This window comes from Gardnerella sp. KA00288, from assembly GCF_049244085.1.
Lineage (GTDB): Bacteria > Actinomycetota > Actinomycetes > Actinomycetales > Bifidobacteriaceae > Bifidobacterium > Bifidobacterium greenwoodii.
In genome coordinates, this window is record NZ_CP058373.1 from 1,441,788 (window position 1) to 1,499,458 (window position 57,671).

Consider the following 57,671-nt stretch of genomic DNA (forward strand, 5'->3'; position numbering starts at 1 on the left):
CAATCTGCAGAAATCTGGCTTGGATGCCTACCCCAAAGCTTCTCGGTATAACCCTCGAAGAACATTGAGTAAAGCTTCTTACCAAAACGATTAATGTAGAAGTTTTCAAGATTAGTTTCTGGCAACTTGTGAATCATTGACCACAAGTAGCTAAAACCAACCTTCATCGTCAAAATAAAGCCCATAGAGCGCAAGGTGGCTGCGGAAAGAGAAATCGGGTAATCGAAGAAATGATGATTCCAGAAAATACGCGAAACACGATGGCGCTTCAACATAACTTCGTCTTCAACTTCAGGATCAGGACCGCCTGGTTCTAAGTCATGGTGACGACCAAGCTTCTTGTCATCGTATGAAGGCGCACCCTGCAACGGCAACATTTCACGCCACCACTGCATAATGCGATCATCCTTCGAGAAGAAACGGTGACCGCCAATATCCATACGATTACCGTTGTACTTTACAGTACGCGAAATACCACCAAATTCACGCGTTGCTTCGAGCAACGTTACGTCGTAGCGGCTAGAACCGCCATCTTTAACGAGCTCCCAGGCTGCCGTCAACCCTGCCGGACCGCCGCCAATAATCACAACAGATTTCTTTGGGGATTGTGTATCCGTCACTTGTCCTCCATACCTTAATACATCAATTTTTACGAAAACACATTTTGTGCCAGGTAAAATTTCTATATATCTTTATTGAGCATACGCTTATCACGCGATAGATTCCGGAATATCAATGTCTGTTTTCTGCACTTCTTCAACATTAACATCCTTAAAAGTCACTATTCGCACATTTTTAACAAAACGCGAAGGCCTATAAACATCCCAAACCCACGCATCCGTAAGTTGAACGTCAAAATAAACGTCTTGTCCGGCCGAACGCACGTTGAAATCAACCTTATTCGCCAAGTAGAATCGGCGCTCTGTTTCTACAACGTACGTAAAAAGCTTAATAACATCACGATATTCTTTATACAACGCAAGTTCAGCATCGGTTTCATAATTGTCGAGATCTTCGGCGCTCATTGCTTCCCTTCCGTATTGGTGTTACGTTTACGACCGCGACCTATAATGCGCCACCAAGCTCTTTTTGAAGAACTACCTTCGGTGTTATTTGCATTATAAGGCCATTCTTCATCAAGATTATCACGACGCACCGGTATAGCCACAGAGTGCTCATGTGCGCTCAGTGCTTCAACTACTCCAGGATTTTCCTCTATAACATGCAGACCAAACGCATCAAGAGAACGAATTGCATCGTACTCATCGGAAATCGTATCCATAACAACAAAATCTTGATACTTTTGATTTTGCGCATCCCATAAAGCATCGCGCGCAGTGCCGGTTTGTGCGAAACCAAGAGATTGATATACAGAAAGCGAGCGAGTATTCGTAGCAGGAACACCAACCCAAATGCGGTGCAATCCTAATCCTACTGGCTCTGACGCAAAACCGTAAGTCATCACTCTAGGCATAGCATCACGCGAATAGCCGCGTCCGCGATAATCCTTGCCAAGTACAACTTGAATACGCGCAGAACGAGACCACCCATCTATGTCAATAAGAAAAATCATGCCAATAATCGCGCCAGAAGTATTCTTAACATCATCTAAAACATCTGGCACTATAGCCCAAGCAATTGTAGGACGAGACTGCACATCACCAGCAAAACGACATAATTCAGCAGCTTTTTCAACAGAAAAACCGTCATTAGACCACTGAACAGAACGCTCAACCCACGCATGAACCATAGAACGCTCAGACTGAGAATCTTTTCCGGTAATAACCGAAGCGTTATCATATGCGCAAAGCTCATCCATACGCTGTAAATCATCGCATGTTGCTGGGCGAAGATGCGCCATTTCTCCACGAATTGGAGGGATTACTATAGATTTTGGTAACTCGCGAGAGTTGTTCACACCATCATTGGTTTGTTGCATAGTCACCTACTTGTATTGTGCCTTTGAGTATTAAGCCCTTCGCATAATTCTCACGTCGCATAATATATGATAATCCAGAAGACGAAAAATGCGTCACGATATTGCCAAATAGCAAATTCTGCGCACCTGCCGCATAAAACAAACTTAATCTGATTTAATCTGTTTTAGTATGATTAAATCTTATTAAATTATGCAGCAAGTACGCAGCACTTACTTTTTGATATTGATTACGCTTTTGCGTTTATACATTAGCGTTATCAAATATTAAATTTTTCAGATTTTCGGTTTTTCAGCCCTTGATTTTTGCCATCACAATCTTAGTAACAGCTTTAGCATCAGCCTGACCCTTAGTTGCGCGCATAACAGCACCAATAATCGCGCCCATCGGCTTCATATTGCCTGCCTTAAGCTTTTCTGCGACTTCAGGATCGGCTGCAAGAGCAGCGTCAACAGCGGCTTCCAAAGCGCCGTCATCGTTCATAACCTTGAATCCGTGCTTATTAACAACTTCATCAGGCTTGCCCTCACCAGCCAAAACACAAGCAACAGTTTGCTTAGCGAGCTTATCGTTAAGCTTACCGTCTGCAATTAGCTTTTCAACTTCAGCCACATCTTGCGGAGTAATAGGCAATTCTTCCAAAGTCACGCCACGAGTGTTTGCTTCGCGAGCAAGCTCACCAAGCCACCACTTCTTAGCACCTGCTGCAGTTGCACCAGCTTTAACGGTTTCTTCAACCAAATCAAGAGCATCAGCGTTAAGAATATCTCGCATTTCAAGATCGCTAATGCCCCATTCGCTTTGCAAACGGTTACGGCGCTCGCGAGGCATTTCCGGCATCTCGGCCTTCATGCGCTCAATATGCTCTTTAGTGATGTGAAGCATAACCAAATCAGGATCTGGGAAGTAGCGATAATCGTCGGCGTCGGACTTCACACGACCGCCAGCAGTGGTCTGAGTTGCTTCATCCCAGTGACGGGTTTCCTGCAAAATCTCGCCGCCTTCGCTCAAAATAGCAGCCTGACGACGAATCTCATATTGCAGCGTCTTTTCGATTCCGCGGAATGTGTTCACATTCTTAGTTTCGGAACGAGTGCCGAACGGATCGGTCGGATTTTTGCGGAGTGAAACGTTCACGTCAGCGCGCATATTGCCCTGCTCCATGCGAGCGTGGGAAATGTTGAGGGCGCGAACAATATCGCGAATAGCACGCATATAAGCACCAGCAATTTCTGGAGCGCGGCTACCCGCACCTTCGATTGGCTTAGTTACAATCTCGATTAAAGGCACGCCTGCGCGATTGTAATCAACCAAAGAATGATTTGCGCCTTCAATACGGCCGTCAGCACCGCCAACGTGAGTATTCTTACCAGCGTCATCCTCAATATGAGCACGCTCAATCGGCACGCGGAACACCGTGCCATCTTCAAGCTCAACATCCAAGTAACCGTTGCCGTTAGTAGGCTTATCGTACTGGGAAATCTGGTAATCGCGAGGCATATCTGGGTAGAAGTAGTTCTTACGAGCGAACTGGCTCCACTCAGCAATTTCGCAATGCAACGCCAAACCGAGCTTAATCGCGTAATCAACTGCAGTCTTGTTTACGACCGGCAAAGAGCCTGGCAAACCAAGGCTTACAGGAGTTAGCTGAGTATTTGGCTCGCCACCAAAAGATACTTCTGCTGGGCAGAACAGCTTCGTACGAGTGCAAAGCTCAACGTGCGTTTCCAAACCGAATACTGGATCAAACTGCTCAACAGCATCGGCGTATTTCATAAGTTTTTCAGCCATGAGAATCCTTCTTACTTAAGCTTTACTTCACTTTACTTAGCCAATGAATCGAGCCAGCCAGCCTTAAGCGACTTCCAGATTGGACCGCCCCACTGCTCTTCAAGAGCAGCTTCCAACGCTGCTGCAGGCTTGTACATCTTCTCATCATGGCATTGCGGAGCAATAATCTGAATACCAACAGGCAGACCATCGTCGCTTAAGCCAGCTGGAAGGCTCAAAGCTGGAACGCCAGCCATGTTTGCAGGAATCGTAGCAATATCGTTCATGTACATGGAAAGCGGATCGTTCATCTTTTCGCCAAACTTAAATGCCGTTGTAGGGCTTGTTGGAGAAACAAGAACATCTACCTTATTAAACGCTTCTTCAAAATCGCGAATAATAAGGGTGCGAACCTTTTGAGCAGAACCATACCATGCATCGTAATAACCTGCAGAAAGTGCGTAAGTACCGAGAATAATACGGCGCTTTACTTCGTCACCGAAACCAGCTTCACGAGTTGCAGCCATCATATTTGCGGCCGTCTGAGGCTTGTCTGCTGGAGGCATTACACGCAAACCGTAGCGCATGCCGTCGTAGCGAGCCAAGTTGGAGCTAACTTCGGAAGGCATAATAATGTAGTAAGCAGCCAAAGAATAAGGGAAGTGAGGGCAGGAAACTTCCGTAACCTCTGCACCCATAGCCTTAAGCAGCTGCACCGCCTCATTAAAGCGAGCTTCAACGCCTGGCTGGAAGCCATCGCCACTAAGCTCTTTAACAAGGCCAACCTTTACGCCCTTCAAATCTCGGCGAGCGCCCTCGCGTGCAGCCTGAGCCATTGGAGGAACAGGAGCTGGAATCGAAGTGGAATCGCGCCTATCGTTGCCGCCAATAGTCTCCTGCAAAAGCGCAGAGTCAAGAACGGTACGAGAAACAGGACCAATCTGATCCAAGGAACTTGCCATGGCGATTGCACCAAAACGGCTAACACCACCGTAAGTTGGCTTTGCGCCGACTGTACCAGTTAAAGCACCTGGCTGACGAATAGAGCCACCGGTATCTGTACCCAAAGCAATAGGAGCTTCGAATGCAGCAACAGCAGCTGCAGAACCGCCGCCGGAACCGCCAGGAACACGCTCAGTATCCCAAGGGTTGCAAGTGGTTTGGTAAGCAGAATGCTCGGTTGAAGAACCTTGAGCAAACTCATCCAAATTAGTCTTGCCGAGAATTGGCATACCAGCTGCTTTGAGCTTTTCAATAACAGTAGCGTCGTAAGGTGGAACCCAGCCTTCAAGAATCTTGGATGCTGCAGTAGTTGGAATGCCTTTAGTGACAATCATGTCTTTAATTGCAATTGGAACGCCTGCAAGCTCAGGCAAGCCTTCAGTCTCGCCATTAGCGTTCTTTTTATCGAAAGCATCTGCTTGCTCGAGTGCAATATCTGCAGAAACGTGCAAGAATGCCTTGATTTCTGGCTCAGCAGATTCAATCACTGCCAAGTGAGCTTCAACAAGCTCACGGCTAGAAACTTCTTTAGCTTTTACAGCTTCTGCCATTTGAGCAGCAGAAAGCTTTACTAAATCTTGAGTATTCGACATATCACTCCTCCCCTAAAATGCGAGGTGCTACAAACATGCCAGACTCACTCTTAGGCGCACCAGAAAGCGCTTCTTCTTGAGTTAATGGTGTAGCAGGCACATCAGGGCGTAAATAAGCTTCCAGAGGCACTGGATTTGCAGTAGGTGGCACATCTTCGCCAGCAACTTCCTGCACCTTATTAATAGATTCTGCAATGACGTTTAATTCGCCTTGCAAGCGACTAATTTCCTCGTCGCTTAAAGCAATCTGGGAAAGAACACCCAAATGCTCAATTTCTTCTCGTGTGAATGTAGGCATAACCCCAACTATATGTGTGATGCGTGACCTTTCAAAGCTGAAAAAATCTATTATATCCGCATACTGCACATGCGCGTTTTCACAAAATTATTACGCATATAAAATTTCAAAATTTGCAGCAATTGCTATATCAACACGCCGCATAAGCAAAAACGACGTAACCAAAAATTGTTGATATTTCAACGATATTTAAACTCTTGTTTTAAAAATAAAAAAATTTTTTAAGAGATTATCGCATAAATAAAAAGTGTGTAATAATCGTGTTTTGTGAGACGCTAAAAACTAATGCACTGAGGCACGTTATGCATTGAAGCATATGAATTTCAGCATCTCATCGAAATAATCTAATAAAAATAATCTAATAAAAATCGAAGGACACATATGAAGAACTCAAAGTTCTACCGTAATGCAGCAATGTTGTTGCTCGCGGGCGCAACTATTATTCCACAATGCTTAGCAGCACCAGCAATGGCCGCTCCTTCCGCTAAGGATTCTGAACCAGCCACATCTTGCGCAGCCAAGAAGGACTCGTTGAATAATTATTTGTGGGATTTGCAATACGATAAAACAAACATTCTCGCCCGTCATGGCGAAACCATTGACAACAAATTCTCTAGCGATAGCTTCAACAAGGGCGATGAATTCGTTGTTGTTGAGCATCAGAAGAAGAACATCACAAATACAACTTCAAACTTGTCGGTTACTTCCGCCAACGATGATCGCGTATACCCAGGTGCTCTTTTCCGCGCTGATAAGAATTTGATGGACAATATGCCAAGCCTGATTTCCGCAAACCGCGCTCCAATCACGTTGAGCGTTGATTTGCCAGGCTTCCACGGCGGCGAAAGTGCTGTAACTGTTCAGCGCCCAACCAAGAGCTCTGTAACTTCCGCAGTGAATGGCTTAGTTTCCAAGTGGAATGCACAGTACGCTGCAAGCCATCATGTTGCAGCTCGCATGCAGTACGATTCTGCAAGCGCACAAAGCATGAACCAGCTCAAGGCAAAGTTTGGTGCTGATTTCGCCAAGATTGGTGTTCCGCTGAAGATTGATTTCGATGCTGTGCACAAGGGCGAAAAGCAGACTCAAATTGTGAACTTCAAGCAGACCTACTACACCGTAAGCGTTGATGCACCAGACAGCCCAGCTGACTTCTTCGCACCATGCACTACGCCAGAAAGCTTGAAGAGCCGCGGAGTAGACAGCAAGCGTCCGCCAGTATATGTGTCCAATGTAGCTTACGGCCGTTCAATGTACGTAAAGTTCGACACCCGCAGCAAGAGCACCGATTTCCAGGCTGCTGTTGAAGCTGCAATCAAGGGTGTTGAAATCAAGCCAAATACCGAGTTCCACCGCATTTTGCAGAACACTTCTGTAACTGCTGTAATTCTCGGCGGCAGCGCAAACGGTGCAGCTAAGGTTATTACCGGCAACATCGACACGTTGAAGGCTTTGATTCAAGAAGGCGCAAATTTGAGCACCTCCAGCCCAGCAGTTCCAATTGCTTACACCACTTCCTTCGTCAAGGATAACGAAGTAGCAACTTTGCAAACCAATAGCGATTACGTTGAAACCAAGGTTTCTTCCTACCGCGACGGCTACTTGACTTTGGATCACCGTGGAGCTTACGTAGCTCGCTACTACATCTACTGGGATGAGTACGGCACCGAGATTGACGGCACTCCTTACGTGCGTTCTCGCGCTTGGGAAGGCAATGGCAAGTATCGTACAGCTCACTTCAACACAACTATTCAGTTCAAGGGCAATGTGCGCAATCTTCGCATCAAGCTTGTTGAGAAGACCGGCTTGGCTTGGGAACCATGGCGCACAGTGTATGACCGTTCTGATTTGCCACTGGTTCGCCAGCGCACAATCAAGAACTGGGGCACAACCTTGTGGCCACGCGTTGCTGAAACTGTGAAGAACGACTGATATTTCTTATAATTTAATAAGATAATTTAATTTATAATTAAAGATAAATGAATACAACAAAGGGCTTTATCTTGTAGCCAGTTACGAGATAAAGCCCTTATTTTATTTGTATTATTTATTTTATTTGCGAAATATTATTTAGATATTTTAAATATCGCGATGCTTTTCAATTACGTAGCCAATTACGTACATAACTACGCCCCAAGCGAGAACCACTAAACCGGACTGCCACCATGTGAAAACATATGCGTTTGGTGGAAGTTGCAGCCCAGAATTAGCGGAGGCTCCTAAGAATTGGCTTACAGCACTGCCTGGCAAAATCTGAATAAGTATTGAAGTCCACTTCGCAAAATTGCTTGCAAGCATAATAATGCTAACAATGGTCTGCAGAATCACCACGGCTCCAATAACGCACATAATTCCGCCAGCAGTTGACTTGCAAATCATGCCAAAACCGTAGGCCATTGCTGACACAACAACCATAATTGCAGGAGAGCCAAGGAACAGAGTAAGCGGCAATTTCCACACGTTGCTTCCCGATAATCCGGAAATGTTATCTCCCATAAAAGCTAATTCTGCAGCAGCTAGCGAAACTGTCATTGCAATAAGTTGGGCTACAAAAACGTAGATTGCAACCGCAACAAATTTAGCCGTAAAGAACATACCCCTTCGAGGTACAGCAGTAAGAGAAGCCTGAATCGAAGTTGTAGAATGCTCCGCGGTTACAGCAAGCACTGCAAAAATCGCCAAAACAATCAAAGATATAGAAGCAAAGCTAATAACTAAGCGGAAAATGCCTTCTTGAGATGCAATAAGATCACTTTTATCGCTCGGCCCAACGGTAATCGCAGCACTTGATTTGCTACCAGCTGCACCATTGTTATGAACGTCAACTTTAGACATTGCTTTCTGCACAAGCGCGATAATAAAACTAAAAATTACTGGCAAAACAATTGTTAATGCCATGCACCACCACGTAGACGCAAGTCCGCGCAGCTTAACAATTTCAGATTTAAGCGTGTGCATAAATGTAAGGCGTAAGTGCTGAGCGTTCATGCTGCGGCCTGTTTTGTAAGAATTGCTCGCCGGATATTCAACAGCTTGTTCAATTTGCCCACTCATTTTGCGCTCCTTCCATCTACATATTGCGTTCCAGTCGCAGCAGTAGTATTTGGCAATGCTTTTGTTACGTACTGCTCTTGACCGTGCGTAAGAGCCAAATATGCTTCCTCAAGCGAAGCATGCTCTTGATTCAGCTGATATACCAAAATCTGATTATCCGCAATTTCGCGCGCAATCTGGTTGAGCTCGCAACCTGTTATTCTGAGTAGCTCGCCTTCTTGAACGTCTTGAGGCGTGCGATTATCTGGCAAAATCTTGCATTCAGGATGATTCTGAACAAGCACAGACTTTAGCTTTTCACCTTCTGGCGTTACTAAACGTATAGCATGCTGAGAATGTGCGTCAACAAAATCTTGTACTGTTGTGCGCTCCAAAATTTCGCCATGCGCAATAATCACAAGGTTATCTGCAGTAAGCGCAACTTCGCTCATCAAGTGCGAACTAAGCAGAATTGCTCGACCTTGGCTTGCGTAATACTTGCACAATTCGCGAACCCACTTAACGCCTTCTGGATCCAAACCGTTAATTGGCTCGTCCAAAATAAGATTGTGCGGATCTGCTAAAAGTGCCGCCGCAATCGAAAGACGCTGGCTCATGCCGAGTGAGAAGGATCCCGCTTTGCGAGTTTTTACGCTAGTTAAACCAGTAATATCAATCACTTCGTCAACGCGCTTTTTTGATATTCCGTGAGTTAAAGCGAGCGAGTACAAGTGATTATATGCGGAACGACCTCTGTGGGCAGACTTTGCGTCAAGAACTGCGCCAACTTCCGTCATTGGGGATGCGATTTTTGCGTAAGGTTTTCCGTCAATAAGAGAAGTACCGCTATTGGCATGAATAAGATTTAACGCGCAACGCATGGTGGTAGATTTACCAGCGCCATTAGGGCCTAAAAAGCCCGTGACTTTACCGTCTTCAGCGACGAAAGAAACGTCGTTAAGCGCTGTTTTTGCGCCGAAACGCTTTGTAATATGTTGGAATTCTAACATAGCTTAACAGTATCACAAATAAAAAAAAAATACACATTAAATGTAAGCGTTTATGAGTACAGGCTGCTGCGTTTTGTAATGCGATTTTTGTTTTGTATTTGTTTGCGATTGTTTTTTATATTCGCTTGTTTGTAGTTTGTGTCAGCAATTTGGTGCTGCATGTTGCGCAATCCACGCGTGCATGGAAACAGCTGCGGCTGCTCCTGCGTTTAGCGAGCGAACAGAGCCGAATTGCGAAATGTAAACAACGTCATCCGCCATCTCTAGTGCTTTTTTAGAAAGACCTGGACCTTCTGCACCAAAAAGCATAAGGCAACGTTTAGGGAATTTGTAGTTTTCCATAGCAACAGCGCCTGGAATAATATCGAGCGCTATAACGCGAGCGTTTTTAGCGTCTTGTTCCTTAATATTTGCGATTTTTTCGGCTTCTTTATTGCCTTCTGCTTGTGCTTTAAGCAAAAGTTGATGCGCTTCTTCTGCTTCTTTAAGCATATTTTCGCGCCAATTAGTTACTAGAGTTTCAATAGTTGGGCAGCATTCAACGTATTGGTATAGCTCGGTCATTAACGAGCCTTTGCGATTCCATTTATGAGGCCCTACGATATACACTTTTTTCGCTGTAAATGCGTTTGCAGTGCGAACCATAGAGCCTATGTTGAAATCGTGAGTCCAATTTTCTACAGCTACTTCAAACTCATGACGGCCTTTAGAATCGAGATCCGCTTTTATGGCTTCTACTTTCCAGTATCGGTAGCAATCTAGAACGTTACGCTGGTCGCCTTCGTTTAGTAATTCAGTGCTAAACCGCGCATCGTAATTTGGCGATTCTGGATTATCTGGACGAGGCTCACCTGGGTGTTCTTCTTCCCATGGGCCAACTCCTATAGGTCGGAATTCTGGCTCATCGGAAGCTTTTGCAGCCAAAGTAATTGGATTCGGTTCGTGCATGTGTGAGTTTTGCTCCGTTTAATACTTTTGTTTAGTATTGGCAGCTAGTAATTGCAGCTAGTCTTGGCAGCCGTCAGTTGCGCAATCGCCTGTGCAACCTGACTTGCAGTGACCGCCACAGCAGTTGTCTTCACAGCATGGCTCAGTGCAACCATCATGAGCACAATCACCCGTGCACTCTACTTTGCAATGGCCACCGCAGCAATTATCTTCACAGCATGGCTCAGTGCAACCATCATGCTTGCAATCTCCTGTGCATTTAACCTCGCAATGACCGTCACAGCAGTTGTCGTTGCAGCAATCGTCGTGATCTGCATCTGCGCGTAATTCTTCTTCATCGAAAGCTTGAACAAATGCCATTTTAGTACTCTCCTCACTTATTGGATTTACTAATTGAAGATGCCTTGTGCCTTGTTCGTCGGCGTCAACACCACCAATTAATGCAACTATAGCAAGAATTTGCGCGCCTTGCTGATTAACAATGCCAAAATCAAGACTTAATTCATTGCCGTGTCGTAAAGTCACAAGCGAAGAAGTTTGAACATACGATTTTTCAGAAAGCCAAGAGTCAAGTAACAATACTCGCTTGCCTTTAACAGACGGGCCTTTTGTTGCAGGGAAAACAAAATCCATAACGAAGCCGTCGAGTGCAATTCCTCTACGTTCTGCAGCATGAATAAGCGCAAAAACCATCGGCACTGCAGCAGCAGTTAACGCACCAATAGCGTCAACATCGCGTTCTAACGAATACCCAGCTTTCTCAATTGCATCAAAAAGAACATCACCAACCAACTTGGAGCCGCGCTGAGCAAAAGTAACAGAAAACAGTTCGCTAAATGGTTTCGCACTCATATCCGCACAAAGCATGCGCTTAAGTTCCGCGCGTTCCTCTTGTAATTCCGTCATTATTACACTCCTTAGCGTTTAGAGTTGTTCAATTTTTGATGCTTTGATGTTTTTATGCTTAACGATCTTCTACTGATACTTCCGGAGCGCTCAGCTCTTTAACATCAGCTTTATCAGAATCTATAAGATCTATTGAAGCAATAACTTTACTTTGATCTAACTTCTGAAGTTTACGCGCTGTTACCAACACTCGCGACTCAAGCGAGGAAGCAAACTTATTGTAAGCTGCAACCGTTCTTGCCAAAGATACGCCAAGTTTTGAAGCATTTTCTCCAAGAACTGCAAAGCGATCGTACAATTCTCGAGATAAATCGAAAAGTTCTTTTGCATCATCTGTAAGACTTTGCTGCTGCCATGCGTACGCAACAGACTTAAGCACAGCCCACAAAGTAACTGGGGAAGTGAGTGCTACTTTTTGCGCAAAAGCATCATCCATAAGCGTTGGGTCCGCTTCAAGAGCCGCCTGAAGCAACGCTTCGTTTGGAATAAATGCAACTACAAAATCTGGTGCTGTTTCAAAAGCCTGCCAATATGCTTTAGCTCCCAATACTCTAACGTGTTCTCGCAAAGCCTTAGCGTGCGCTTTTAGAAGCTCACTTCTTCTAGCTAATTCTTCGTCACTTGCATTATCTGGTATTTCGCAAGCGCGCTGATAATCCGCATATGGAACTTTTGCATCAACTGGAATTGTTTTGCCTCCTGGCAGATGCACAACCATATCTGGTCTCTGCTGCTCACCATTTACTCCAGTTACAACAACCTGCGTATCAAAATCAACATGTTCAAGCAAGCCTGCGGATTCCACAATATTCTTTAGCTGAGCCTCGCCCCAAGCTCCGCGAACCTTGTTATTTCGCAATGCTGCAGAAAGCGAACTTGTTTCGCGGTCAAGCCTTGTTTGCTGCTCGCTTAAGCCTTTAAGCTGAGTGCTCAGCACACCCATTTCTTGCTTGCGTCCTTCTTCAATCTGCGAAACTTTATTCTTCAGAGCTTCAAGATTGTCTTTTACTGGAGCAAGCGCTTCCAAGACTTTACCTTGCTCTTTCAAAGTCTTCTCACGATTTAATCGTTCGCGTTCTTCTCGCTCTGCACGCAATTGCTCTTCGCGATTCACTCGCAATTGTTCTGCTTGCTGCGCCTTAGCAAGTTCTGCTTCAACAAACTTTAATCGCTCAGCAAGCTGCTCTGCTTGTGTGCGATATCGTATAGCCTGATTGCCATTTTCTTGCGCTTGAGCGCGCGCTTGTTCATACTGCGAGCGCAATTCGTTAAATTCGCGTTGGTTTACGCCATTAGTGCCTTGCGTTCCAGAGTTGTGCTTAACAATAGCCAGCACAATAACAGCGGTTATTGCTACAGCAGCCACCATTAAAACAAGCATCACAATATTATCGAACATACGTTCTATTAAACACTATTGAGTTGACTTTTGAAATATAATTAGACACGTCTTTTAAGCGCGTTCAAAATAAAGCAATCCACGTCCACACGTGCCGCTCCATAGGCAAACTGCAATTATAGTAAGCACAACAATGACGTATAACAATATGGATTGTCCAGGAATTGCAGGCAAAGTTCCAGAAGGATACCATCGCAAAATCAATCCAATTTTACTTTGCAAACCTTGTGTGGCAATGTTCATCACCGCTAAAAAGACACCAAATGCAAGGCCGTAAAACCTTCCAAAACAGGCTAATCCAATCATTATTAGCACAATATCAATCCAAGCATTACCTAAAATCATCTGCAATGTACTCAATAACTGCAAGTCAATTATACGAACAATTAACACTGAAGCGCCGAATGAAACAAACAAACACAATAAAGCAGCACTCAATGCATATATTCGCAGCCTTTTCATCACGAAACGTTCCCACGATACCATAATCGGAGCAAGACAAACGAATGCCGCGGTAATAAACCCAACTACAATAACTTCATACAGAGTAACAACAAAATTAACAGCACTACTACCAGATTGACATTGGAACGTTATACCTTCTACCGCATTATGCACATTAGCAGAATCTGGCAAACAAATATAACCAACATAAACTGGCAACTGCGTTACAAATGATCTGAATATAACAAACATTAAAGAGGGAAGGACTACGGACAATAAAATTGCAACGATTGCAACAATATAATGCCTACCTTCAAGCCAAGCGCGAAAATTATTTTTCATGCTTATCACCAAGTTCCGATAAGACTTGTTGTGGAGTTATGAGGCATTGATTAAGTTCTTTAACATGATTTTTTACAAATTGTTTCAGCTTAGCATCATCAGCATTATTAATACTCATAGCCACTTTATCGTTTGCTTCACCTGGAATAAATCCATATGACCCATACACATCATTACTTATACGAGAAGGAAGTTGTGCAAGCAAAAATGCTGTAACAGAAGCGTTTGAATCAAGATTCTTTTTTACATATACTTCTTTCATAGCACTTGATGCACATTTTGCAGGCACAAATCTTTGTAACACTTCTTGAGCGATACCAGTCATATCACCATATTTCTCAGAACGCCTAACAAATGTATCTGTTTGTTGTTGAATAACAGTAGCTTTAAGATTACGTAACTTTATTAAACCACTATTAGTAAGATTCCAAGATTTTTCAGTATTTGTTGGAGTAAACGCATTCCCCAGTACAAGCACAATTCCTTTGCCTTGCGAATCTCTCTGATTCTTAGGAAACCAAGAAGCAACAGTTTTCAAATGTTTAACAGCACGAAGTTTACGAATATAAGCTTCTTCAGGATGTACACAAACAGAAAAAGCAGTATCTTTAAACGTCGTACACTGAGGCACAAAAGGTCCAGAGCGAATCCAAGGTTTTGGACCCCACATAGCTATACAACAAGCACATACTATTGGCATAATTAAAGAAATACTTATTGCTTTTATACGCCAATAAGATCCCTTTTGCCAAAAATATCTAATATGCGCGCAACAAAGAATACATGAAACGATAACAACACACACAAAGAACGTGCGCAAACCCACCAACCATGGGTTCATTCGCAAACCAGGCTCGGCGCCGATACCAGCGTCCGACACTGGAAGTATTGCGTATAAACTACTACCCCAATATCTAGGAAAAATATCTCCTTGAGGTATGGTGCCATTACGCATTATAATGACGCCATAAATACAGCACCAAATTATTGCAAAAGATAATAAAGCTGAGAATACAATTGCCCAACGATTGCCAATAATTACTCCTAAAGTAAAACCAATTGCAAAAAATGCACTTGGCGTCACGCCTCCACATAATAGTGGAAAATACGGGAAATTTGTAATATTTACATCACTCTGAATTACTGTTGGCAATATACTTACGCAATATAACAAACTGCACAGTATAGCGCCTTTTAGTATAGGAATAGCGTAACGACTGGCTGATTTTCCTGCACACCACGCAGGATTAACCAAACATCTAGGCGAGCAAGCTTTACACGAACACCATGCGCCAAAAATGCAAGCAACAATATCAGACAAACAATGCATCCACGTGACATCAATTCTTAACCAAAGCGCATAATTATTATTATGCGCTAAAAAATTTGCCACACCCAAAAAAACAGGATATGCAATCAAAAATAAGCTAAAAATACAACTGCTTATTAGAGATAATGGTGACATAATATGTGAAACAATCGTGCACTTCTTATGACTTTTCGTAAAAAATCCGAATTCAGTTAAAAAGTTAGAATATTGACGCATATTTAATCACATCCCTACTTGCTACCACATTAACGAAATAAGAAACTATACATATCTAGTTACTGCTACTACTAATTTTTATGAAATTTAGATAGCAAATGCCTATACCCTGATTCCCATGGAGTTACCATAAGATCTTCACGATTAGCATATTGAAGAAGATTATCCATTTTCCCATCAAGCAATATAATTCCTTCATTAAGAACTATAACCCGATCCGCAATTACTGCTAAATCTTCTACTAAATGTGTACTGACAATAACAGTATGCTTTTGCGAATAAGACTTAAGAAAATTACGAATATCAATACGCTGCTCAGGATCTAAACCAACAGTAGGCTCATCAAGTATTAGTACTGCAGGCTGACTAGCAATCACACAAGCAATACCAGCACGCTGACGCTGACCTCCTGATATTTTAGCAACGATGCGATGTGCTTGTTTTTCCAAGCCAACCTGTTTGAGAGCATTCCAAGCAGCTTGATACGCAGCACTCCACGATAAACCTCGCGCCCATGCGGCATATTGAACATTTTTTAACACACTCGATGCATTCATAAGTTCAAATGATTGTGGCAAATAACCAATATTTGACCGAGCTTTAGCCCTTTCCGCACGATCAGTTACATCAAAGCCATGAACAAAAAGTTTTCCACTAGAGGGAGCATAAATCGTCGCTATAACGTTAAGCAGAGTAGTTTTCCCAGCACCATTTGGCCCCAAAAGACCACATATGCCAAAAGATAAATCTATAGAAAGATTATGCAAAATTTGTTTTTTCCCATACGAAAAATTCACATTAACAAGTTGCACATCTGAGCCCGTATATGATTCTTGCATATCTCCCCACTTAATAACTAGACTACTTACCTACAACTTCGTATATTTTCTCTGTCTATTCCAACTACGGAACCACTCATCTGAGCATAAGCTGACATTGGCATAGCATAAACAACAGTAGAACGCGCAACTATTGCAAATCCTTCCTTTGCGAACATATTCGTATCTCCATTTTCAATCTGCTTCATAACGTATTCAGCCTTGAATACATACACGCATTTTATAATAATTCAATATAAAAAAAATAGATTTTTACAAAAACCAATTAAAATTTTAAAAGATACGCATATTCGATAATGCCAATTATCAGCAGTAACTCGAAAAATTAAGGAGGAATTCCACCTTTTTATTTCAAGTTCATTCTACAAATATTTTTTATTCAGATACAAAAATAGCGCGCTGTCTACTGGGGAATAATCCAACAAACAGCACGCTTTGTTTTATTTGACTACATTATTTGACTACATTAAAGAATGCAGGCACTACGCAATCTTTAGGATCACATGGTCGTCGCTCTCTGCACAATCCGCAACTACGCGAGCGCCATCATGCACCTTTCCAGAAAGCAGCAATCGCGCAAGTTGATCGCCAATTTCCGTTTGAACCAATCTGCGCAACGGACGAGCACCATAAACTGGATCGTAGCCATGCTCCGCAAGCCAAGCGCGAGCAGAATCACTCACATCCAAGCTAATACGGCGATCACTCAAGCGTGCAGCCACTTGACGAACTTGAATATCCACAATTCCACCAAGCTCTTCGCGGCTCAACGGATGGAACATAACAAGCTCATCCAAACGGTTAATGAACTCTGGCTTAAACTCAGCATGAACAGCATTCATAACAGCCTTGCGTTTAGCAGCATCGTCCAAGCCTTCTTGCACGAGGAATTGCGAACCCAAGTTTGATGTCATAATCAAAATCGTATTCGTAAAATCAACCGTTCTACCCTGACCGTCAGTCAAACGACCATCATCCAAAACCTGCAACAAAACGTCGAATACTTCTGGATGTGCCTTCTCAACTTCGTCAAAAAGCACTACAGAATACGGACGCCTACGCACAGCTTCAGTAAGCTGGCCGCCTTCCTCATAGCCAATGTAACCAGGAGCGGCACCGATTAGACGCGAAACGGAAGCCTTTTCCATGTACTCGCTCATATCAATGCGAACCATTGCACGCTCGTCGTCAAACAAAAAGTCAGCAAGAGCCTTAGCAAGCTCCGTCTTGCCAACGCCAGTAGGACCCAAGAATAGGAACGAACCAGTTGGGCGATTCGGGTCTGCAATTCCAGCACGGCTTCTGCGCACAGCATCCGCTATAGCCTGAATTGCTTCACTTTGACCAACAACGCGCTTAGAAAGCTCCTTTTCCATGTTGAGCAGCTTCTCATTTTCGCCTTGCATCAAGCGACCAACAGGAATGCCCGTCCATTCGCTAACGACTCCAGCAATAGAATCAGCATCAACCTGGTCTGGAACCATCGGCTCTTTTGCTTCACTCTTAGCATTAGCAGCCTCGGACTCCGCTTCTTCCAAAGCTTTTTGAATGCTTGGAATTTCGCCATACAAAATACGGCTTGCTTGCTCCAAATTGCCTTCACGCGTGAATTTGTCGGCTTCTACGCGCTTAGCGTCGAGTTGCGCTCGCAAATCACCAACCTTGTTATGGCCAGCCTTTTCCGCATCCCAACGCGCTTTCAATCCAGCAAGCTTTTCGCGCGAGTTAGCTAATTCTTCTTGCAACTTTTCTAAGCGTTCGCGTGCAGCAGCATCTTCCGCTTTCTTTAATTGCATTTCTTCCATTTCAAGACGCGTAACTTTGCGCTGCAATTCGTCGATCTCTTCTGGCTGAGAATCAAGCTCCATACGCAAGTGAGCTGCCGCTTCATCCACCAAATCAATCGCCTTATCTGGAAGCTGACGACCGGTAATATAGCGGTTTGAAAGCGTTGCTGCAGCTACGATTGCATCGTCACTAATAGTCACCTTGTGGTGCGCTTCGTAACGTTGCTTAAGTCCGCGCAAAATCGTCACCGTGTCTTCAACAGACGGCTCACCAACGAACACTTGCTGGAATCTGCGTTCAAGCGCCGAATCCTTTTCAATATGCTCGCGATACTCATTAAGCGTAGTTGCGCCAACCAAGCGCAGCTCACCGCGCGCAAGCATTGGCTTAAGCATATTGCCAGCATCCATTGAACCTTCTGCAGATCCTGCGCCAACAACAGTGTGAATCTCATCAATAAACGTAATAATTTGACCGTCTGATTGCTGGATTTCCTTCAACACTGCCTTTAAGCGTTCCTCAAACTCGCCGCGATACTTCGAACCTGCAACCATCGAAGCTAAATCGAGACTGATAAGACGCTTGTTTTGCAAAGTCGTAGGCACATCTCCTGCCACAATTCGCTGAGCCAATCCTTCTACAACTGCCGTTTTACCAACGCCCGGCTCGCCAATTAGCACAGGATTATTCTTCGTGCGGCGAGAAAGAATCTGAATCACACGACGAATTTCCTGATCGCGCCCAATTACTGGGTCAAGCTTTCCTTCGCGAGCGCGCGCAGTCATATCAATAGAATACTTTTCGAGCGCTTTGTAGTTGCCTTCCGCGTCTGGGCTTGTAACTTTCGCACCTCCACGCACGGTTGGCACAGCTTTTCGCAACGCGTCTGCGGAAACGTTGTGCTTTTTGAAAATATCCGCAACAGCATTCGGCGCGCTTGCAACTATGCCAATAAGCATGTGTTCAGTAGAAACGTATTCGTCTCCCATTGCGCGCATTTCTTTTTCTGCCTGGCTTAGCGCAGCCAGGAGCTGACGACTTGCGTCTGGCTTAGTTGTAGTTGAGCCAGTAGATGAAGGCAATGCCACTAATGCGTTGCGAATTTCAGCACCGATTTGTTGCGCGTCCGCCCCCGCCTGAGCAATAAGTGCGCGAACGACGCCCTGCTCTTGGCGAAGTAAGGCATCCGCCAAATGCAAAGTGTCAACTTGCGCGTTGCCAGCAGCCGATGCACTTTGCACAGCATCACTTAATGCGTCTTGCGCTAAGGTTGTAAACTTTTGTTCCATATCTACCTCATTTCCACGAAAGCTGTAAAACACATTTCAGTTAAGTCAAATCGCTGCAACTTTTATTGCAACTTTTATTGCAACTCTCGTTGCAATTTCAAGCTTTTTGACGATACTTTCGAGTTCTAACGAGCTTTCACTTTCATGTATCTGATACGTATAACAGATTTTCCTATAACTTTATTCCTAAAACTTGAGTGTACTAGACTCAAGTTTTGTTTTCAAGAACTTTCAATCGCAAATAATTTACGCAAATAATTTAATTAAGCAGCAAGCAAAGTTTAGTTAAGTATCAAGCAATGCTTAATTAAGTAGCAAATATGTCGTAATCTTAAAAGCATGAGAATTGCACGTTTTTCGTATAATGAAGTTCCGCAATACGCTTTCGTTCAAAAAGACGAAACCGACGGTAAAGATTATTTAGTAGCACTTGAAGGGCATCCTTTAAGCCCGCAAGGAGTTAAGCCAACTGGTAAACGTTACGCCTTGGATGCGGATGGCGTGCGCTTGCTTGTGCCTGTAATTCCTTCAAAAGTTTACGGATTGGCAAAAAATTACGATACGCGTTCCGATGACGAGCGCGCTACTTCTCCTGCGGCTTCTTCGCATACCGCTGCAGATATGGTGATTTTTACAAAGCCGAGCACTTCTGTAATTGGTCCGGACGATCCGATTGTGATTCCTGCTTGCTCAAACGACATGAATTTTGAGCCAGAAGTGGCAGTTGTTATGGGCAAAATCGCCAAAAATGTGACTGCAGCTACCGCAATGAACTACGTTTTTGGCTTTACTTGCGTAAATGACGTAACTTTACGAGATTGCGCAGGAAGCGACCCAATGTGGACGCGCGCAAAAGGTTTCGACACTTCTTGCCCACTTGGACCTTGGATTACAACCGAGCTAAATTGGCGCGATGCACATATTTCATTTACGCTTAATGGTGAAAATGTGCCAGAAGCCGACGGCACTACAGCTCGACTTATTCACAGTATTCCTGAGCAAATTGCTGCAATTTCAAGCTTCTCAACGCTTCTTCCAGGAGATGTGATTTTGACAGGAACTCCATACCCAGCTGGAACTTTACGCGCTGGTGACGAAGCGATTGTGCACGTAGATGGTATTGGCTCGCTGCGCAATGTGATTGTGCATGCGTAACTAAAATCATCAATTTGACTTAAAACTTTGACTTAAAACTACACGAATGCTCGTGGGCCAAAGATTGCCGAACCGATCCTAACCATTGTTGAGCCTTCGGCAATCGCCCACGCAAAATCGCCGGACATTCCCATCGAAAGCTCTAATTTTGCAGAGTTTCCATCATAATCTTGCGCGAGTTGTTCACTCACACAATCTCTAATTTCTCGCAATTTTGCGAAACCACTTCTCACTATTTTTTCATCATCTACGCGCGCTCCAAGCGTCATAAATCCGTGCAAATTAAGCGCCGGAAGACTAGATATAGCGAGCGCTTCGTCAATCGCGCATTCTGGCGCGCATCCGGATTTTGTAGCTTCCCCCGAAACGTTCACTTCCAGCATAACGTCTGTGCAAAGTCCCAAATTTTGCGCGCGAGCAGATATTTTTTGCGCAAGTTCAATGCCGTCAACCGACTGAATACCATTTGCAAGTGGCAAGACTTTGTTTATTTTATTGCTTTGCAACTGGCCTATTAAGTAGAGCGGAATTTCGCCATTCACACCAACGCTTAAACCTTCTCGAGCAGCTTGTGCGCGTAAAATTTCTGCTTTTGCAACGATTTCTTGCGGGCGATTTTCCCCAATTACGCGCACTCCAGCTTTAAGCGCTGCCATAATTTCGCCAACATCTCGCGTTTTAGTTGCGGCAAGTAGCGTAACTGACTCAGCTTTGCGACCATAATGCGATTCGGCTTGAGCAATGGCGTCTTGCACGCTGTGCACGCCGTCGGCAATTTGACGCGCACGAACACAATCGACCTCAGTATTCGCTAAATCTTTTTGCGTCATATATGCCATTTATTGCCCCAATCTATCAAACCTAACTACATAGTTTAGTCAAGGAAGGGCACGGATTTGTCAGCTAAGTTTGCGCGAACAGAATCCCACGGCGTGTCAAGGCTTTTAAATAACGCGAGCGCATCGGCAGCACTCATATCTACCGGTTGATTTTGACCAGGCTTTTTGTATCCCAAAAGATACATGCAGTAGCCGATCATACGCTCTGCGCTCCAGCCAGATTCTCGAAGCGCACCAACGTCTAGCGAGTGCTTACTTTTAGCGAGCCTTTCGCCTTGAGCGTTATCAATTAGCGGCAAGTGCGCAAATTGCGGACGCACGTAATGCGTACCGTGAGCCGCAAAAAATCCCGATTTTTCAAGCAGCTCACCAATCCAAATCTGCAACGCTGCCGAACGAAGCAAATCACGTCCGCGCACAATATCATTTACTCCCGAAAGCACGTCGTCAACAACAACCGCAAGCTGGTACGAAAAAACGCCATCCGCGCGGCGAATTACCATATCCCCCAAATCGCGATCAATATTAAAAGATTGCACACCAAAAATCGCGTCTTCAAAATCAATATTTGCTTGCCTCGAATCAGCCGAGGGAACAGCAAGCCTTAAAGAATGTTGCTGATTATTTTGCAAACGCTTTTCGATTTGCGCCAAACCTTCCGCAGTTTTGCGAAGATTTCTGCACGTACCCGGGTAGCGTATGAAACCGTCGCCTTCTTGCGGAGCTGCAATCGCGCGAATATCGGAACGCGAGCAAAAACAAGGGTAAATTAACGAATTTCCGTCGTCGTCTTGCAAAGATTCTAGAGATTCAAGAGCTTCTTGGTAGACTGCAGTTCGCTCATGCTGATAAGTTGGCTCTCCTACCCAATCAAGGCCGGCCCACTTCAAATCTTCAATAACTCGCGCGCTAGCATCTTTCGGCATTCGCGCAATATCAAGATCTTCCAAGCGCAACAGCATTTGGCCGCCTTGTGATTTTGCAGAAAGCCAAGCCGCAAGCATAGCAACCATGTTTCCAATATGCATGCGTCCGGATGGAGTCGGCGCAAAACGACCAATTGCAATAGTTGACTTCGAAAACATGATTTCGTCTTTCTTTATAAACGCAAACTTGAAAAACGCAAGCTTACAAAATAAAAAGCGCGTAACGCATTCATACTAGCATTACGCGCTTCTTACAATCGCGATCAACCGCAATCAACCGTAATCAATCACAGTTAAAAGCAAATGTTTTATGCAAATAACGACTTATACATAAGCACACCCAAAATTGCGCCAGCCGTAGGAGCAACAACTGGAATCCACGCTTCACCCCAGCGAGAAGAACCCTTGTGTGAAATTGGCAAAATTGCGTGAAGCAAACGTGGCATAAGATCACGAGCAGGATTCAAAGCAGGACCAGTTGGACCACCCATAGAAGTCACCAGACCCCAAACAACGAAGCCAACAACAATTGACGATCCAGCCAAATTCTCCTTACCCCATGGAGAAGTAAGGCAGCAAAGAGCCGCCAAAACAAGCACAAGCGTGCCAAAGAATTCGTTGAGGAAGTAGTTAAGCTTGTTGTTATATGCATCCGTAGTGCAGAACGTACCAAGAATAGCTTCTGGCTCCTCAGTTTCGTTGTAGTGCGGCAAATAAGTTACATACACAATAAGCTGGCCGACCAACGCGCCCAAAAGTTGTGCTGCAATATAAGGCGCAACATTAGCCCACTGGAACATGCCGTTTACAGCTTGCGCAATTGTCATAGCAGGATTGATATGCGCATGTGAGATTCCGCCGAACATGAGAACTGGGAACATCACGCCAAAACCGTAGCCCATTGCAATGTTGAGCCAGCCGGCATGGTGTCCTTTAGTATTTTTTAATTCAACGTTTGCTACAGCACCGTTTCCGAAAATCATAAGAATAGCAGTGCCAATAAATTCTGCAGCCAACTTCGTCATAAGCGAATATTGCATGGTCCTTCGATCCTTCTTACCTGTTTCAAACTCCGCAAACGTAATCACGCGTATAAATAACGACTCGTCGCTTAACAATCGTCCAACAACTCGCAATTGCGATTAGCATAGCATGGAACACAATATATACTCATTTTCAAAGAAGCTAAGAAAATGAATTCCAACAATTATTCTTTGATAGTTTCCCTTATGCGTGCGACAGTCTGAGTAAGCAGTAAAATCGCCCCCCACATCAAAAGAGGCCCGCCACTTTGGCGAGCCTCTCATTTACAAAAACAATATTTGCGGTTTCATCTTCACAACATCCTCGTTGCAACGGTTAAAGTCTTAAATATCCCGTCCAACGTACACGGATTCTATATCCATACACTTTTGTGGGTTACCGCTATCTCTTTTTGTTTTTGTAATTATTATTATCATCGTTTTTCACCTAATAGTAAAGCTCAAAATAGCATTTGTTAACATATTGTCAATACTGTTCAATTGCACTGAAAAAATCGTAGCTATTGCACACTTTTGTGAATATGCAAAGGTTATCATGTGCGTTTACGTTCGAATTGAACAAATGCCGGCGTGTCGAATCACTCGACACTCATTCGCGCACTTCCCTTACAGCGCATACAATTACAGAGTATGGTACAGATTTTTGACGCTCCCTCAAAGGCGATACTGCGCGGTCAAATTGCCGAACACATCGCCGAAGATGAAAAAGCAGAAAAGCGTGAAGCTCGTGAGGGCGAGCTACCGTTACCAAAAGATCGTTTCTTTGACCGCGAGTTAAGCTGGTTGAAGTTCAATCGTCGCGTGCTTGAGTTGGCACAAAATACCGATTTGCCGCTACTTGAACGCGCTAATTTTGCTGCTATCTTTGCGTCAAATCTCGACGAATTCTTTATGGTTCGAGTTGCAGGCTTGAAGCGCCGAATCGATTCTGGCATAGCAGTAACTGCAGCATCCGGCTTAAGCCCTCGCCAGCAGTTGCGTGCTATTAGTGAGGTCACTCACCGTCGCCAAGATGAGCACGCTCACTATGTTATTGAGCATATTCTTCCTGAGCTTGCAAAGCAGCGCATTGTTTTGCTCAGCTGGGATAAACTTACAGAATCAGAAAAAGCTCGTTTGTCTGATTACTACAAAAAGCAAGTGTTCCCTGTTCTTACGCCTCTTGCAGTGGATCCTGCTCACCCGTTCCCGTACATTTCCGGCAAGTCTATTAACTTGGCTGTTATCGTCGAAAATCCAAATTCTGGAAAGTCGCATTTTGCGCGCGTAAAAATTCCAGATAATTTGAATCGCCTTGTACCAGTTGACGATTTAACAGACGAAGAAGGTCGCGAAGAGCGTTACGGCTTCATTACTATGGAAAAGCTGATTGCAGCACACTTGGAATCGCTTTTCCCAGGCATGATTATTAAAGAAGCCCGCTCCTTCCGCGTTACGCGTAACGAGGACATTGACGTTGAGGAAGATGACGCAGAAAACTTGCTCAACGCTATGGAGAAGGAACTCCTTCGTCGTCGTTTTGGACCGCCTATTCGTTTGGAAATTTCTAACGAGGCCAGCCCATTCCTTTCTCAGCTTCTTGCAAATCAGCTTCGCGTAAGTCCTGAGGAAGTTTATCGTTTACCTTCGCCGCTTGATATGACGGTATTGTTTGAATTGCAGGCGCTTGATCGCCCAGATTTGAAGTACCGTCCATTCATTCCTACTACGAACCGTCAGATTGCGGAAGTTGAAACTAGCCACGCGCAAGATATTTTCGCCTCGATTCGCGAGCATGACATTTTGTTGCATCATCCTTACGATTCGTTCTCTACTTCTGTGCAAGCGTTCCTCGCGCAAGCTGCTGCGGATCCAAAAGTGCTTGCAATTAAGCAAACTTTGTATCGCACGTCTAGCAATTCGCCAATTATTGACGCTCTTGTTGATGCGGCTCACGCTGGCAAGCAGGTGCTTGCACTGGTTGAGATTAAGGCACGATTTGACGAGGATGCAAATATTGCTTGGGCTCGTAAGCTCGAGCGAGCAGGTGTTCACGTTGTGTACGGCATTGTTGGCTTGAAGACTCACTGCAAGCTTTCGCTCGTGGTCCGCCAAGAAGCAGAAGGATTGCGCCGCTACTGCCACGTTGGCACAGGTAATTACAATCCTAAAACTGCTCGCCTTTACACAGATTTGGGATTGCTTACTTGCGATCCTGTAGTCGGCCAGGATTTGACTCGTTTGTTTAATCAGCTTTCTGGTTATGCGCCAAAGTCTAGTTTCCACCGCCTTCTTGTTGCCCCTCGAACAGTTCGAACTGGTATTATTGCGCGAATTCAGCGCGAGGAAGCCGCAGCTCTTGCTGGAAAGGAAGCTTGGATTAAGATTAAGGTCAATTCTGTGGTTGACGAGAAGACTATTGACGCTTTGTATCGTGCTTCGCAAGCTGGAGTAAAGATTGATATTGTTGAGCGTGGAATTTGCTCGCTTAAGCCTGGAATTGAAGGTTTGAGCGAGAATATTCGCGTTCGCTCTATTCTTGGCCGATTCCTTGAACACAGCCGTATTTACGCGTTCGCTAATTCTTGCGGTCCGCAGATTGGTGACGGCCCTGCAAGCGGCCCAGAAGTTTGGATTGGCTCGGCTGATTTAATGCACCGCAATCTTGACCGCCGCGTTGAGACGCTGGTTCGAATTAGTGCGCCTGATCAGGTTGAAGCTTTGATTCAGTATATTGATTTGCAGATGGCTGATTCTACTGTTTCGTGGTGGATGGATGGCGACGGCACGTATACCTTGCATTCTCGCGATAAGGAAGGTCGTCCGCTCGTAGACAGCCAGGCTTACTTAATTCACACTCACACGCGCAAGCCTCGCGGTGCGAACTAATCGCAAGCAACTAAATAAACGATAAGCAAGAGCCAGATTCAGTAACATGTTTCTGGCTCTTGTTGTATTTATTGACCCTTATAATCTGGCTAAATCTCAAGCGTTCCAGCAATAGCCAAAATCTTCTACAGCACCATTTGCCAGTTTTGGCATGTTTTTTACACTGCGATTTGCCAGTTTTGGGATGTTTTTACTGTAATCACTTAATTACCTTGAGCGCCAGTTGCAATATCTAACTAATATTCTCAGCAACTATTTTGGCAATGTATAGCCTATCTAACCACCAACATTGTTTGGTGATAGTTTCACCGTTTGGAAGCGTTATAACATCATTGCCATTTTTACCGTGTGGCCTCATATGAAATACGTGATTGAATAACATCTTAGGGAGCTGATTCTCATCCGTTCCATAGCCAGTAGATTCACCAGATATCATAATCTCATGCACTTTATTCCACGCAGGCGCAACATATTTTTCAATATCTTCTTCTGGCATATTCCATAGAAAACCACCAACTAAAACATCATCTTTATAACAAGTCGATTTTCTATTTTTCCCGTTGCTTTTAAAAACAACAAAATAGAACTTATTATTCTCAAAAAACTTATACAATCGCGAATCATGCCACTGCATATTTGGATCTGCTAATTCAGCCCAATCATCCTCTTTTAACGCAGGAAAAGACATATTCTGCTCTGGTTTACCGTCATCATACAAAACAGTAGTTTTTAGTTGAGTCACACTCGCTGCAGCAAACTGTTCAATTTCTTCTATTCTGTTCTTTTTTACACCCAACATCTTCAGTGCAAGCTGCGAATTAAAAGAATAATGCGTTTTAAGCTCCACATTAAATTTATTGGCCAAATCAGAAATTTTATAACCAACATATCGCCCAATCTTCTTTTGCACATAATCATTAAGATTTTCGTTAATAGACATTGGCAACCGTTCAAAAAGACTACCTTCACCTAAAACTCTTTGTGCAACAATGGTCATATAGCTAGGCTTATACGAAAACGCACGTTGTTTTGCGCGTATATATTTACTTTCGAACCCACTTGGCGCAGGAGCGTCTCTAAAAGACTTTGCAGCAGACTCCCCTTTAGTACAGGCAGCTAAATAGTTGGTATCTGATTCACTTAATGCATCTGCATGACCAGCAGCAACCTTGTTTTTTATATATTCCCAATCTTTACGAATTGTTTCTAGCTCACCAGGTTCATATTTCAATACAAAAGAACCATAAATAGTGCAATCAAGTCTGGATTGGTTGGTTTTATCAGTCCTGTTATCAAGATAATAAATAATAATCATTTGACGCGCTTTTTGCCAAAATGATGAGTTATCAAAAACCTCATTACACAGCGTCAAATAGTTGATAATATCAACGACCAAACGTTCTTTAGCAACTATCTTCTTTTTCTTATTCGAACGAATCGGCGTGACTTTTAATTCATAAAATTCATCAGCAACCATAATATCTGGTTGCTTATCGGAATTTATAGAATACCCGAAAACTGATTCTTCAATAATATTGCCTAAAGAACCCTTGTTGCCTGCTTTTTCACCACGACCAGTTTTATCAATCTCACGAAAAGTTTTGCCATTGATTCCAGTAAGGAGAGCGGTTATTTCGTCAATGTCTGAAAACTTGCGATTGCCGCCTATATGATTAGACATACTTCCCACCATTCTGCATCTTCCCTGGCACAACTTTATTTATTACATTTTCCTATTAACTCAATTCCTACGCAACCTACAAATAAGCATAATTATTTAGATATGAATTTTATGACGAAATGTCATTAGCGAGAACTTCGCCAATTTTATGCGGAATACCAGTAACCAGCGCATTCCCCATACAGAACGCTCTATGACCATCACTCATTCCATCATTCGTCCAACCTTTAGGGAACATTTGCAGCTGGTCTAGTTCATCTGGAACGAGTCTTCTCAATCTGCCATTTTGCATAACAACATGTTTGGTTCTACTAGCACTTTTCCCACCTTCACCTGTAAGAATAGTTCTGCTTGGTGCATCAATTTTATCTGGAAAAGCAACAGGGCCTTCGGAATACATGTACTCAAATCCATTTGAAGCTGTTCGCAACTCCCTTTTACCGCCTTTAAGATACTGCCAAGAAGCAAGCTTATCTTCTTCAATCCAATATTCTTTAGGCACTTGATTGGCATCAACTAAAACACTACCTAATGTCATTGCATCGCCAGAAAACACAGCATCCGTTTTAACGGTATAAACTATTCCATCTTGCATAACACCAGCATTCTGAAATAGGCTCACCTTAGCTTGTTTGCCAAAATCTTGAGATATAACATACGGATTATCACTAATAGAAAATTCATATTGCGCAACGTTTTTTTCTGAAACAGATACTGGAAAAGCTCGTGCTATAACACCGTTTTGCAAAAGATGCTCGGACAAGTTATACCATTTCTTAGAATCATGTTCTGCAAAAACATACACTCGTCTACGTCTTTGAGGCATTCCATAGTCAGCAGCATTAATAACTCGCCACTCTACGCTGTATCCTAATCGAAAAAGACAAGAGAGAATAATGGCAAAATCCCTACCGCGCTGCGCGGCAGGTGATTTTAATAAACGGTCAACATTTTCAAGTAGAACATATTTAGGGTGGCGCAATTCCAACATTTTATTAATACTCCACCACAGAACGCCTTTTTTGCCGTCAATTCCAGAAGACAATGCTAACGGTTTTGCCACAGAATAATCTTGACAAGGAAAACCGCCAACAAGCATGTCAAAATCTGGAATATCACATTCCCCGTGTTCAAATTTTTTGAGCACTTCTGCTATATCTTCATTAACACAGCTACCTTTGCCAAAACGCTTCTCATAGCATCTCCACGCAAATTGCTTGGATTCTTGCCCAGCAGGCTCCCACTGATTTGCCCAAACTGTTTTGAAAGGCCCTGCTGGTTCTGCAGTAAAATCGTTTCCTTCGGAAGGCGCATATCCTTCTAGCCCAAGACGGAACCCACCTACTCCTGCAAAAAGTTCAGCAACTTTTATTGTCTTGGACATATAAACCCTCGTAACATTAGCAAATTTTCAATACACGTATAATTTAGTATAAATTCAATACACAAAAAGATCAAATTTGATTCAACTATAAATTCCAATTCCGAATCCGATTTTCTGCGCAAATAAAACAGTTATAAAACAATTTGCCAGTTTTGGCATGTTTTTTACACTGCGATTTGCCAGTTTTAGAAAGTTTAAGGATTATAAAACAATAACAGCTCTTTTGCTGCGCGCTTTTACATCAGTCATAACTGTGTACAAAATATAAAACATTAAAGATATAAAAACATTAAAGCACAACTAAAATTCGCGAAAGAAAAACGCTAAAATAGTGAATATGAGTGCAGTAACGACGCAATACGTTGAAGCAGCTGGCGGAATAATCTATCGCAAGCGCAATAGTACAAACAGCTCAAACGCAGGCGAAGAGGCAAAAATAGGCGGCAATGCAATAAAGCCTAGCAACGCAATTAAGCCTAGCGACGACGATTTTGAGCTTTGCCTTGTTTACCGTCCTAAATATGACGATTGGAGCTGGCCAAAAGGAAAGAATGAGCCGAAGGAATCGCATCGCCACACAGCCGTGCGCGAAGTTGGAGAAGAAACAGGATATTCAGTCACACTTGGCCCGCACATTGCCAAAATAGAGTATCCGCTTGAGCGCGAAGGTAAAAAGCAAACTTCTAAAAGCGGTAACACATCACGCAATTCTCAGCCGGAAGTAATAAAGCGAATCCACTACTGGATGATGCGATTAATCGACAAGCCAACTGCAGCGAAACGTCTTCCTGCTTTCGGACCAATTAAGCCAGCTAAGCCTACTGAAATTGGCAATGTTTTATGGCTTACTCCTTCTCAAGCGCGCAAAAAGCTTACTCACGACAGCGACCGCGAAGTGCTAGACGCTTTCTTAGAGAAGCTCCACGCAGGTCAAGGAGAATATAGCACGTTACTTCTGGTGCGTCATGGTAAAGCTGAGTCCCGAAAAACTTGGCAAGGAAGTGAAGCAACTCGACCAATCACGCCTCTGGGTGCTGCCGCTTCATACGCTTTAGGCCGCGAACTTGCCTGTTACGCACCGAATAAAATCATATCGTCACCTTGGAAACGTTGCGTAGAAACGGTTGCGGCTTTTTCGCACGATTCTTCGCTTCCTATAGAACAGGTTGCGGAACTTACTGAAGATCATCACGAAAATCAGCCAAAATCTACGTTATCTGTGCTTATAAACGAAATACAAAATCTTGAGCAAAATGAACAAAATGCAAGCGCAGTCAACAACGCAACAGTCATGTGCCTGCACCGCCCAGTGATTGGCACTTTCTTCGATTATTTGCGCGAAATAACAAAACCTAGAGCACACAAACGCATACTCAGCCAAAAATCTCCATACATGCCTACAGGAAGCGCAATAGTTTTGCACATAATTAATACCCCTAAAGGCGCTCGCATTATCGATATTGAAAAGGTTCTTCCAAGTGTCTACTAGTTTAAATTCACAATCGAGTTCTATTCATTCAAGCAGATCTGCTTTTATGCCAAGCCCCACAGGAGCCGCCCGTCCTAGCAGACCTGCACAAATGGATCCTGCGATGCTCGCGCAGATTGAAGGTGGCACAGATCCGCAGGTTGTAAACGAAATTAGCCACACTTCCGCCGCCGTCCTACTTAACCGCGTTCATAAAACGCAGACGCCGGAAATCGTTGAGCGCGTGCTGAATTTGGTTGAAAATGAAGGCATTGAGGTTATTGCAGATTTGTGGAGTCACGCGGAGGCTGAGTCTCTTCCTGGAATGTTGTGGCGACTGTATTTATTGCGTACGTCGCTACGAAAGCAGCGTGAAGCTTACGCCGAGTACTGGAGTCTTGGAGAGCCTGAGGCAACGAGCGCATCAGCTATTACAGGAATTGACGAAGCTCCTACCGGAGAAGATATTGCGCGACTTGCAGATTCTATTCTTTCCGGCGCTTTTACAGGCGATTTTGCTGTAGCGCTTTACCGGTCTTCAGCTTTTACTTCGATTATTGCACGCGGAATGCGAGTTTACGCAAAAAAGTTAGAAGAGCAAGCAAATACAGTACACACGCAGAAAATTGCAAAGGTTTTGCACATATCCGCAAATATGCACGCACTCTCGTTATCTTTTGCTCATGGAGCGAAATTGTGGCGAGCAGGAAAGTTGGAATAAATTATTTTCGAATAGATTATGCGGCGCGTGAAAACAGAAAACAAGGTATACTCAAAATGATGCTGGCTTGTGCTTAAGCCCCGGGCTCCATTTTTTGCCGCTGCGAGCGGCGTTTGCGCCGACAGGCGCTTTCGCAAGTCAGTATCGTTTCTGTTTTGAATTTTAGATTTTAGATTTTAGATTTTAATTTTGTTAGATAAGTTTAAATAAAATATATATTTTTACTCAACATTTGTTTATATTTCGCGCAAAAATAACGGCACGCCGCTAGCTTAACGTGCAATGCTTGCACTAATCTAGAAGGTATGGATCTTCATGTTTTACATCATCCGCTGGTGGACCACAAGCTCACCGTTTTGCGAGATAAGAATACACCTTCTAACATTTTCCGCGAGTTAGTTTCCGAATTGGTAACTCTCGAAGCATACGAAGCAACACGCAATTTGGAAGTTAGCGATCGCGAGATTGAAACTCCTATTTGCAAGATGACTGGCAAGCATTTGAACCGTCCACGCCCAATGGTTGTGCCGGTTTTGCGCGCTGGCCTTGGCATGCTCGATGGCATGACTCGCCTTCTTCCAACCGCTGAGGTTGGATTCCTTGGCATGAAGCGCGACGAGCAGACGCTCGATATTGTGACTTATGCCAACCGTTTGCCAGAAGATTTAACTGGTCGTCAGTGCTTCCTTCTTGACCCAATGCTTGCCACTGGTGGCACTCTTATTGCCGCTACGCACTATTTGGCTGAGCGCGGCGCTAAGGATGTTACTGCTATTAACATTTTGGCAGCCCCAGAAGGCTTAGAGCGCTTGGAGAAGGAGCTTGATCCTTCTATTGACTTTAAGGTTGTTGTTTGCGCTGTAGATGAGCATTTGAACGACAAAGCTTATATTGTTCCAGGCCTTGGAGACGCTGGCGATCGCTTGTACGGCTTGATTGACTAATAGTCACCAGCTAAATCAAACGAAAACTAGAATCAAAAACTACAAAAAGCCTGCTGATTTGCAACACTTTGCGATTTTCAGCAGGCTTTTGCTTTTGTATTAATTGATTGCTGCAATATTGCATCACAAATCAGATAATATAACTACTAATACAACTAAGCTTTATTCACAGCTCCTTTAGCATATAAAGCTTCTAAAGCATCTCGCAAAGTACCACTGTAGCTGATGCCAGCTTTTTGTGCCCAAGTGTCAAGCCAAGCTGGAACAGTAACATTTTTACGAACTGACTGAGAACCATATTTTGCAGCATAAGAATCCATATCAAGCGCAACCATAGATAACTTTGAATTAGGATTTTCTACAACAATATCACTAATATCGCTAGCTTTTGGCGCAGTCTTACCACTTTCGAGTTCTGTAAGAACCCATCCACTTGCTGCATCTTCTGCCATAATCAAGGCATCTGCAAGATTACTACCGCCAGTTACACATCCTGGCAAATCAGGAACTTCTGCAACAAAACCTCCGCTATTATCTTCGTATGGAGTAAGAATAACAGGATACGCTAGTTTCATCATTTCACCTTTGTTTCACTAATTCCCGCCTGGCGCCAGATTGACTTAACAACAGATGGGTTAATATCACCTGGATGTTTAGACACTGTGACTTTACCTGTTTTAGTTTTATGTACGAATTGACAATGACTTCCACGCTGTGCAAAAAGTATCCACCCGTCTTTCTTAAGACGTTTTTCAATCTCTTTGTATCTCATAAAAAGATTATACACACTATGCGCATAAAATAAAATAATCAATCAAACCGCTATTAAATCACGCATACGCCTATACGCATTTACCGCGGACGAGTTATTGCGATTTTGCGAGCGTTTCCACTAGAAATATTCCAAGCATTATCAAAACACTCGCGTAATTAGAATGTTTCATAATACGTTTTTAAAAAAAAACTAACATTATTTGTTATACTCTTCTTAACCTATTTATAAATTTAACGAAGGGGAATAAATTATGGCAAAAAAATTAAATCTTGCTGTACTAAACCGCACCACTAAATCTTAACTAAGAAGATAAGCCAAATTTAGAAGATACGGTTTATTTAGTCAAATTAAAGCAAAAATAAAAAATCTATTAATTTTGAGATGATGATAGAAGCTAGAAGGTGAAAAATATGAAAAAAGATTTTTGTTTTCACTGTGGAATGAAATTAGATGATGATTCCAAGTTTTGTAAAAATTGTGGCCAGAAGGTCAATGATGATACTCAGGTTTCTGAACAGCTAGCCAACCAATCCTTTATGGAGAATTCTACAGAACGCAAAACTATTTATGATGGCAGCGTTCATAAATGCTCAAACTGTGGAGAGATAATAGGTTCATTTGTTACCGTATGCCCGACTTGTGGAAAAGAAATTAGGGGGATTCACTCCGTATCTTCCACTCAGGAGTTGGTAACAAAATTAGAAAATATATCTGCAAAGAAAATGCCAATTACAGAAGAAAAAAGATCTGTTATGAAAATGGTATTTGGCAAAGATTTTAAGAATGAAAACAAACTCAAAGAAGCTCTTGACGATTTTGAAAAACAAAAAGAAGAAGAAAAAGCATCTCTTATCATTAATTTTACTGTCCCAAATTCCAAAGAAGATATTATGGAATTTATGATATTAGCAGCATCTAATATCAATGTGAAAAAGGGAACTGATGATGTAATCACGAAGGCGTGGATTGCAAAATTAGATCAAGTCTATCAGAAAGCAAAAATTATCATGTATGATAATCCTAGCTTTGTTGAACTAAAAAATATGTACGAAAATAAAAAGAAGGAGATAAGACGAGCAAAGCTAAAACTTTATTCGATTTTTACAGGGTTTTTTATAGTATGTTTTGCATTTCCATTATTCATGGCTGGAATCGAACGGAATCCTATCGCTACTATTACCATCACAGTCGTTATAGTAATAATTGCTCTTCTGGCTATATTTCTGTTAAACAAACGCTATAACTTGTTAGATAGGTTGTAAAAATGTTTTTATTTGATAAAACAAAAAGAGGCGTAGGAATTATGGACGAGATACGCTGCGATGAGCCTTCTTACCTAATATGGAAATGGCGTCCTTCTGGCTCAGAGCTTGGGGAAAATAATAGAGAGAATGCTATTCGTTTTGGATCATCTTTAAGAGTCAAAGATGGCGAAGTGGCAGTTTTTGTATATAACCAAAAAAATGGCATAATGCAGGATTTTATTGTTGGTCCTTTTGATCAAACAATTAAAACCGATAACCTCCCTGTTCTTGCAAGCATCGTCGGACTTGCATACAAAGGCGGAACTCCTTTCCAAGCAGAGGTTTATTTTATTAATCTTGCTCAAATTATTCAAGTAAAATTCGCTGTGCCATTCTTTGATGTATACGATCCAAGGTTTGTAGATTTCGGTGTACCTGTTGCAGTTCGAGGAACAATTAGCTTTAGCATCAAAAATTACCGAGAATTTATTAAATTGCACAGGCTTAATAACTTTAACCTTGAAGATTTTAGTCACCAAATTTGCGATGCAGTTAATCGCTATATAAAAAATATTGTGACTAACGCGCCTACAAATTATAGGATTCCCGTAATTCAGCTTGAAACAAGAACGCAACAAATAAACGACGCAGTAGAGCATGACATAAAAGAACGACTAGAAACAACATTTGGCGTTATGTTATCTGCTGTTGATGTTGGCGCTATTGAAATAGATAAAACAAGCGACGGATACAAGCAGCTTATGCGAGTAACCAAGAATATAGTAAGCGCAACCGCTGAAGCAGAAGCTGCAGCTCATATTAAAAATATTTCAGATAAACAACAAATTGAAATAAAAAACTATGAAGAAACTTTGCGAGTCCAACGCGAAGAAGGCCAGTATGCTCAGCATAAGGCAACACAATCTACAAATATCGGCGCGTTCCAGATTGAGAAGCAAGCAGAAGTAGGTGTTGCTGGAGCAAACGCTTTAGGACAAATGGGCGAAAATGGTGCTGGAAATATAAATCTTGGAGATGGCGGTTTAAGCGGTTTTAATCCTGCAGCAATGATGGCAAGCATGGCTGTTGGAGGCGTAGTTGGAAATAATATTGCTGGAGCTGTGAATAACATAATAGGCGGCATAAACCAGCCAATACAATCTAACGTAGCTCCACCACCAATTCCTACTTCATCTTATTACATTGCTGTCAACGGTAAGCCAACTGGACCTTTTAATATTCCAACATTGATGCAAATGGCAACTTCTGGACAATTCACTGCTAATGATTTGGTGTGGAAGAATGGCATGGAAGAATGGCAAAAAGCTGCAATTGTTGATGAATTAAAATCATTATTTAACCCTATCCCACCAATACCAAATCAAGGTGAATAGATAAGGAAAATCCAGTTAAAAATTCTAAAACTACAAAAAGCCTGCTGATTTGCAACACTTTGCAATCTTCAGCAGGCTTTTGTGTTTATCAATCAATTAAAAAAACTTGTTTGTTGTCAAGTTAAAAGGTAACTCACACGTTATTACAGGTTGTTTTCTTTCAGCGCAAGTTCTATAAGCTTATCCGTATAATCAGCCATAAATAACGGAATATTCAACATATCATCATCTAGTTTTAGATTATTCAGCGAGAATCGTATGCGTAATTTCGTTTGATTAGGGAATAATTCTTTAAACTTTTTCAAACTTCTACTATTAATATTTGCTTCAGATTTAACCTCAACAGGGAAAATATCATTTTCTCGTTGAATAAGAAAGTCCACTTCATACGGCGGATTTGTTTGAGACCAGTATCTAGGCGTCACTTCAAATTGAGTAAGTAGCGCTTGCAAAACATAATTTTCTGTTAAAGCACCTTTAAACTCAGTAAACAGCCTATTGCCTTCCGAAAACGCGGTCGGAGCAAGTTTTGCTAATCGCCTTAACAAACCAACATCTGCTAAATAAATCTTAAAAGCAGATACATCATCATAAGCAGCAATAGGTAAACTCGGCGCAGTATTTCTATAAATTTTATACACCAATTGTGCCGATACTAGCCATTGCAAAGCGTCTTCATATTCTCTTGCTCGCGCACCATTTTTAACAACTTTATACAAGAATTTTTTGTTTTCGCGCGCAAGTTGAGATGGAATAGAATTCCAAATCATTGATATTTTTGGAAATTCACTAACATTAGGATGCTTTGCAAAATCTCGTTCATAAGCTGTTATAATCTCAAACAATGTCTCTTGCATTGCGTTCACATCTCGTGCTTTAGCCCACATTAAAACTGACTCAGGCATGCCTCCTGTAACATAATACATTTTTAATTTCTCGTATAGCGGATTAAAAAATGCGTCTGGAATCGGCTCTATTTTATCGATTTGTTCAATAAACTTCGCTAGATTTTCATCTCCATTAGCAAGTAAAAACTCTGTGAAATTCATTGGGTTTATTTGCATAAAATTAACTTTTCCAACTGGGAATGAAGATGGTTTGGCAAGCGTTATTCCAAGCAATGATCCAGCGCAAGCAACATGATATTGCGGAGCGTTTTCACAAAAATATTTCATCGAGTTTATTACTTCTGGACAGTCCTGAACCTCGTCAAATATAATAAGCGTGTTTTCTGGTTCGATTTTTTGACCACTTGCAAGCATTAGGTTTTGTAAAATTCGCTCCACATTTTTAGTGGTTTCAAAGAATTGCTTATATTCTTTGTTTTCGTCGAAGTTAAAATAAGCAATATTTTTGTAGTAAAGCTTACCAAATTCTTTTAGTATCCAAGTTTTACCAACTTGACGCACGCCTTTTAATATCAACGGTTTACGGTACGGCGAGTTCTTCCATGCTAAAAGTTTGCTCATAATCAGCCTTTTCATGATTACTCACCTTTCATCTTGCGTTACGCTATTAGATATTGCAGCCGTATTAACGCTTCGCTGTTTCTACGCTTAGCTTCTCTGATGTTCCGTTATATTTTGCGTTATCTTTTATCGTGTATCACATTATTATATATGTTTTGGTGCATTTAATCACATAATTATACATATTTTAGTGTTTTTTATCACATAATTCTACGCATTGAGTAACACTCAGCATGAAATAAAACGATCAATAAAATTTCTACTAAATCGCGTATACGCCTATGTTAATTTACCGCGGACGAGTTATGGCTACCTCGCGAGCGCGGTCTGCTAATTCGTCTAGTTTCGCAAGCTCCGCGCGTTGAGAATCAGTCTGCTTTGGCGCAAATTCACCGTAACGATTTTGTGCAGCCGTAAGAATTAAAAAGTCAGCCAGACGCGGATTTTTCGGCAAAACCGAGCCGTGCATATACGTTCCAATAACATTGTATTTGCGCGCTCCTTCCGTGTGATCTTTGCCATTATTACCGCAATTTTCACTATCAACCGAGCCAAGTGGCAGCGTGCCATCTTGCAAGCTTGTGCGTCCAGAATGGTTCTCGTAGCCCACAATATCGCCAAAATCGGCGCTATGCTCTACTAAATTTCCAATCATACGCACATCTTGACCAACGGTATGCTCGCCAAGTATTCCAATTCCTTTAAGCTTTTGACCCTCAACGGTTTCAAAATACTCTCCAAAAAGCTGGTAAAGTCCGCAAATCATAAGCATTGGAACGCCATTTTCTGCAAGCTCACGAATCGCGTCTGCGCGCGCAAATAAATCTTCAGTAACTCTACTTTGACCATGATCTTGACCGCCGCCGCCAAGAATCATATCTACACGCTCTGGCCAATCTTCGCCAACGTTGTACTCGTGAAGCACTGGCTTGTAACCATACAATTCCGCTCGGCGCATAATCGTAAGCACATTGCCGTAGTCGCCGTAAATATTCATGTCTTTTGGATATAGCGACACAATATCTAGCACGCGATTTTCTTCACAAGTAGCATTTGCTTTACTAATATCACTGGAACCATTCATGACTATTACTTTCCGACTCCAACGTCTTTAACTTCCGCAAGTTGCGCTAAAGCCGCGCGCACGCGAAGCATGGCAGTATACGTGCAATATATGCGTTTAGCGGTTTTAGCATTGCCACTAAAATCGCCGTTCACGAAAGATTTAACGTCTTCTTCCAAATCCGTATTCACATTGCGAGATGAGACCTTATCATATTGCAGCCGCAAAGCCATATCCCACGCTCGAGTTCCAGAAACGCACGCAACTCCCGCGCTTCTAAAGCTTGCAAAATCAACGTCCCACAGCCAGCTCATGTCTCTACCGTCAGCGTATTCGTCACAAATTGCAATCATGGTATCGTGATTTTGCGGATGATCCGAAGCAATCGCAAGCCTAAAACCAATAGGATTCTTCACTAAAACAAGTTCAACAGGAGCGCCATTAACTTCAATTACTTCGCCTCTACCAAAAGCAGGAGTTACGTGCGAAATCGCTTCCATAAGCGCATCGTCGTCGAATTTTTGCAGCGCAGAATTTTGTTTTGCAGCATCCGCTAAGATAGCGCGAACTACTGTTGCTGCAGCAGCAGCGTTGAAAATATTGTAAGCGCCGTCAAGTTTTACAGATGTGGTTTTGCGCTTGCCATCAAGTATAAACTCAGCCTCGTGGTCTCCAACTTTTGAAAGCACAACGTCTGCTTTAGGAAGATTGCTATTTTTCCCCACTGCAACATCTTCGCAATTTTCGCTTTTTTCGGAACTATTGTGCAAATCATCATCCGTCGGGAACATGCTTTTTACAGCATCATCTAAACCAAAATATTGCACGCGAGCGCCGGAAGGAACAAAGCTTGCGAGCGCACAAATACGTGGATCCTCACGGTTTAGCACTACTGTTCCTTCGGTTGTGGCAGCTACGTTGCTTAATAGTTTTGCAGTTGTATCTATTTCGCCGAATCGGTCGAGCTGGTCTCGCATAACGTTTAGCAATAAAGAGTAGCGTGGCTTGATTTGATTTACAAAATGCACTGCATACGCTTCATCTAGCTCTAAAACTGCAATATCAGCGTCTAGCTTTGTACCAAAAGCCGGCATTGTTTTTGCAAGAGCAGCAACTACTCCTCTAGTAAAGTTTGAACCGGTTGGATTAGTAAATACGTTAAGCCCCGCCTCGCGCAGCATAGAAGTTACCATACGCGTTGTGGTAGTTTTGCCATTGGTTCCAGAAACGAGCACTATTCCGTATGGCAATGTGGAAAGAGTGCGCGCTAAAAAGCCTGAATCGAGGCTCTCAATAACTTTACCAGGCAATGCGCTTCCACCATGATGAAGCAGCCTAGAAAGCGCGCAAACAAGTTTCCCAACAGCAGGCATGGCAAAGCTGTACCAATGCTTATGCAAATCTTTGTGAAACTTTTTACGCGATTCATGGTCGCCGCTTGACATACTAAATCACACTCCCGCCTGCTGGTAATCTTGCGGCATATCCATGAACTTGGAAGTTGCACCCAAGAATGCAAGATTAAACGTGTCAGTAGGACCATTACGATGCTTTGCCATAATAATATCGGCTTCGCCCGGGCGATCTTCCTTATTGTAAAAATCAGGTCTATGCACAAGGAACACAACGTCAGCATCCTGCTCAATAGAACCAGATTCACGCAAATCTGAAAGCTGCGGCTTTTTGTCGTTTCGCATTTCCGGTCCACGATTAAGCTGGCTCAAAGCCACAACTGGCACTTCAAGCTCTTTAGCGAGAAGTTTTAGCGCACGCGAGAATTCCGAGACTTCCTGCTGACGACTTTCTACACGCTTACCGGAACTCATCAGCTGAAGGTAATCAATAACTACTAGCTTCAGATCATTAGTCTGCTTGAGCCTTCGGCATTTTGCACGAATTTCCATCAAACTCATATTTGGGCTGTCGTCAATAAAAAGCGGAGCATCCTGCATTTTTGTCCAGAAATTATTGAGAGTATTCCAACGATCTGGAGTAATATCTTCTGCTCTTCGCATGGCGGCGAGTGGAATATTAGTTTCTGCAGCAATAATGCGCTGAGCTAATTCTACTTTGCTCATTTCTAGAGAGAACACAATAGATGTCATATTGTGGTGTAGAGCCGCCGAGCGAGCAAAATCAATGCCAAGCGTTGACTTACCCATGGCTGGACGGCCTGCAACAACAATCATTTGACCAGGCTGCAAACCCTGCGTAACTTCGTCAATGTCACGAAATCCTGTTGGCACACCCTGCTCAAGTTCGTGATTTTGCATTTTATCGAGCTGATCAAGAGTATTTTGCAAAACTGGACCAATGGCAACGTAATCCTGACGCACTTTGCCTGCACTCATCTCATACACTTCTGATTGCGCAAGATTTACAATATCTTCTGCCTGAGCCCCGGATGCAGAATAGCCCATTTGCGCAATTTTTGTTCCAGCAGTAATAACGTTACGAAGAATAGCATTTTGATGCACAATATCTGCGTAGTACATTGCGTTTGCGGCTGTTGGCACAGAAGCTACTAGGCTGTGCAAATAGTCAGCTCCGCCAACTTTATCGAGATTTCCATCCTTCATTAATTCGTTAGCTACAAGCACAACATCAACAGGCTGAGAGCCTGCAAAAAGCGTAAGAATAGCATCGTAAATAGTTTGATGCTGAGGCTGATAAAAATCTGCTGTTTCTAGCACTTGCGATACTTCACCGATAGCATCTTTGCTCATAAGCATTCCGCCAAGCACTGCCATTTCGGCGTCAACATCGTGCGGAGGCACACGATCAAACAGTGTAGTACCGCTTGTTCCTTCAGCGTTACGAGTAGCTCCAGAACCATATATCGGTGCGCCAACATTGCCGCCACGATTGCTTCCTGCGCGGCCAGTATTGCCATTAGTAGACTGCCACATATCATTATCTGCCATAAAAACGAGTATAAACGCGCGCACGTATTTAAGAACAAAAACTTCAAAATATTTTCGCAAGTAATATTACAAAATATTTATAGTTTTAGTGCAGCATTCATCCACAAATCGTTTCTAATGCGCAAACTATTTCCCAGCGCACGACCGCCAATATACACTGAATTTAGCACAATCCACAATGTGATTGTTCTTATTACATCGTTCGCGTTAAAAGCAACGTCAAAACAGCTTGTACAAATAAGTACGCCTAAATACACAACTGCCGTTGCTGAGCATGATTTTGCTAAGTAAGAATGATCACCAGCTCCGATCAATACTCCATCTAGCGCCCACATCCATCCAGCAAGAGGCAAGAACAAGCCAAGAATTGTCATGCCTACAGAAATTAAAAGTTGAATATCTGCGCGCGGACTAAACAGTGACGAACAGCTCCACCCCACTAAAATCATGAATAAACCGACTCCTAAGCTGCTTACAGCACCAACTTGAGCACAAATGCGTGTAATAACTCCAGCACGTTTACGTAGGCCTGCTCCTAGCACTGAGGCAACAATAGTTTGTGCCGCAATACCAATAGCATCGAGAATATTCATAACAAAATTCCAGCAAGAATTAGCAACTTGATACGCAGCAAGCGTATTTGTACCAAGACGAGTTGCAGCAACAACCGTAGCAACCATGCACACGCGCAATGCAAGTGTTCGCACGAATAGTGGCATGCCAGTTCCTGCAGAATGTAAAATATGTTGAAAATTAGGTTTAAGACGAGCACCACTTTGCATAGCCCAAATAACAGCTGGAATACTGAGCACAAGCCCCATATACCATTGAGCAATCATTGTTGCAATTCCAGAGCCGGCAATTCCCATGTTTAATCCAAAAACAGCAATCACATCGAGAATAGTATTGAGCACAGCGCCACTAGCAGCAGCAAATAAGGTTATACGGACTTTTCTAAGCCCTCGAAATATTCCGTTTGCAGCATACACAAGAAGCATTGCTGGAAGGCCTGGCATAACCATTTGAGTGTACACAATAGCATTTTGCAACGTAGAGCCACGCGCGCCTATTGCGTAACATAGCGGCTCAGCGGCGAAAATAAGAAATGCTGTAAGAATTACACCAAGAAATAATGCAAGCCACAAGCCGTCAATTCCAACACTAAAACCTTCTCGACGTTTCCCCGCGCCTAAAAGACGAGCAACTTGAGAAGTTGTGTTGTATGCCAAAAATAAGCAAAGACCTGCAACGGTAAGAAGTACTGTTGAGCCAATAGAAAGTCCAGCCAACGCGTTTTTGCCAATATGACCAATAATAGCAGTGTCAATAAGTACAAACGCAGGTTCAGATATAAGCTGCCCAAAAGTTGGTACAGCAAGTATCCAAATATTGCGAAGTACCTCTTTTTTATTCTGATTATCCAACTCTTGATTCATCATAATGCTTCATTTCACTGCTATCTAGCGAATCGCAGCAAATGCAATATTGTGCAAATACTACATAAAAAATATTCGCGATTGAGCTAACACAAATATGAGTAAAGTGCAAATAAAAATATGATTCCGCAAAGTTATTCGCAATATATCCACATTGTTATCCCCAACATGTGGATAATTTTGTAAGATGTCCACTTAGACACGCCTTAAATGTGGATAACTTATCTTTTTATCCACATTTAATAATTCGTGCGTGTCTTACGGAATCTATTTTTCCAGCTTTACTTACCGTTATCTTCGCGAGATTTACTAGATTTTTTATTGTTTTTATTAGATTCTTGCTCTTCTTCTAATGTTTTTTCGTCTAAATTAACTTCAGATTGACTCTTTTCGGATTCGCCATTAGTTTCAGAATCTGATTCCTTATCAGCTTCCAAAACTGTTTGCTTATCTGCACTAGTCGATTCAGACTCCAGAGAATTGTCATCAACTGCAATATCAACCGAAGTAAGAACGGCCATCTGAGTTTTACTTGACGCATCGTCAGACACCGCAACAACAGCACCTTCATGACTTTGAGCAATGGCAGAGAAATCATAAGCGCGTTCGCCTTGATCGGCTAAATCAACGCCCTTACGTTCCTTAGCTTCAGAAATACGCCATCCAAAAAGCTTTTCGAGAGCAAAAGCAACGATAGCTGTTACAGCACCAGAGTAAAGCACTACAATCCCGATTAAGCAAAGTTGCGCAACAAGCTGATGCCAATCTCCAACAGAAAGCAAACCAGAACCATCTGCAAAAAGTCCAACGGAAATTACACCAATAAGAGCTGCAACACCATTTACACTTACAACATGCAAAGCTCCGTCATAACGTGCGAAAGTGCGAGAATGAGTCACAAGTGAAGTAATAACGCCAGAAAGCACACCCAAAACCAAAGCCCACAGCGGCGCAATAACGTCTGCTGCAGCTGCGCTAGCAGATAAACCTGCCATAACGCCGGACGCAGCACCCAATGCAGAGAAACATCCAGAACGCAAACGTTCGGTCACGCCCCAAGCCAACATTGATGCAGATGCGGTTATTGTGGAACTTACCCAAGCATAACCAGCAACACCTGGAACACCGGCGGAAGAGCCAATCATTAAGCCAAGCCATCCGAACCAAATCAAGAAAATTCCAAGCATAACAAATGGGACATTATGCGGATGACGAACAGAACCATTTTCAACAGATGACTGAGAAGAAGTTTCAGCGACTTCAGCCACAGTAGCTACTGAAGAAACAACAGATTCGGTAGAAGAATTATCCTGAGCCTTTGCAACATCAGCCCACAATGCTCGAGATAAACGGCTCTTTGCATTACGAGAATTAGTTTTAGCAGATGCCGAGCCAGCTCCTGTTCCAGCATGAGCAACATTTTTAATATGCAATACCAGACGCTTCAATGGGAAATGAGCGTGTCCGCCAATAATCATAACAATTGCAAAAGCTGAAACTGCAGCAGCAATATGTAGTAAAGATCCGCCTGCAAAATCATGCACTTGAATGCCCAAAGCTTGCGAGATAGCTCCATTAGGAGACAGCAATCCGCCGCCACAAACCATATGAGCAAGCGGAGCAAATACTAAAGTAACCCAAACAGCCACGAAAATAAGCCAAATAGCATAGCGCACACGCCCAGCCAATGCTCCCGTAATTAAAGCAACTGCAACAACTGCGCAGGCTAAACGGAATGCGGCAGGAATGCCTCCAGCTAATCCGGAATTAGCATCCATAGATGTAAATACACCATGGTCTGCAACCATAGAATCGCGGAATAGTAAACCGCTAAATGGGTCGCCAACAACTCCGCCAGCCATATCTTTACCAGCAAAAGCCAGTGACCATCCCCACAAAGTCCATACAAGCGTTGTAACAGCGATAGCGCCAGCGGATAACATCATCATATTTACCATAGAAGTAGCGCGTTCGCGGCCGCCATAAAATAGAGCAATACCCGGCGTGATAATAAACACCAATGCGCCAGCCAACAACGCCCACTGCGGATCCATTGTGGTCATTTTTCACCTCAATTATTTCAAACAGTGCAAGGAATAACCATTGCAGCTGATACATCACTTTCTACCTATTGTAGTCGGAAATTCAAATATATCTTATGCCAACAAACCTTCAACAAAACTTTGCGGATCAAATTGGATTAAATCATCCGGCCCTTCTCCTAATCCAACAAGTTTTACAGGAACACCAAGTTCTTTTTGAACTGCAACAACAATTCCACCTTTAGCAGAACCATCAAGCTTTGTAAGTACAACTCCAGTAATGCCAATCGCTTCAGCAAATATTTTTGCTTGAGCCATTCCATTTTGCCCAGTAGTAGCATCTAGAACAAGCAGTACTTCATCTACAGGCATAGTTTTTTCTACTACTCTCCGAATTTTCCCAAGCTCATCCATTAAATTCGCTTTATTTTGTAAACGTCCAGCAGTATCAATAATAAGAACATCAGTTTTATTTTCTTTAGCTTTTTGTGCGGCTGTAAAAGCTACGGACGCAGGATCAGCACCATCTTTATCTGCGCGAACAACTGGCACATTTACTTCAGATGCCCAGGTTTCAAGCTGATCCGCTGCTGCTGCTCTGAATGTATCTGCAGCAGCCATCATTACAGATTGCTTTTGAGCAACAAATAGTCTTGCTAGCTTGCCTGCAGTTGTTGTTTTTCCAGTTCCGTTTACGCCAACCATCATAATAACGCCTGGATGATGCGCATCAGGCTTATTTTCATTCAAACGACGATCAGTATTTTCACCAACCAATTCCAAAAGTTTTGCACGCAAAGCCTCACGCACATCTTCTGCACTAGAAGTTCCAGAAATACGAGCATCTTGGCGTAAAGAATCAACTAATTCCTCACTAGCTTTTGCGCCAACATCAGCCATCAATAAAGTATCTTCTACATCTTCCCAGTCTTCCTTAGACAGATGGTCTTTGCTTATGATATTGAAAAGTGTGAGACCGAATGGATTTGCGCTATTAGATAAACGTTTTCGAAGGCGCTGTAAACGAGAAGTTGTTGATTCTGGAATCTTAGATTCGTTCTTGCCTACTTCAACTGAATCATCAACACTTGCTGGAATTTCAGGGCCTCGACTATGGCTGCAAATTCGCAAGATTACTGCAACAGCCACTAGCAACACAGCAATAACTATGGTCGCCGCCACAAACCAGATCACCATATTCATATCTAAAACCATGTTCATGAAATTAAGCCTATGAAAATCAAGGGACACTAGCAATAGATTTCACTATTTTTTCTCATCTTCGTCACACTTTAAAATCTAACTACCGCAACACAATAGATTCCATTACACTGTTAAAAGCAATATATTGCGAAAAAATAAGCAATCTAAATGTTCTAATAATTAATTAGTGCTGATTAGAAATAATTAGTGGTTTTAAGGAGATTTTATGGCAGATAAATCTATAGAAGTATATGGTGCTAATTGGTGCGGCGATTGCATAAGAGCAAAAGCTGCACTTAACAAGTACGGCGTAGATTTCATTTGGCACGATATAGAAACTGAAGAAGGCGCTGCAGAAAAAGCCGTAGAGATTAGTGGTCAAAAGCATATTCCGGTAGTTACTTTTGCTGACAATACTTTTATGGTTGAACCATCCGCTACACAAATTAAGTCAAAGCTGGAAACATTAGGAATACTGCAATAATTTGTTCATAACACGCACAACAGTATATTGGTTTCACTTCGTCTATTGAATGTAGTATACTTGGCGTTTGTTGCCCCTTTAGCTCAATTGGCAGAGCAGAGTCCTTTTAAGTCTTGGGTTGTGGGTTCGAGTCCCACAGGGGGCACTTTTTTATACCCAAATTTAGACTTATGCTTTAATGCGCTACTTAATAAAACAGTAATTATATTAAAAATCAACTTGCCCAAACGCTTGCGTCTTGATCATCTTCGTCAATATTAGCGCCAGAATTATTTGCTTGCGAGTAAGTAGATTCATCATCTACTACGCCAGAATCAGCATCCGCGTTAATTGCAGCAAGCACGCGTTTGTCCATTTTGTACTGAGGAAGCACATTTTTAATATAGCTTGTCACAGCATCTTGCATAGCAACGTCGTGACCAACTTTTTCTGCCATAAACCAACGATGATCCAAAACCTCATGGAAGAACTGCGCTGGTTCAATTTGCGAACGAAACTCAGGAGGAATCATACGAACTGTTGGCTCGAAAATTTCACGCATCCAATCAGTCGCGACGATTTCAAGCTCTTCACCTTGACGCCATGTAGAAGTGCGGTATGCATCCAAATCGTTTAACAACCTTCGAGCCTGATTTTCTTGCACGTCCAAGCCTGTCAAACGTAGCAACTTGCGCGAAGCATAACCAGCATCCACAACTCGAGGACGAACAAGCACTCTGCGACCATCCTCGGAAGTTTTCATTTCTAACTCGTCAACGTCAAATCCCAATTCATTAAGACGATTAACGCGGCGCTCAATTCGCCACATCTCATCAGGACTGAACTTATCGACGTCTGTAAGCGTACTCCAAAGTGAATGATAGCGATCCACTAAACGATTGCCTATGCTAATTTCATCTACTTCCGTAGGCAAAAGCTGACCGGAACTCAAATCCATAAGCTCGCCAATAATATTGGTTCTAGCTAAATCAATATCGTATTCTCTCTGTCCTTCTGTTAAACTTCCGTGCAAATCACCAGTTTCTGCGTCAACCAGGAATGCGGAAAACGCATCAGCATCTCGCAAAAATAGTACGTTAGAAAGTGAAACATCACCCCAATAGAAGCCAGAAAGATGCAGACGCACCATCAGTACAGCCAAAGCATCAATAAGTCGTTCAGCAGTGTCTGGTCGCAATGTGCGGGCAAATAAAGCACGATATGGCAGAGAGAATTTCAAATGCTTAGTCACAAGTATTGCTTCAAGCATTTCGCCATTAGCGTCTCTGCGTCCTGCAACAACTGCTATAGGCGTTACAGTTGGCAACTCAAGCTTGCGCAATCTACGCAAAAGTTCGTATTCTCGTTCTGCAACTTGACGAGTGATTTCCTTCATGGCATAAACTTCATCGCCAACATGAACAAAACGCACAATATGTCGAGAAATACCACGAGGAAGGTTTACAAACAAATCAGCCGGCCATTGAGAAAGTGGCAGCTCCCACGGCAACGTAAACATCTTAGGATTTGAACTAGCTGCAGTAATCTTAAGCGCAGTAGGCTCCTGAGACAACGCACTCTCGTCCTGTGCAGATACAGAAGTTGCCTGCACAGCACGCGGATCCAATTGAGGAGCGTCATTCCATTCCATAGTTTCCATTTACCAATCAAGCTCGTGCCAACAATACAATCTGCAATAAATATTAATCGCAAATCAACCACTGGCTAATTATTGATAACAACTATACATAATAAAGCATGTTTAGCAATGTACAAACTTTCGCTTGCTTTTATTTTGTTTTAAATTCTGCTTTTGTTTTTATTTTTCTGACAGTTTTACCGATTTTTACCGATTTTGCTGGCAAAAACGGGGTTCGCTTTCATTGCGAACCCCGCCATACCCTTATACCGAAAGTTTGCTCATTTTGCTTTCGTAAAGCAAACCTACGCTTTTAGTTCAAACGCAGCTCAGTAGAAGGTGCAAACAGATGCATCTTAGATGGATCAATCTTAATCTTGACAGTATCGCCAACCTTCGGCAAAGCACGTGGATTCACGCGGATTGTCGTAAGCTTGTTCTGATCAGACATCATAGTAGATGCCTCTTCAGGAGAACCATCAGTTATGATATTGCCGTAGATGTAACCATCAGAACCGAGATCTTCTACGTTCATAACCTTCAAGGAGAACGCATTTGGATCATCGAAAGTTGCCAAGCTTGCGTCTTCTGGACGGAAGCCAACAATAATCTGTCCGCAATCTTCTGCAGTGAGCTTATCAACAGCTTCGCTTGGAAGAACAATAGAATCCTCACCAATCTGAGCACGTCCATTAACCACTGGATGCTGGTTAATGTTCATAGATGGAGAACCAATGAAGCCTGCAACGAACACGTTTGCTGGGCGATCATAAAGCTCGGTTGGAGCACCAACCTGCTGCAAAACGCCAAGCTTGATAACGGCAATACGATCACCCATTGTCAAAGCCTCAGTCTGATCGTGGGTCACGTACAGAGTAGTAACACCAAGCTGACGCTGCAAAGCAGCAATCTGCGTACGAGTCTGCACGCGGAGCTTAGCATCGAGGTTCGAAAGAGGCTCATCCATAAGGAAGACTTTTGGTTCACGCACAATTGCGCGGCCCATAGCAACGCGCTGACGCTGACCACCAGACAAAGCCTTTGGCTTACGATCCAAATACTCTGTCAAATCCAAAACTTCAGCTGCTTTTTCAACACGCTTGCGGATTTCTTCCTTAGGAACACCAGCAATCTTCAAAGCAAAGCCCATGTTGTCTGCAACTGTCATATGTGGGTACAACGCGTAGTTCTGGAAGACCATTGCAATATCGCGATCCTTTGGCTGCATTGTAGTAACATCTTGACCGCCAATGAGGATACGTCCTTTGTTAACCTCTTCAAGGCCTGCCAACATGCGCAAAGTAGTAGACTTACCGCAACCAGATGGACCAACAAGTACGAGGAACTCGCCATCTCTAATAGTCATGCACAAATCGTCAACCGAAGGCTTATCGTTGCCCGGGTATATACGAGTTACATGATCAAATACAACTTCTGCCATGATATGTCCTTTCATCGGCAGGTACGTGCCGAACGATCCGTAGTGAAGGGTGTGCACTCATGACCCCAATTCCTACATCGGCGGGTATCAATCGTCCACAGTTTACTTACCTGGTCCATTGAAGGTTTCTCTTCGTTGAGCCAAGCCTTAATATACCATGTTTATCTTAGAAAAACAGTAAAAAATCAGTATTTTCCAAAGCTTCGGCGTGTCGAGTGCGTAGAAAGTTATTACTAAATATCTAAACAATAGTTAGTTTTTGCAATAAAAAATACGAAATTATGTAATCGTTTGTTTATATTAAAAAGAAATGTTAAAAAGAAAACGGACGTCAAGCATAAGCCTAGCGCCCGTTTTAGTTAAATATTTTATGTAACTACAAGTCAATAGGAGAATCAGTGCTTGAGACTTTAGGCATCTGACCTGCAACTCCAACTTGCTTCTTATCCAAGCCAATACAATGCAGCAAAGCCTCAAGAGTGTGCATATTCTTGCTACTAGCAGCATTAATATCTAGCAACTTTCCATTGATAGTTACAGTTGGTGTTGTCATCGAACCTTTGTTAGAGCCAGAAACGTTTAACAGCTCCATAAAATCAGGAGTATATTTGTTAATCAAATTCTGCCACTCTACGTATTGGAGATCAAAAGCCTTACTAGCAACAGAATCATTTACCCCAGCTTTTTTAGCTTGTTCAATCAACTTTTCATTGCTTACAGGCTTATAATCATCACCCTCTTCTGGCTGGAAGTCTTTTGCAAAGATGTTATTGATAAATTGCAACAAATGCTCTGGATTGCTGTCATTATTAGCAATGTATGCAATAGCGCCAGATACACGAGTTGAATATTTATCAGTAGAAATCTTATCCAAGAATGACATTGGGTGTATTTCCAAATTAATTTGACCTGCGCGAACCATTGCAGCCAACACTCTATCTGCTTCGCGATTAAAGTTTCCACATCCAGGGCATAGAGGATCAAAATAAGTTGCAATCGTTGGAGCTTTAGCAACAGGCTTGTTGTAGCCAAGCTTGCTTATAAGAATTCCGCCCTTAGAATTGACAACTTCCGGCTTATATTTAGCGCCAAGTTTCTTTAGTTGATTTTTAGCTTTATTAGAACGCTCAATTTGTATTCTTTCAATATTGGCTTGAGGCGACTGGTAAAAAGCTTGGTAAGTTGTAATGCCAACTGCAGCTACCATAGCCATAACAATCAGCACTACAACAATTCCAATAATTGTTTGCTGACGACGCTCACGAGCTTCACGCAATGCACGCTCACGCTTCTCAATGTTTCTTTCCAGACGAGTAGAAGATGAATTCCCCTGCTGATTGTCCTGTATCTGAATTTTAGGCATTTCTATCCTTCAAACCCTTTATTTTGCAAACTAAGCCTTAGTCCTAGCGCATGTTTGTAAATAAAACAACAACTTCACTATAGTCTAATAGATGCCATCAACGGAAACGTAAAAATGAGCCAAGACCTATGCGAAACATGTCAGTACCCTTAAAAATGGCAAGAATAATCCACGCAATAACGAAACCTATGGCATATCCAGCAGAAGTATACGAAAGAATAGTCGGCAAATAAGTTGGAAAAATAATACGAATTGACAAAATATTAAAAGCCATAAATTCTGCAGAGCTGCTAAACAGTAGTGGATACACACAAGCACCAATAACAGCACAAATCAAAATAATCACAATTCTTGGCAATGTATACACAAGCCCACGAATAATATGCCACGGAAGAGCTGCAACTCTCATAAAAGTGTCCCCGCGAGGAGAAACGCCATTATTAAGCTCTTTTCTACGCAATCGCGCGGAAATATTGTATCCAGCTGTTGAGCTAGCCCACATAATAAATATATTTAATACAACTGCAGATAAGAAATTCAAACAACAGATAACTGCACAAATAGACACAAATAGCAATAAAATCCAAGATCCGCGAGTTAAATAACCATACTTGCTAGTTTCTAAATCTTCATAAGGCTTATCTGCGGCATCATCAGCTTCTTCGTCAGAAGATTCATCATGCTCCACATAATGCTCTTCGTCACAGTCTTCATAAGTTTTATTATTATCTATTTCGTTAGAAGATTGTTCCATAACTGTAGTCGAGCCACTTTGAATAGTTGACGCAACAGTTTCTTCTTCGCCAGCTGTTTCACTAATTGTTTCACAAGTTGTTTCACGCCACATTTCGCGCATAGTTCCGCGTGTAGCGTCTCGATCAAAAGGGTGGTTATCTGGCCACGCTAAAGGATTTATTGAATCTTCACTAATTGCTCGCTCAAGAACAGCAGGGGAGCAGCGTTTTTCGCGATTAGGATCAAGGGCTTTCCTAAAGGCTTCCATAGTTTTTGCAGGTAGACCACTTAAATTCGCATTGCCAGAAGCTGCACGCTCCAAAACAGCCATCAAAGGCTTTGTGCCAAAAACAGGTTTACCAGTTGCAGCAAATGCCAACACTGCCACAAGCGACCACCAGTCAGTAGACTCATCGGAATCTTTGCCCTCAATAATTTCTGGAGCAATAAATCCTGGAGTTCCCATGACTAACCCAGTACGCGTAACATGACTTTCACCTTCACCCATAGCAATACCAAAATCTACAAGCACAGGTCCATGAGCGGAAATCATAACATTCGTCGGCTTAATATCGCGATGTATAATCCCAGCTTCATGCACCGCTCTAACAGCTTCAATAAGCTTATGCGTTAATCTTTCCAAATCGTCAGCAACATATGGGCCATTCTCTGCAACGTCTTCTCGAAGATTTTTACCCTCGATCAACTCCGTAACTATAAATGCTACTGAAGCGTCAAGTTCCATATCTACTATTGAACACACTCCAGGATGATGAATCCTCTGCAACGCTAAAGCTTCACGCTTTAAACGTAAACGTTCTCGCTCCTGCTCAGCATATTCTTTTTCGCTTTGATTAGCATTTATGCAAGCTCGCAATATTTTCATAGCATATTGATTGCCGCCATCGTCTTTAACGCGCCAAACCGAGCCCATTGCACCGCCGCCAAGCCTAGAAATAAGCGTGTATCCGCCTACATTATTCCCTGGCTGCAAATCGAACATGCTCATATCTTCCATACTGCATTATGTTAATGCCTTATATTGCCAAATGCGCAAATATGAACAATAAAAAACACGCCGTTTCTACATTCAACATCGCCGTAATTTTGTAATGACGTGGCATATGGTACACTAATCAATGTTCTGCTTAGCATTGCTTAATAGTTTGCATGGCAAAACATTCGCCTCCTTAGCTCAGATGGCCAGAGCGGCCGCCTTGTAAGCGGCAGGTCGCCGGTTCGATCCCGGCAGGAGGCTCCATATTATTTGCGTGTTTTATTTATTTTTTGCTTTGTTTTAATTCGCTATATTTCTGCAAGGTTACTTATAAATATTAGTAGCCTCGATATTATCTTTCGTTTCATTTATAATAACGGCAATAGTTTAAGCAACTACCAAAAGGGACTGGCGTATTTTTCACAATAGTGCAAAAACATATCGTATGATATAAGAAACACCATTATTCCTTCGGTTGCATAATATTTATAACAAAACTTTTCGCGAGTAAGAACTCGGAAACCTTCCCCCAACTCAGGGTTTCCGGGGTGAGAGTGGAGCGTCCCCCAACCAGCTCCACCTCATAGGGGGCGGGAATATCCCCTTCTCTCCCGCCCCCATTTTATTTGTTATGCATTTTTAAAACCCAATGCAGAATAGAAGGTATAATAAAAGTTAGTCTTACAGTGAATGGAGTGATTACATGGCACGTCGATGGACACCTCGACGCCTGATTATAATGCGGCGCTCTCGTATTATTGCATGCGTCTTGTCTCTGTCTATTGCTGCAATAAGCATTTTTGCATTTACATCTCAGAAAGCAGTAGCTTTAGTTGTAAATGGCAAAGCAACCATTGTAAACACTTATGCCACAACTTCTGCTCGCCTACTACAAGAACAACATGTGCCTGTAAAAACGCACGATCAGGTTATATCTTCTTCCGGCGATATTCTTTCAAACCACGCTACCGTTACTGTGCGAAGCGCGTATCAGACTTCTATTACTGTAGACGGCGTTACTATACCATTTTGGACAGTTGCAACCAGCGTTGATCAGCTTATTGGATTCTTTAGAGCAAACGCTAAAAACGCTAAACGAATTACCGTAAATTTGCAAAACATTTACGATAAACTCACCTGCGGGTTAGCAATTAATAAAAAAGGCCCAATAACTGTTATTGCGGATGGGAAATCTCGAATTGCTCCGGACGGAAGCTTACCTGCGAGCGCTATTCTTGACGCGCAAGGAATTGTGTTAGGAAAAGAGGATCGAGTTAGCGTTGAAGATGACGAAGGTAATACTGTTTTGCGTATTTCCAGAGTCACGCACGGTAAAGAAACTAGAACAGTTTCATTGCCTTTTGCCACACAAACCGTAATCGACCCTAAGCTTCCAGCAAATTCTCGCGTTGTGCAACAAGCTGGCGTTAATGGCGAGCGAGAAGACGTATATAACGTAACTTATGTTGACGGCAAAGCTGAAAGCTCTACTCTCGTTTCGCAAAATGTATTAAAGCCTGCTATTAATCAGGTTGTTGCTGTTGGGAAAGCAGCTCCAATTCAGCCAAAGCCTGTAAACAAGCCAAAGCCTGCTGCAAAACCTGCGCCAAAGTCGGAGCCAAAGCAGGAACCAAAATCTGAATCTCAAGCATCTAAAACTAAGAATACAAATTCACAAAACAAGCAGCCTTCAAAACAAGGCCAGGAGCAATCACAAGTAAAACAGGGAAACGACGCACAAAAGTCTACACAAGAGGCTTCAGCGCAATCGCAGGAAAATCAACAAGCTCAATCACAAACGCAACCTGCTGCTCCGGAATCAAATCCTCCCGCTCCTGCTCCTGAGTCAAACCCAAATAGCCTTGTTCACGCTACACCGGAGCAAGCAAAGCTTTTTGCGCAAGGGGCTGCTGCACAAATGGGCTGGACTGGAAAACAGTGGGAAGACCTTGTTTGGCTTTGGAATAGGGAATCTGGATGGCGCTGGAATGCAGAAAATCCAAGCTCACACGCGTATGGCATTCCTCAAGCTCTTCCTGGAAATAAAATGAGCAGCGCAGGAGCTAATTGGCATGAAGATGCAGCAGTGCAGATTAGCTGGGGAATTAGCTACATAAAGGGAAGATACAAAGATCCTAGTGGTGCTGTAAGGCACTCGCACGAAGTTGGTTGGTACTAAAAACAACGGCGTGTTTTAACACACTTTTTCAACAGATTAATTGTTACGAAATTTGGGCGGTAAAAATTTGACAGAAATCAGCATTGAAACTGAAGGCCAGCTTTTAGGAGCAGCAGATATTCGACGTATTGCTGCAGAAGAAGGCATTACTCCTACCAAAAAGTTTGGTCAAAATTTCGTTATTGATCCTGGTACAGTGCGAAAAATAGTAGCGGCAGCTGAAGTTAAATCTGGCGATACCGTTATGGAGGTAGGGCCTGGTCTTGGTTCTCTTACTCTTGCAATACTGCAAACTGGAGCTAATCTTACAGCTGTAGAAATAGACCCACCTCTTGCACGCCGCCTTCCTAACACTGTTGAAGAATTTATGCCAAACGCTTCTAAACGTTTTAACGTTATCTTAAAAGATGCTTTGGCTGTAACTGCAGACGACGTTCCGCAACTTTCAAAAGCAGATAAGTTTACACTTGTTGCAAATCTTCCATACAATGTTGCAACACCAATTGTGCTTACTTTACTTGAAAAATTTAGTAATTTACAGCATTTTTTGGTTATGGTTCAAAAAGAAGTAGCAGATCGACTATGCGCTCAGCCAGGAAATAAAGTGTATGGAACACCTAGCGTAAAACTTGCTTGGTACGGTCAATCTCAGCGCGCGGGTCTTATTGGGCGTAACGTTTTTTGGCCAGCGCCAAATGTTGATTCTGCACTAGTATCTTTCACTCGCTATTGCAAAAATAAGGGAGATAATAGCGAACGCGAAGGTGTGTTTACTTTAATTGACGCAGCTTTTCAGCAAAGACGAAAAACCTTACATGCGGCTCTTAAACATTTAGTTAGTGACGAAGCGTACGAAAAAGCTAATATAGATCCTACAAGACGCGGAGAAACGCTTACATGCGACGACTTTATTGCGTTGTATCGCGCTTGTAAAACTTTAGAGTTGCATCAAAAATAGCTTTTTATTCGAAATTTAAAATAACAATTTCACTAAAGAACAGTTTGCTAACAAACGCTTATACGCGTAAAAATCAAGTCATACATAGTCAGTAAAATGCGATTTATATTACGCTTTGCAGATTAAGAAAATTGCTGCAAACAAAATAAACTTACAGATCGGAAGTGAACATGACGCAAGAATACGACGAACGTATTGCTCGTAAGGCTTTCATGTATCAAAAGAAGCGATCTGTTATTACTACTGTTAGCATAGCTTTGGCAGTTACGTTTGTATTCGCGCTGTTAATACAATTTCATGTTTTTGGGATTAATTCAATAGTTGCACCAAAAGATAATCCTAATTTCGGCATAACAGCACCATGCGCGACCAAAGGCAAAGAAGGCTCTAAAACTCCTTATGTTGATAATCGTGCTGTGTCAATTCGAGTATTAAACGGTACGAAATTCCGCGGCTTGGCAAGAGCAGTAGGAGAAGCATTAAATGCTCGAGGTTTTAATCTTACAGAAGTAAATAATAACAAAACAAGTAATGTTAAAAGAACAACTATTTATTTCGGTAAGAACGCTATTAATGAAGCATACACAGTAAATTCTAATTTTGCTGATGCTGTTATGCGCATGGACGATCGCCAAGATAAGCTCGTAGATATTGTTCTTGGCTCGACTTTTAATAATCTTCGTCCAAAAGTTGATGTTCCAGCTGCAGGAGCCGCAATACGAGAAGTCCCTGGATGCGTTAAAGCAAAAGATATGAAGGAACTTCCTAAAGCAGATTCACATAAAGCTGTTAAATAATCTACTTTTTATACGTTTCTTCGTACCAGCGCTGTAATTCTGCAACAGCTATATCGTGAGCTACAGGCCCGTTATCAAGACGGTAATCAAGCATATGTTTATAAGCTTCACCAACTATTGGCCCTGGCTGTAAATCAAGCAGTTTCATGATTTCATTTCCGTCAACATCTGGACGGATAGCATTAAAATCTTCCTGCTTTTTCAATTCGCGCACGCGCTGTTCCATTTCGTCCATTGCGTGCTCAAACATCAAAGATTTACGACGGTTCTGCGTAGTTGCATCAGCTCTAGTAAGTCGATTCAAACGCTCATACAAGTGCCCTGAATCCTTAACGTAACGTCGTACTGCAGAATCAGTCCAAGGTTCGTCAACATAACCGTGAAAACGCAGGTGCAGATTTACTAATTCGCTTACATCTTCAATAAGATGATGGTCAAAATGCAATTCCTTCAAACGCTTACGCGTCATTTTTGCACCAACTACATCATGATGGTGAAAACTGACTTTGCCACCATCTTCAAACTTTCTAGTACGAGGCTTGCCTATATCGTGCAACAAGGCTGCTAGTCGCAAAGTTAAATCAGGGGATGGCACAGGGCCTTCATCATCGGTTTCTAGGGCAATAGCGCGCTCAAGAACCATCATTGTGTGCTCAAAAACGTCTTTATGACGATGATGCTCATCAATTTCAAGCTGTAAAGCTGGAATTTCTGGCAAGACTCGCTTTGCAATACCAGACTCAACAAGCGCTTCCAAACCTTTACGCGGACGGTCCGAAAGAAGAAGTTTAGTAATTTCGTCACGAATACGCTCAGCTGAAACAATATCAAGGCGATCTACCATGTCTACAATTGCTTCAGCAGTATTAGTTTCGATAGTAAACCCAAGTTGTGCAACGAAACGAACCGCACGCATCATTCGCAAAGGATCATCATCAAAGGATTGACGAGGATCAACAGGTGTTCTCAACACGCCTTTAGCTAAATCACTAGCACCACCAAACGGATCTACAAATTCCAAATCTGGAACACGCAAAGCCATGGCATTAACTGTGAAATCTCTTCTAGAAAGATCGCCCTCAAGAGTATCCCCATATTGCACTTCAGGTTTACGAGAATCAGGATCGTACGCGTCTGAACGGTATGTAGTAATTTCAACTTTTACTTCCGTTCCATCCGGGCGTCGACGCACAGCACCCAAAGTGCCAAATTTGCGACCCATATCCCAAAAACCGTCATGTCCCCAACGTCTTAAAATGGGTTCAAATTCTTCTGGACGAGCAGAAGTGCAGAAATCAAGATCATGCGACACGCGATGCAACAACATATCGCGCACAGGTCCACCAACTAATGCAAGTTCATAATCGTGTTCAGCG

47 protein-coding genes and 2 tRNA genes (2 of these 49 cut by a window edge) are annotated in these 57,671 nt (G+C 42.7%); 14 read left to right on the top strand and 35 right to left on the bottom strand.

Annotated elements, in window-relative coordinates; all coding sequences use genetic code 11:
• The 6 genes from HXT52_RS05690 to gatC all read right to left on the bottom strand — a co-directional run.
• Window positions 1–620, bottom strand: partial view of an NAD(P)/FAD-dependent oxidoreductase gene (locus HXT52_RS05690; protein WP_410314659.1) — the 5' portion only. The gene continues 1,000 nt to the left of window position 1, outside the view; the window shows 620 of its 1,620 coding nt (coding positions 1–620); it begins with the start codon at window positions 618–620; its stop codon lies off the left edge, out of view.
• 90 nt (window positions 621–710) lie between these two features.
• Window positions 711–1,025: a DUF2469 domain-containing protein gene (locus HXT52_RS05695; protein WP_004105898.1), complete on the bottom strand. Its 315-nt coding sequence runs from the start codon at window positions 1,023–1,025 to the stop codon at window positions 711–713.
• Window positions 1,022–1,939: a GNAT family N-acetyltransferase gene (locus HXT52_RS05700; protein WP_019260614.1), complete on the bottom strand. Its 918-nt coding sequence runs from the start codon at window positions 1,937–1,939 to the stop codon at window positions 1,022–1,024. The genes HXT52_RS05695 and HXT52_RS05700 overlap by 4 nt, the downstream gene beginning before the upstream one ends.
• Before the next feature lie 289 nt (window positions 1,940–2,228).
• On the bottom strand, window positions 2,229–3,728 hold the full coding sequence (gene gatB / locus HXT52_RS05705; protein WP_004134003.1) for an Asp-tRNA(Asn)/Glu-tRNA(Gln) amidotransferase subunit GatB: 1,500 nt from the start codon (window positions 3,726–3,728) through the stop codon (window positions 2,229–2,231).
• A 32-nt stretch (window positions 3,729–3,760) separates the two neighbouring features.
• Window positions 3,761–5,302 (bottom strand): Asp-tRNA(Asn)/Glu-tRNA(Gln) amidotransferase subunit GatA, encoded by a 1,542-nt coding sequence (gatA, locus tag HXT52_RS05710; protein ID WP_102695072.1) that lies wholly within the window; start codon window positions 5,300–5,302, stop codon window positions 3,761–3,763.
• 1 nt (window position 5,303) lies between these two features.
• The gene (gene gatC / locus HXT52_RS05715; RefSeq protein WP_004126322.1) at window positions 5,304–5,600 is read right to left on the bottom strand and encodes an Asp-tRNA(Asn)/Glu-tRNA(Gln) amidotransferase subunit GatC; all 297 of its coding nucleotides are present in this window, start codon (window positions 5,598–5,600) and stop codon (window positions 5,304–5,306) included.
• 381 nt (window positions 5,601–5,981) lie between these two features.
• Between gatC and vly the strand changes: the two genes are divergently transcribed.
• Window positions 5,982–7,532: a cholesterol-dependent cytolysin vaginolysin gene (gene vly, locus HXT52_RS05720; RefSeq protein WP_004133995.1), complete on the top strand. Its 1,551-nt coding sequence runs from the start codon at window positions 5,982–5,984 to the stop codon at window positions 7,530–7,532.
• A gap of 147 nt (window positions 7,533–7,679) precedes the next feature.
• Here vly and HXT52_RS05725 read toward each other — a convergent pair whose 3' ends face one another.
• The 10 genes from HXT52_RS05725 to clpB all read right to left on the bottom strand — a co-directional run bounded on the left by HXT52_RS05725 (window position 7,680) and on the right by clpB (window position 19,144).
• Window positions 7,680–8,654: an ABC transporter permease subunit gene (locus HXT52_RS05725; protein WP_004133993.1), complete on the bottom strand. Its 975-nt coding sequence runs from the start codon at window positions 8,652–8,654 to the stop codon at window positions 7,680–7,682.
• A complete protein-coding gene (locus HXT52_RS05730) occupies window positions 8,651–9,643 on the bottom strand; it encodes an ATP-binding cassette domain-containing protein (protein WP_004133991.1) in 993 nt (330 codons plus the stop codon). Before HXT52_RS05730 ends, HXT52_RS05725 begins: the two co-directional genes overlap by 4 nt.
• Window positions 9,644–9,784: 141 nt before the next feature.
• On the bottom strand, window positions 9,785–10,591 hold the full coding sequence (locus HXT52_RS05735) for a TrmH family RNA methyltransferase (protein ID WP_004133989.1): 807 nt from the start codon (window positions 10,589–10,591) through the stop codon (window positions 9,785–9,787).
• A 57-nt stretch (window positions 10,592–10,648) separates the two neighbouring features.
• Window positions 10,649–11,497: a hypothetical protein gene (locus tag HXT52_RS05740; protein ID WP_004133988.1), complete on the bottom strand. Its 849-nt coding sequence runs from the start codon at window positions 11,495–11,497 to the stop codon at window positions 10,649–10,651.
• Window positions 11,498–11,555: 58 nt separating this feature from the next.
• Complete coding sequence (gene rmuC / locus HXT52_RS05745) at window positions 11,556–12,896, bottom strand: DNA recombination protein RmuC (protein ID WP_004133987.1); 1,341 nt, start codon at window positions 12,894–12,896, stop codon at window positions 11,556–11,558.
• A 54-nt stretch (window positions 12,897–12,950) separates the two neighbouring features.
• On the bottom strand, window positions 12,951–13,682 hold the full coding sequence (locus tag HXT52_RS05750) for a hypothetical protein (RefSeq protein ID WP_004133984.1): 732 nt from the start codon (window positions 13,680–13,682) through the stop codon (window positions 12,951–12,953).
• On the bottom strand, window positions 13,672–15,228 hold the full coding sequence (locus HXT52_RS05755) for a hypothetical protein (RefSeq protein WP_230454142.1): 1,557 nt from the start codon (window positions 15,226–15,228) through the stop codon (window positions 13,672–13,674). Before HXT52_RS05755 ends, HXT52_RS05750 begins: the two co-directional genes overlap by 11 nt.
• Before the next feature lie 71 nt (window positions 15,229–15,299).
• Window positions 15,300–16,067, bottom strand: coding sequence for an ABC transporter ATP-binding protein (locus tag HXT52_RS05760; RefSeq protein WP_004133980.1), 768 nt, complete (start codon window positions 16,065–16,067; stop codon window positions 15,300–15,302).
• A 26-nt stretch (window positions 16,068–16,093) separates the two neighbouring features.
• A complete protein-coding gene (locus HXT52_RS05765; RefSeq protein ID WP_004133978.1) occupies window positions 16,094–16,255 on the bottom strand; it encodes a hypothetical protein in 162 nt (53 codons plus the stop codon).
• Between the two features lie 294 nt (window positions 16,256–16,549).
• Window positions 16,550–19,144, bottom strand: a complete 2,595-nt coding sequence (clpB, locus tag HXT52_RS05770; RefSeq protein WP_421775888.1) for an ATP-dependent chaperone ClpB — start codon at window positions 19,142–19,144, stop codon at window positions 16,550–16,552.
• A 339-nt stretch (window positions 19,145–19,483) separates the two neighbouring features.
• Between clpB and HXT52_RS05775 the strand changes: the two genes are divergently transcribed.
• Window positions 19,484–20,299: a fumarylacetoacetate hydrolase family protein gene (locus HXT52_RS05775; protein ID WP_004136519.1), complete on the top strand. Its 816-nt coding sequence runs from the start codon at window positions 19,484–19,486 to the stop codon at window positions 20,297–20,299.
• 38 nt (window positions 20,300–20,337) lie between these two features.
• Here HXT52_RS05775 and HXT52_RS05780 read toward each other — a convergent pair whose 3' ends face one another.
• The 3 genes from HXT52_RS05780 to HXT52_RS05790 form a co-directional block, all read right to left on the bottom strand.
• Window positions 20,338–21,138: a YggS family pyridoxal phosphate-dependent enzyme gene (locus tag HXT52_RS05780; protein ID WP_421775889.1), complete on the bottom strand. Its 801-nt coding sequence runs from the start codon at window positions 21,136–21,138 to the stop codon at window positions 20,338–20,340.
• A 35-nt stretch (window positions 21,139–21,173) separates the two neighbouring features.
• Window positions 21,174–22,223, bottom strand: coding sequence for a glutamyl-Q tRNA(Asp) synthetase (locus HXT52_RS05785; protein WP_047923628.1), 1,050 nt, complete (start codon window positions 22,221–22,223; stop codon window positions 21,174–21,176).
• 149 nt (window positions 22,224–22,372) lie between these two features.
• A complete protein-coding gene (locus tag HXT52_RS05790; RefSeq protein ID WP_421776190.1) occupies window positions 22,373–23,104 on the bottom strand; it encodes an MIP/aquaporin family protein in 732 nt (243 codons plus the stop codon).
• Between the two features lie 633 nt (window positions 23,105–23,737).
• Here HXT52_RS05790 and HXT52_RS05795 point away from each other — a divergent pair.
• On the top strand, window positions 23,738–25,975 hold the full coding sequence (locus tag HXT52_RS05795) for an RNA degradosome polyphosphate kinase (protein ID WP_004105851.1): 2,238 nt from the start codon (window positions 23,738–23,740) through the stop codon (window positions 25,973–25,975).
• Between the two features lie 232 nt (window positions 25,976–26,207).
• On the opposite strand, the gene HXT52_RS05800 is transcribed toward HXT52_RS05795, so the two are convergent.
• Both HXT52_RS05800 and dcm read right to left on the bottom strand, forming a co-directional pair.
• Window positions 26,208–27,656 (bottom strand): Sau3AI family type II restriction endonuclease, encoded by a 1,449-nt coding sequence (locus tag HXT52_RS05800; protein WP_012913720.1) that lies wholly within the window; start codon window positions 27,654–27,656, stop codon window positions 26,208–26,210.
• A gap of 109 nt (window positions 27,657–27,765) precedes the next feature.
• Entirely contained in the window at window positions 27,766–29,040 is a 1,275-nt protein-coding gene (gene dcm / locus HXT52_RS05805) for a DNA (cytosine-5-)-methyltransferase (RefSeq protein WP_421775890.1), read from the bottom strand.
• Between the two features lie 337 nt (window positions 29,041–29,377).
• Here dcm and HXT52_RS05810 point away from each other — a divergent pair, with 337 nt between their 5' ends.
• From HXT52_RS05810 to upp, 3 genes are all read left to right on the top strand, one after another.
• Entirely contained in the window at window positions 29,378–30,529 is a 1,152-nt protein-coding gene (locus tag HXT52_RS05810) for an NUDIX hydrolase (protein WP_421775891.1), read from the top strand.
• A gap of 46 nt (window positions 30,530–30,575) precedes the next feature.
• Complete coding sequence (locus HXT52_RS05815) at window positions 30,576–31,229, top strand: thymidine phosphorylase (RefSeq protein WP_421775892.1); 654 nt, start codon at window positions 30,576–30,578, stop codon at window positions 31,227–31,229.
• A 305-nt stretch (window positions 31,230–31,534) separates the two neighbouring features.
• The gene (upp, locus tag HXT52_RS05820) at window positions 31,535–32,173 is read left to right on the top strand and encodes a uracil phosphoribosyltransferase (protein ID WP_004136544.1); all 639 of its coding nucleotides are present in this window, start codon (window positions 31,535–31,537) and stop codon (window positions 32,171–32,173) included.
• Window positions 32,174–32,328: 155 nt separating this feature from the next.
• Here upp and HXT52_RS05825 read toward each other — a convergent pair whose 3' ends face one another.
• Both HXT52_RS05825 and HXT52_RS05830 read right to left on the bottom strand, forming a co-directional pair.
• Entirely contained in the window at window positions 32,329–32,748 is a 420-nt protein-coding gene (locus HXT52_RS05825; RefSeq protein ID WP_004136546.1) for a type II toxin-antitoxin system HicB family antitoxin, read from the bottom strand.
• Window positions 32,748–32,945 carry a type II toxin-antitoxin system HicA family toxin gene (locus HXT52_RS05830; protein WP_119521120.1) on the bottom strand — a complete coding sequence of 66 codons (198 nt, stop codon included), beginning with the start codon at window positions 32,943–32,945 and terminating at the stop codon, window positions 32,748–32,750. The genes HXT52_RS05825 and HXT52_RS05830 overlap by 1 nt, the downstream gene beginning before the upstream one ends.
• A 413-nt stretch (window positions 32,946–33,358) precedes the next feature.
• Between HXT52_RS05830 and HXT52_RS05835 the strand changes: the two genes are divergently transcribed.
• Both HXT52_RS05835 and HXT52_RS05840 read left to right on the top strand, forming a co-directional pair.
• Window positions 33,359–34,210, top strand: coding sequence for a zinc ribbon domain-containing protein (locus HXT52_RS05835; protein ID WP_119521035.1), 852 nt, complete (start codon window positions 33,359–33,361; stop codon window positions 34,208–34,210).
• Window positions 34,211–34,251: 41 nt separating this feature from the next.
• Complete coding sequence (locus HXT52_RS05840; protein ID WP_119521118.1) at window positions 34,252–35,586, top strand: SPFH domain-containing protein; 1,335 nt, start codon at window positions 34,252–34,254, stop codon at window positions 35,584–35,586.
• Window positions 35,587–35,729: 143 nt separating this feature from the next.
• Here the strand turns inward: HXT52_RS05840 and HXT52_RS05845 are convergent, their stop codons facing one another.
• The 7 genes from HXT52_RS05845 to ftsY form a co-directional block, all read right to left on the bottom strand.
• Window positions 35,730–37,070 carry an ATP-binding protein gene (locus HXT52_RS05845; protein WP_421775893.1) on the bottom strand — a complete coding sequence of 447 codons (1,341 nt, stop codon included), beginning with the start codon at window positions 37,068–37,070 and terminating at the stop codon, window positions 35,730–35,732.
• A gap of 274 nt (window positions 37,071–37,344) precedes the next feature.
• A complete protein-coding gene (locus HXT52_RS05850) occupies window positions 37,345–38,139 on the bottom strand; it encodes a type 1 glutamine amidotransferase (RefSeq protein WP_419388958.1) in 795 nt (264 codons plus the stop codon).
• A gap of 5 nt (window positions 38,140–38,144) precedes the next feature.
• Window positions 38,145–39,563, bottom strand: coding sequence for a MurT ligase domain-containing protein (locus tag HXT52_RS05855; protein WP_421775894.1), 1,419 nt, complete (start codon window positions 39,561–39,563; stop codon window positions 38,145–38,147).
• A 6-nt stretch (window positions 39,564–39,569) separates the two neighbouring features.
• On the bottom strand, window positions 39,570–41,042 hold the full coding sequence (gene dnaB, locus HXT52_RS05860; protein ID WP_375169184.1) for a replicative DNA helicase: 1,473 nt from the start codon (window positions 41,040–41,042) through the stop codon (window positions 39,570–39,572).
• Between the two features lie 77 nt (window positions 41,043–41,119).
• On the bottom strand, window positions 41,120–42,481 hold the full coding sequence (locus HXT52_RS05865; protein ID WP_410313832.1) for an MATE family efflux transporter: 1,362 nt from the start codon (window positions 42,479–42,481) through the stop codon (window positions 41,120–41,122).
• A gap of 278 nt (window positions 42,482–42,759) precedes the next feature.
• A complete protein-coding gene (locus tag HXT52_RS05870; RefSeq protein ID WP_421775895.1) occupies window positions 42,760–44,541 on the bottom strand; it encodes an ammonium transporter in 1,782 nt (593 codons plus the stop codon).
• 93 nt (window positions 44,542–44,634) lie between these two features.
• The gene (ftsY, locus tag HXT52_RS05875; RefSeq protein WP_004136562.1) at window positions 44,635–45,741 is read right to left on the bottom strand and encodes a signal recognition particle-docking protein FtsY; all 1,107 of its coding nucleotides are present in this window, start codon (window positions 45,739–45,741) and stop codon (window positions 44,635–44,637) included.
• Between the two features lie 208 nt (window positions 45,742–45,949).
• Here ftsY and HXT52_RS05880 point away from each other — a divergent pair, with 208 nt between their 5' ends.
• Window positions 45,950–46,207 carry a glutaredoxin domain-containing protein gene (locus HXT52_RS05880; RefSeq protein ID WP_004126433.1) on the top strand — a complete coding sequence of 86 codons (258 nt, stop codon included), beginning with the start codon at window positions 45,950–45,952 and terminating at the stop codon, window positions 46,205–46,207.
• A 72-nt stretch (window positions 46,208–46,279) separates the two neighbouring features.
• Window positions 46,280–46,352 (top strand) — tRNA-Lys (locus HXT52_RS05885).
• A gap of 69 nt (window positions 46,353–46,421) precedes the next feature.
• Here the strand turns inward: HXT52_RS05885 and HXT52_RS05890 are convergent.
• The 4 genes from HXT52_RS05890 to HXT52_RS05905 all read right to left on the bottom strand — a co-directional run bounded on the left by HXT52_RS05890 (window position 46,422) and on the right by HXT52_RS05905 (window position 52,382).
• Window positions 46,422–47,837 carry a DUF4032 domain-containing protein gene (locus HXT52_RS05890; protein ID WP_032841644.1) on the bottom strand — a complete coding sequence of 472 codons (1,416 nt, stop codon included), beginning with the start codon at window positions 47,835–47,837 and terminating at the stop codon, window positions 46,422–46,424.
• Between the two features lie 301 nt (window positions 47,838–48,138).
• Window positions 48,139–49,266: an ABC transporter ATP-binding protein gene (locus HXT52_RS05895; RefSeq protein ID WP_119521024.1), complete on the bottom strand. Its 1,128-nt coding sequence runs from the start codon at window positions 49,264–49,266 to the stop codon at window positions 48,139–48,141.
• Between the two features lie 376 nt (window positions 49,267–49,642).
• Window positions 49,643–50,629 (bottom strand): DsbA family protein, encoded by a 987-nt coding sequence (locus HXT52_RS05900; protein ID WP_421775896.1) that lies wholly within the window; start codon window positions 50,627–50,629, stop codon window positions 49,643–49,645.
• Between the two features lie 97 nt (window positions 50,630–50,726).
• Window positions 50,727–52,382, bottom strand: coding sequence for a serine/threonine-protein kinase (locus HXT52_RS05905; protein WP_421775897.1), 1,656 nt, complete (start codon window positions 52,380–52,382; stop codon window positions 50,727–50,729).
• 166 nt (window positions 52,383–52,548) lie between these two features.
• Between HXT52_RS05905 and HXT52_RS05910 the strand changes: the two genes are divergently transcribed.
• The 4 genes from HXT52_RS05910 (at window position 52,549) to HXT52_RS05925 (ending at window position 56,295) form a co-directional block, all read left to right on the top strand.
• Window positions 52,549–52,625, top strand: a tRNA-Thr gene (locus tag HXT52_RS05910).
• Window positions 52,626–53,064: 439 nt separating this feature from the next.
• Window positions 53,065–54,540, top strand: coding sequence for a G5 domain-containing protein (locus HXT52_RS05915; RefSeq protein WP_421775898.1), 1,476 nt, complete (start codon window positions 53,065–53,067; stop codon window positions 54,538–54,540).
• 52 nt (window positions 54,541–54,592) lie between these two features.
• Window positions 54,593–55,498 (top strand): 16S rRNA (adenine(1518)-N(6)/adenine(1519)-N(6))-dimethyltransferase RsmA, encoded by a 906-nt coding sequence (gene rsmA / locus HXT52_RS05920; protein WP_421776191.1) that lies wholly within the window; start codon window positions 54,593–54,595, stop codon window positions 55,496–55,498.
• A 170-nt stretch (window positions 55,499–55,668) separates the two neighbouring features.
• Window positions 55,669–56,295 (top strand): LytR C-terminal domain-containing protein, encoded by a 627-nt coding sequence (locus tag HXT52_RS05925; RefSeq protein WP_004133930.1) that lies wholly within the window; start codon window positions 55,669–55,671, stop codon window positions 56,293–56,295.
• Between the two features lies 1 nt (window position 56,296).
• Here the strand turns inward: HXT52_RS05925 and HXT52_RS05930 are convergent, their stop codons facing one another.
• Window positions 56,297–57,671: the 3' portion of a CCA tRNA nucleotidyltransferase gene (locus tag HXT52_RS05930; protein ID WP_047923033.1), read on the bottom strand. It continues 98 nt past the right edge of the window; 1,375 of the gene's 1,473 nt are visible here — the last part of the coding sequence; its start codon lies off the right edge, out of view — the gene reads right to left on this strand; it ends in the stop codon at window positions 56,297–56,299.

Coding starts and splice junctions, on each gene's coding strand:
- HXT52_RS05750 (WP_004133984.1), bottom strand. CDS start 13,682: ATGAAAAATAATTTTCGCGCTTGGCTTGAAGGTAGGCATTATATTGTT.
- HXT52_RS05850 (WP_419388958.1), bottom strand. CDS start 38,139: ATGAATGGTTCCAGTGATATTAGTAAAGCAAATGCTACTTGTGAAGAA.
- HXT52_RS05780 (WP_421775889.1), bottom strand. CDS start 21,138: ATGGCATATATGACGCAAAAAGATTTAGCGAATACTGAGGTCGATTGT.
- HXT52_RS05905 (WP_421775897.1), bottom strand. CDS start 52,382: ATGGAAGATATGAGCATGTTCGATTTGCAGCCAGGGAATAATGTAGGC.
- HXT52_RS05760 (WP_004133980.1), bottom strand. CDS start 16,067: ATGCAAGAATCATATACGGGCTCAGATGTGCAACTTGTTAATGTGAAT.
- HXT52_RS05740 (WP_004133988.1), bottom strand. CDS start 11,497: ATGACGGAATTACAAGAGGAACGCGCGGAACTTAAGCGCATGCTTTGT.
- HXT52_RS05810 (WP_421775891.1), top strand. CDS start 29,378: ATGAGTGCAGTAACGACGCAATACGTTGAAGCAGCTGGCGGAATAATC.
- HXT52_RS05700 (WP_019260614.1), bottom strand. CDS start 1,939: ATGCAACAAACCAATGATGGTGTGAACAACTCTCGCGAGTTACCAAAA.
- dnaB (WP_375169184.1), bottom strand. CDS start 41,042: ATGGCAGATAATGATATGTGGCAGTCTACTAATGGCAATACTGGCCGC.
- HXT52_RS05725 (WP_004133993.1), bottom strand. CDS start 8,654: ATGAGTGGGCAAATTGAACAAGCTGTTGAATATCCGGCGAGCAATTCT.
- HXT52_RS05915 (WP_421775898.1), top strand. CDS start 53,065: ATGGCACGTCGATGGACACCTCGACGCCTGATTATAATGCGGCGCTCT.
- clpB (WP_421775888.1), bottom strand. CDS start 19,144: ATGGAACAAAAGTTTACAACCTTAGCGCAAGACGCATTAAGTGATGCT.
- HXT52_RS05765 (WP_004133978.1), bottom strand. CDS start 16,255: ATGAAGCAGATTGAAAATGGAGATACGAATATGTTCGCAAAGGAAGGA.
- HXT52_RS05775 (WP_004136519.1), top strand. CDS start 19,484: ATGAGAATTGCACGTTTTTCGTATAATGAAGTTCCGCAATACGCTTTC.
- gatB (WP_004134003.1), bottom strand. CDS start 3,728: ATGGCTGAAAAACTTATGAAATACGCCGATGCTGTTGAGCAGTTTGAT.
- HXT52_RS05785 (WP_047923628.1), bottom strand. CDS start 22,223: ATGTTTTCGAAGTCAACTATTGCAATTGGTCGTTTTGCGCCGACTCCA.
- rmuC (WP_004133987.1), bottom strand. CDS start 12,896: ATGTTCGATAATATTGTGATGCTTGTTTTAATGGTGGCTGCTGTAGCA.
- HXT52_RS05900 (WP_421775896.1), bottom strand. CDS start 50,629: ATGCCTAAAATTCAGATACAGGACAATCAGCAGGGGAATTCATCTTCT.
- HXT52_RS05840 (WP_119521118.1), top strand. CDS start 34,252: ATGGACGAGATACGCTGCGATGAGCCTTCTTACCTAATATGGAAATGG.
- HXT52_RS05815 (WP_421775892.1), top strand. CDS start 30,576: ATGCCAAGCCCCACAGGAGCCGCCCGTCCTAGCAGACCTGCACAAATG.
- HXT52_RS05800 (WP_012913720.1), bottom strand. CDS start 27,656: ATGTCTAATCATATAGGCGGCAATCGCAAGTTTTCAGACATTGACGAA.
- vly (WP_004133995.1), top strand. CDS start 5,982: ATGAAGAACTCAAAGTTCTACCGTAATGCAGCAATGTTGTTGCTCGCG.
- HXT52_RS05855 (WP_421775894.1), bottom strand. CDS start 39,563: ATGTCAAGCGGCGACCATGAATCGCGTAAAAAGTTTCACAAAGATTTG.
- HXT52_RS05865 (WP_410313832.1), bottom strand. CDS start 42,481: ATGATGAATCAAGAGTTGGATAATCAGAATAAAAAAGAGGTACTTCGC.
- ftsY (WP_004136562.1), bottom strand. CDS start 45,741: ATGAACATGGTTTTAGATATGAATATGGTGATCTGGTTTGTGGCGGCG.
- HXT52_RS05695 (WP_004105898.1), bottom strand. CDS start 1,025: ATGAGCGCCGAAGATCTCGACAATTATGAAACCGATGCTGAACTTGCG.
- HXT52_RS05835 (WP_119521035.1), top strand. CDS start 33,359: ATGAAAAAAGATTTTTGTTTTCACTGTGGAATGAAATTAGATGATGAT.
- HXT52_RS05790 (WP_421776190.1), bottom strand. CDS start 23,104: ATGCAATATTCGCTTATGACGAAGTTGGCTGCAGAATTTATTGGCACT.
- HXT52_RS05755 (WP_230454142.1), bottom strand. CDS start 15,228: ATGCGTCAATATTCTAACTTTTTAACTGAATTCGGATTTTTTACGAAA.
- gatC (WP_004126322.1), bottom strand. CDS start 5,600: ATGCCTACATTCACACGAGAAGAAATTGAGCATTTGGGTGTTCTTTCC.
- HXT52_RS05730 (WP_004133991.1), bottom strand. CDS start 9,643: ATGTTAGAATTCCAACATATTACAAAGCGTTTCGGCGCAAAAACAGCG.
- HXT52_RS05845 (WP_421775893.1), bottom strand. CDS start 37,070: ATGAAAAGGCTGATTATGAGCAAACTTTTAGCATGGAAGAACTCGCCG.
- dcm (WP_421775890.1), bottom strand. CDS start 29,040: ATGTCCAAGACAATAAAAGTTGCTGAACTTTTTGCAGGAGTAGGTGGG.
- HXT52_RS05830 (WP_119521120.1), bottom strand. CDS start 32,945: ATGAGATACAAAGAGATTGAAAAACGTCTTAAGAAAGACGGGTGGATA.
- HXT52_RS05825 (WP_004136546.1), bottom strand. CDS start 32,748: ATGAAACTAGCGTATCCTGTTATTCTTACTCCATACGAAGATAATAGC.
- HXT52_RS05890 (WP_032841644.1), bottom strand. CDS start 47,837: ATGGAATGGAATGACGCTCCTCAATTGGATCCGCGTGCTGTGCAGGCA.
- gatA (WP_102695072.1), bottom strand. CDS start 5,302: ATGTCGAATACTCAAGATTTAGTAAAGCTTTCTGCTGCTCAAATGGCA.
- HXT52_RS05895 (WP_119521024.1), bottom strand. CDS start 49,266: ATGGCAGAAGTTGTATTTGATCATGTAACTCGTATATACCCGGGCAAC.
- HXT52_RS05795 (WP_004105851.1), top strand. CDS start 23,738: ATGGTACAGATTTTTGACGCTCCCTCAAAGGCGATACTGCGCGGTCAA.
- HXT52_RS05925 (WP_004133930.1), top strand. CDS start 55,669: ATGACGCAAGAATACGACGAACGTATTGCTCGTAAGGCTTTCATGTAT.
- upp (WP_004136544.1), top strand. CDS start 31,535: ATGGATCTTCATGTTTTACATCATCCGCTGGTGGACCACAAGCTCACC.
- HXT52_RS05735 (WP_004133989.1), bottom strand. CDS start 10,591: ATGCACGAACCGAATCCAATTACTTTGGCTGCAAAAGCTTCCGATGAG.
- HXT52_RS05880 (WP_004126433.1), top strand. CDS start 45,950: ATGGCAGATAAATCTATAGAAGTATATGGTGCTAATTGGTGCGGCGAT.
- HXT52_RS05870 (WP_421775895.1), bottom strand. CDS start 44,541: ATGACCACAATGGATCCGCAGTGGGCGTTGTTGGCTGGCGCATTGGTG.